Consider the following 51,343-nt stretch of genomic DNA (forward strand, 5'->3'; position numbering starts at 1 on the left):
GCCGAGCCGGCCCGCGCCGCCCGGGCCGGCGAGGTGGCCGCCACCCTGGCCGCCCGGCTCACCGCGGTCGGCCTGCGCGCCAGCACCCCGCAGGCGGCGGTGGTCTCGGTGCTCGCACCGGGCCCCGAGGAGGCCGTGACCTGGGCCGCCGACTGCCGCACCGCCGGGCTCGCGGTGGGCTGCTTCCGCCCGCCGTCCGTGCCCGACGGCCAGTCCCGGCTGCGCCTGACCGCCCGGGCCGACCTGACGGACGAGCAGATCGACCAGGCGGTGGCAACCCTGGCCCGTACTGCCCCGCGGGGCTAGCCGCTAGGGTCGGGGTTCACGGCCGTTCACCAGTGGCCATCAGGTAGGGAGGACCCCCGTATGACCCGGTTCGTCACCCTTGAGGTCGCCGACGGCGTCGGCACCATCCGGCTCGACCGCCCGAAGCTCAACCCGCTGAACATCGCCATGCAGGACCAGCTGCACGAGGTCGCCGACGAGGCCGCCGCGCGCGCCGACGTCCGGGCCGTGGTGATCTACGGCGGCGAGCGGGCCTTCGCGGCCGGCGCCGACATCAAGGAGATGCAGGACATGTCGTACACCGACATGGTGGCCCGCGGCGGCGCCCTGCAGGACGCGTTCACCGCGGTCGCGCGGATCCCCAAGCCGGTGGTCGCCGCGATCACCGGCTACGCCCTGGGCGGCGGCTGCGAGCTGGCGCTCTGCGCCGACGTCCGGATCGCCGCCGACAACGCCAAGCTCGGCCAGCCGGAGATCATGCTCGGCGTGATCCCCGGCGCCGGCGGCACCCAGCGGCTGCCCCGGCTGATCGGCCCGAGCAAGGCCAAGGACCTGATCTTCACCGGCCGGATGGTCGACGCCGAGGAGGCGCTGCGGATCGGGCTGGTCGACCGGGTCCTCCCGGCCGAGGAGGTCTACCCGGCCGCGCTGGCCTGGGCCGGCAAGCTCGCCGCCGGCCCGTCCTGGGCGCTGCGGGCCGCCAAGGAGGCGATCGACCGCGGGCTGGAGACCGACCTGGACACCGGCCTGACGATCGAGCGCGCCCACTTCGCCGGCCTCTTCGCCACCGAGGACCGCACGATCGGCATGCGCAGCTTCGTCGAGGAGGGGCCGGGCAAGGCCAAGTTCAACTAGCAGCGTCCGCGGCGGGTGCGGGCGAACCGGAGGTACGCCTGCGGGCCACCGGAGGTGCGCCGCACCCGCACTCGTCGACCCCTCGAGACCTACTCCACGCTGAGCAGCACCTCCGCGCCCACCGGCCGGTACCCCGCCGCCTGGAAGGCCCGGACGCTGGTCGCGTTGCCCGGCGCCTGCTGCGCCCAGACCACCCCGCCCTCGGGCACCAGGTGCCGGGCGCTCACGCCCAGCGCCCGTCCCAGCCCGCGCCCCCGCGCGTCCGGGGCGACCTCGATCGCCGCCTCCCAGCGCCCGGCCACCCCGCGCCCGAGCACCAGCACCCCGCCCTCGGTGGTCCACACCCGTACCCCGTCCCGGAACCGCAGCGCCCGCACCACCCGCGGGTGTTCGCGGTCCTCGATCTCGACCAGCGGCAGCGGTGGCTCGCCCGGCAGCCGGTCGGCCACCGTGACCAGGTCGACGTTGCCGGGCACCCGCCCGGTGCGGCGGGCGAACTCCAGCTGGAAGGCGGCGCTGAGCGGGGCCGACAGCTGGTCGGCGGCGGCCCGGGCGACGGCGTCCCGCACCCACGCCGGGTCCTCGTCGGTGAAGACCACCGCGTGCGCGCTGAACGAGAGCACGCCGGCGGTGCGCGGGCCGGGTTGCGGAACCACCGTCACGCTGCCGTCGGAGGGCGGGAAGACGCCCCGGGCCGCGTCGGCCAGGAAACCCGCCAGCGTGGACTGCTGAAGTGTCGTCATGGCGCGCAGCCTAACGATCTTCACGCCGACGATCTCCACCGGCCGTCATCCCCCGAAGGAGTGAGGGCCGGGCATGGTGCCGGGCCGTCCGGCCGCAGCTCGGGCACGATCGTGAAGCCCAGCTGTCGCGCCCGTTAAGAATTCCTCGATGGACCGCACCCCCTCCCACCAGGCAGATTGCTGCTGCCCGGCACGGAATGGCGCCGTCGCCGGGCCCCATTCTCCGTAGGTGCCACACCGTCCCCCACGCGGCACCTCCCCCGCTACGCCCTCAGGAGCCGCAGCCGTGAAGGCACTGGTCAAGAAGCACGCCGAGCCCGGACTGTGGCTGACCGACGTCCCCGAGCCGGAGACCGGCCCCGGCGACGTGCTGATCAAGGTGCTGCGCACCGGCATCTGCGGCACCGACCTGCACATCCGCAAGTGGGACGGCTGGGCGCAGCAGACCATCCGCACCCCGATGACCATCGGCCACGAGTTCGTCGGCGAGGTCGTCGCGATCGGCCCCGCGGTGGTCGACGTCAACGTGGGCGACCTGGTCAGCGGCGAGGGCCACCTGGTCTGCGGCAAGTGCCGCAACTGCCTGGCCGGCCGGCGTCACCTCTGCCGCAACACCATCGGCCTGGGCGTCAACCGCGACGGCGCGTTCGCCGAGTACGTGGCGCTGCCGGCCTCCAACGTCTGGGTGCACCGGGTCCCGGTCGACCTGGACGTGGCCGCGATCTTCGACCCGTTCGGCAATGCCGTGCACACCGCGCTCTCCTTCCCGCTGGTCGGCGAGGACGTGCTGGTCACCGGCGCCGGCCCGATCGGCATCATGGCCGCGGCGGTCGCCAAGCACGCCGGCGCCCGGCACGTGATGATCACCGACGTCAGCCCCTACCGGCTGGACCTGGCCCGCAAGGTGGGCGTCTCGCTGGCGCTGGACGTCTCCGAGCACACCATCGAGGAGGGCCAGCAGAAGCTCGGCCTGCGCGAGGGCTTCGACGTCGGCCTGGAGATGTCCGGCCGCCCCGAGGCGCTGCGCTCGATGATCGACAACATGACGCACGGCGGCAAGATCGCGATGCTCGGCCTGCCCGCCGACGAGTTCCCGATCAACTGGGCCAAGGTGGTCACCTCGATGATCACCATCAAGGGCATCTACGGCCGCGAGATGTTCGAGACCTGGTACGCGATGTCGGTGCTGCTCGAGGGCGGCCTCGACCTGACCCCGGTGATCACCGGCCGGTACGCCGCGCAGGACTTCGAGGCCGCGTTCGACGAGGCGGCCGGCGGCCGCTGCGGCAAGATCATCCTCGACTGGTCCACCGTCTGACACCCGCCTTAGGAGAGCTGTGTTCAACTCCGTCCGTCAGGACATCCAGGACACCCTGGCCGAGATCACCGAGGCCGGCCTGTTCAAGCCCGAGCGGGTGATCGGCAGCCCGCAGAGCGCCGCCGTCACGGTCACCGCCGGTGGCCGCGAGGGCGAGGTGCTCAACTTCTGCGCCAACAACTACCTCGGCCTGGCCGACCACCCCGAGGTGATCGCCGCGGCCAAGGAGGCGCTGGACCGCTGGGGCTACGGCATGGCCTCGGTGCGCTTCATCTGCGGCACCCAGGACGTGCACAAGGAGCTGGAAGCCCGGCTGTCCACGTTCCTCGGGCAGGAGGACACGATCCTCTACTCCTCCTGCTTCGACGCCAACGGCGGCGTCTTCGAGACCCTGCTCGACGAGCGCGACGCAGTCATCTCGGACGCGCTCAACCACGCGAGCATCATCGACGGCATCCGGCTCAGCAAGGCCCGCCGGCTGCGCTACGCCAACCGCGACCTGGCCGAGCTGGAGGCGCGGCTCAAGGAGAGCCAAGACGCCCGCCGCCGCCTGATCGTCACCGACGGCGTCTTCTCGATGGACGGCTACGTCGCCCCGCTGGCCGAGATCTGCGACCTGGCCGACCGCTACGACGCGATGGTGATGGTCGACGACTCGCACGCGGTCGGCTTCGTCGGCCCCGGTGGCCGCGGCACCCCCGAGCTGCACGGCGTGATGGACCGGGTCGACATCATCACCGGCACCCTGGGCAAGGCGCTCGGCGGCGCCTCCGGCGGCTACGTCGCCGCCCGCCGCGAGATCGTCGCCCTGCTGCGCCAGCGCTCGCGCCCGTACCTGTTCTCCAACTCGCTCGCCCCGGTGATCGCGGCCGCCTCGCTGAAGGTGCTCGACCTGCTGGAGACCTCGCACGAGCTGCGCGAGCGGCTGCGGGCCAACACCGCGCTGTTCCGCTCGAAGATGACCGAGGCCGGCTTCGAGGTCCTGCCCGGCGACCACGCCATCGCCCCGGTGATGATCGGCGACGCCGCCAAGGCCGGCAAGCTCGCCGAACTGCTGCTGGCGCGCGGCGTCTACGTGATCGGGTTCTCCTACCCGGTGGTCCCGCACGGCCAGGCCCGGATCCGGGTGCAGCTCTCCGCGGCCCACTCGACCGAGGACGTCGAGCGCGCGGTGGCGGCCTTCATCGCCGCCCGGGACGAGCTGGAGAGCGGCCTGAGCTGAACCCCGCGAGGGTGCCGGGGTGACCGGTGAGCGCGCCGGTCACCCCGTCGGCGCTGGCAGAATGAGTGAGTGATCGACGCCAGACGCCTGCGGACCCTGCGAGCCGTGGCGGACCACCGAACGGTGACCGCCGCGGCCGCCGCGCTCTACCTCACCCCCTCGGCGGTCTCCCAGCAGCTGGCCGCCCTGGAGCAGGAGACCGGCCACGCACTGCTCAGCCGGGACGGGCGCGGGGTCCGGCTGACCCCGGCCGGCGAGATCCTGGTCTGCCACGCCGACGCCGTACTGGCCCAGCTGGAGCGCGCCGAGGCCGACCTGGCCGCCTACGCCACCGGCGCCCGGGGCACCGTCACCGTCGCCTCCTTCGCCACCGGCATCTCGCTGGTGCTGGCGCCCGCGATCGCCGCGCTGGCCACCACGGCGCCCGGGGTGCGGCTGAAGGTGCTGGATGCCGAGGGCGACGCCAGCCTGCCCATGGTGCTCGACGGCCAGGCCGACCTCGCGGTGGCCGTCGAGTACCGCGGCGCACCGCGCGGCGACGACGGCCGGCTGGCCCGTTTTCCGCTCTACGCCGAGCCGTTCGAGGCGGTCCTGCCGCTCGACCACCCGCTGGCCGCCGGGCCCGGCCCGATCGCCATGGCCGACCTGGCCGGCGAACCCTGGATCGGCCCCTACCCCGGCAACCCCTGCCACGACGTGGTGCTGCTGGCCTGCGAGCACGCCGGCTTCGCGCCTCGCCTGGTGCACTCCTCGGACGACTTCAGCGCGGTGATCGCGCTCGCCTCGGCCGGCGCCGGCGTCGCCCTGGTGCCGCGCTCGGCGCTGCGCGGCACCGACCTGTCGCGCATCGCGGTGCGGGCGGTGGACAGTTCGGCGGCCACCCGCAAGGTCTTCGCCGCCGTGCGCGGCGGTGCCGAGCGGCACCCGGTGATCCGCCCGGTGCTGCGGGCCCTGGAGAGCGCGGCGGCGGAGCTGGGCTGAGGGAGCTGGGCCGAGGGAGCTCGGCTGAGGGAGCTGGGCCGAGGGAGCTCGGCTGAGGGAGCTGGGCCGAGGGTTCGGGCTGCCCCGGCTGAACTTCGCCTAGGGTGGAGCCGGCAGATGATCGTCCGCGCCCCGGGAGTCCTCCATGACCGACACCACCACCGCCGACGCGCCCCTCGCGGTCGGGGTGATCGGCCTCGGTGACATCGCGCAGAAGGCCTACCTGCCGGTCCTGACCGCACTGCCCGGCCTCGACCTGCGCCTGATGACCCGGGACCGGGCCAAGCTCGACCGGATCGGCGAGGCCCACCGGATCCCGGCGCGGTTCACCGACCTGGACGCACTGATCGACAGCGGCATCCGGGCCGCCTTCGTGCACGCGGCCACCGACCAGCACGTCCCGATCGTCGAGCGGCTGCTCACGGCCGGCATCGACGTGTACGTGGACAAGCCGCTCGACTACCACCTGGACCCGGCCCGCCGGCTGGTCGAGCTCGCCGACCGCACCGGACGGTCCCTGCTGGTCGGCTTCAACCGCCGCCACGCCCCCGGGTACCTGCAGGCCAAGGAACGCCCGCGCGACCTGATCGTGCTGCAGAAGAACCGCGAGGGCCTCCCGGAGGCGGCCCGGACCCTGGTCTTCGACGACTTCATCCACGTGGTCGACACCCTGCGCTACCTGGTGCCCGGGGAGATCGAGCACGTCGACGTCCGCTCCCGGGCGCGCGACGGTCTGGTGGAGCACCTGGTGCTCACCCTGGCCGGTGACGGCTTCACAGCGCTGGGCATCATGAACCGCCTCTCCGGCTCCACCGAGGAGATCCTCCAGGTCTCCGGCGCGGACGCCAAGCGCGAGGTGCACAACCTCGCCGAGGTGATCGACCACCGCGGCCAGCCCACCACCCGCCGTCGCGGCGACTGGGTCCCGGTGGCGCGCCAGCGCGGGATCGAGCAGATCGTGCTCTCCTTCCTGGACGCCGTGCGCGCCGGCCGGAGCATCGACGCCCACGACGCCCTGCGCACCCACGAGTTGTGCGAGGAGATCGTGGCGCGGATCGGCGAGTAGCGGGCGGTTCGGCAGCGAGGTCCGTTCGGCGGTGAGGTCCGCGGGGCTCGGGGCTCAGTCCTCCCCGGTCGGCTCGGACAGCAGCGGGAAGAGGCGGGCCAGAACGGCCACCGGTGCCGCGTCAGGCCGGTCGGGGCTGCCGGTGCTGCCGCGGCTCTCGGGTTGGAAGTCGGCGAGCACGGCGCGCAGGCGTTCGCCCAGGGTGCGCAGTTCGGCCGGCGTCAGGTGCAGCACCGCGCTGAACGCGTCGTCCTGGCGCCACTGCTCCGGTGCCTCGGCGCGACGGGCCAGCCAGAGCTGGTAGCTGGTGTCCTCCAGTTCACGGTGGAACAGCGAGGACTCCGGCAGCGGAGCGGCCGGCCGCGGGCGGGTGAGCCGCCACGGGCGGGCCCGGCCGCCGGCCCTGGGGGCGTCCTCGATCAGGCCGGCCTCGGCGAGCTTGCGCAGGTGGAAGGAGCAGAGGCCGGAGCTGTGGCCGAGCCGCCCGGCGGCCTCGGTGGAGGTGATGGTCCCGACCTCGGCGAGCAGCTCGAGCAGGGCGGTCCGGACCGGGTGGTCGGTCGGGGCGGAGGTCGGGAATCGTGCGGTCACGGGCCCGAGCGTGCTGCTTGAGGTGAGGTGGCGTCAAGCGACGCCGGGCCGGGCGAAGCGCTAGGGTGTGGCGCGTCGGTACGCTTTGCAAAGCTTGCAAAGCGGCATCTGCTGGCGGGAAACCTTGGGAAACCCTGGGAAGCCGCAGGGACCGACGGGACACCGCAGCGGTTCGGGAGGGGATGGACATGAGGGAGGGGATGGACATGAGCCTGCGCACCTTCGTGCAGGGAGTACCGGTCGCCGAGTACCCGGCGGTGCCGCCGGAGGCGCTGCGCGGCCGGCCCCGGCGGGTCACCGAGGTGGGGGAGGAGGTGCTGCACCGGCCCTGCCGGGAGGCCACCGAGGCCGAGTTCGGCACCCCCGGGCTGGCCGCGCTGATCGACGACCTCTTCGCCACCCAACTGATCGCGGAGGGCGCCGGCCTGGCGGCCAACCAGGTCGGCGTCGACCTGCGGCTGTTCGTCTGGGACTGCCTGGACGACGACGGCGTGCGGCACGTCGGCCACATCCTCAACCCGGTGCTGGAGGAAGTGCCCCTCGGTGAGCGGCGGTTGGTCGAGGCGGCGGAGGGCTGTCTGTCCGTCCCCGGGCCGCACCGCGAGCTCGCGCGCCCCGACCGGGCCGTGGTCCACGGCCGGGACCAGGACGGGCGTCCACTGGTGATCGAGGGCACCGGCTACTTCGCGCGCTGCCTGGAGCACGAGACGGACCACCTGCTCGGCCGGCTCTACCTGGACCGGCTCCCGGCCCGCACCCGCAGGTCCGCGCTGCGCGAGATGGCGCGTCGCCGGGACGAGGTGCTCGCCCGCCGCGCCGGCCTGACGGCGGCGCTGACGGGCGAGCGGGGGTGACGCGCGGCGCTCCGGCGGGCCGCCGGAGCACCGGGGCGGGCTACCGCGGAGGCCGGCTCAGGAGGCCGACGGCGAGGGCGCGGCCGAGGCGTCCGCGCCCGGAGCCCCGGAGGGGCGCGCGGGCAGCAGCGGGGAGCAGGTCTTGTAGGCGGCGGCGGTGTTGGGGTCCGCGGTGTTGAGGCCCTTCAGGCCGCCGGTCGTCGGCAGGGTCACGCCGTGGTCCTTCAGGCAGCCCGTGAAGGCCTGCATCGCGCTGCTGTTGAAGCCGCCGCGGCCGCCCTGCCCGTTGCCCTGCGGGCGCAGCGAGGCGCACGCCTGCATCGCGGCCTGGCGGGTCGGGTCGGCCGAGGCGCCGCCGCCGAAGTACCCGCCGCCACCGCCGTAGCCGCCACCGCCGCCCGGGGCACCGCTCGGCCGGTCGCTCGGGCGGCCGGAGGGCCGGCCGGTCGGCAGCGTGACGCCGTGCTGCTGCAGGCAGGAGGCGTAGGCGGCCATCGCCGCCGAACGGTTGCCGGAGGCACTGGCGGACGGCGACGCGGAGCTGGTCGGTGCGGCCGAGGCGCTCGTCGACGAGGAGGAGCAGCCGGTGAGCAGCAGGCCGGCGGCCATGAGCGCGGCGGCGCCGACGGTGCGGATGGTGGTCCGGGACAAGGGCCGGTGCCTCCTGATTCGGTGCGGGACTCGGGACTTGGAAACTCGGAACTCGGGACGAGCGGAGAGCTGGGCGCGCCACACCGGGAGGCGTCGCGCTGCCGCCGCTGCCGCCGCTGGCGCAGCGGGGGGCGTGCGCCAACGGCACTCTCGACTGAACCGCACCGTCGTTTAGGAAACCTGGGCCTTCCTGGGAGCTTCCCGTCACCCGTTGAAGCCACTCCGTCGCGAATCGGCCGCCGGCGGCGAGTTCTGTCCTGGTTTGCCCAGGTCCGGCGCAGCCCGGCATGACCGTCGCCTTCATCGAGCTCCCAGCCTCTTCGAAGGCGAACCGAGGCACACCTCATCCCGCGACCGGTGGCACATGGGGTTATAGACGCATACCCCCAGCCGGGTTATACCTGAAGGCAGCCACTCCGCACCGAGCCGCTGGAGGCGTCACCCGTGCCCAAAATCAACGTTTACCTGCCCGACGACCTGGCCGAGGCGGTCAAGGAGGCCGGGCTGACGGTCTCCCCGATCTGCCAGCGGGCGCTGGAACAGGCGGTCCGCCGGGTCACCGCGATCCGTGCCGCCGCCGCCCACGACCCGCGCGAGCTGGACGAGGCCGGCCGGCTCGCCCGCTTCACCGCCCGGGCCCGCACCGTGCTCCGGCTGGCCGCCGACCGGGCCGAGGCCGAACAGGCGCCGACCATCGGAACCGGGCACCTGCTCGGCGGTCTGCTGGCGGAGGGCGGGAACCTGGCCCTCCAGGTGCTCGGCGCCCTGGAGATCACCGATGCCCAGGTCGCCGCCGGGCTCGGCCGGGCCGACCTCACCGAGCCGGTCGGCCCGGCCGGCGCGGGCGCCGGGCTGCGACTGAGCGGCCCCGCCGCCGAGGTGCTGGAGCAGACGGTCAACGAGGCGGAGGCGCTCGGCCACAACTACGTCGGCTGCGAGCACCTGTTGCTCGGTCTGATCGCGGAGCGGGAGGGCCTCGGTGGCGGCCTGCTGCGCGAACTCGGCGCCGACCAGCGGACCACCCGCCGCGCCGTGGCCGCGGCGCTGGCCGGCTACGTGCACCTGCGGGCCAACCACCCGACGCCGCAGTCGGGGGCCGCCTCGCAGCCGTCGGCGGGGCAGGTGTCCGCGGGGCAGCTGGAGCAGTTGGGCGCGCTGATCCAGCAGCAGCTGAAGCCGGTGATCGAGCGGATCGAGCGCCTCGAAGCCCGCGCCGAGGGCTGACGGCCGGTCGCTGAGGGAGCGTCACCGGGGGCCGGTCGAACCGGCCCCCGGGCGCGGGTTCCGGGTACCTACCCCGCCGCCCGCACCACCACTCCCACCCACCCGGAACTCGCCGCCGAGCTGCTGGCCGAGCACGGCTGGCCCACCGCCGCCATAGTCGGGGCCGAGGGGCCCCGGACCGCCTGGCCGTCAACGAGGGCCGCCCGCAACGCTTCGGCACCCAGATCGCGGGCATCGACGAGCAGGGCGACCCGATCCCGTGGCCCTGCGAGGACCCGGCCGACCTCGACGCCCGCCGCGCCGCGGTCGGCATCCCGCCCTTCGCCGCCTACACCGCCCAGCACGCCCCGGAGCACGACTCCTGACGGGTGATCGGCCGCCGGGCGCTGCCCGCCCGGCGCTACCCGACCGCTGCCGCCAGCAGGGCCGCGGCGCCGGCCACCAGGGGCTCGTCGGCCGGGGCGTGCGGGTCCTGCTCCTTGGTGCTGAGGACGGCAAGGAGCACCGGCGCGCCGGTCGGGGTCCAGGCGATGCCGACGTCGTTGGTGGTGCCGTAGTCGCCGGTGCCGGTCTTGTCGGCCAGGCGCCAATCCCTCGGCAGGCCGGCCCGGAAGCGGGCCCCGCTGGTGGTGTCGGCCAGCATCCAGGTGGTGAGCTGCTGCCGCTTCGACGCCGGGAGCGCGTGGCCGAGCAGCAGCTCGGCGTAGCTCCGGGCGATGGCGTGCGGGCTGGTGGTGTCCGTCACCCGGCCGGGCTCGGCGGAGTTGAGGGCCGGCTCCCAGCGGTCCAGCCGGGTGGTCCGGTCGCCGATCGAGCGGCAGAAACGGGTACTGGCCGCCGGACCGCCGAGTTGCCGCAGCAGCAGGTTGGCGGCGCCGTTGTCGCTCTGGTCGAGGGCGGCCGCGCACAGCTCCGCCACGGTCATGCCGTTCGAGAGGTGCTCGGCGGTCCCGGTGACGGGTGCGTAACCGGAGTCGGTCACGTCCTGTTGGGTGTACCGGATGCGCTCGGCCAGGAACGCGCCGCCGCGGTCGAGGTCCCGCAGCACGGCGGCCACCGTGATCACCTTGATCACCGAGCAGACCGGGAAGAGCTCGTCCGCCCGGTAGTGGACGCGAGCACCGGTGACGGTGTTCAGCGCGTACGCGCCGAGGCGCGCGGTGTGCTGCCGCTCCAGCTCCGCCAGCGCCCGGCTGATGCGGCTGGCCTGCGGGCTCGCCCTAAGCGCTGTTCGCGCGGGGCCGGCCGTTCGCGCCGGGCTCGCCGCAGCCGCCGGGCTCGCCGCGGCGACGGTGGCGGCCAGTGCCGTTCCCGCGCCCAGGGCGATCAGCCTGCGACGGTCGAGTCCCGCAGGGGTGTGATCCTCGATGCTCGCCATGGCTCGGTTCTATCCCACCGGTCGGCCTCGCGCGGGTGAACGCAGCTAACCGGCCCGGCAGGCCGCGCCCTCCGGCGTGCCGCCGGTGGCGGGGAAGACCCGGTCGAGCAGCTCCAGCAGGGCGGCCCGTTCGGTGGCGTCGAGCTGGGCGAGGCCGGGCAGCCCGGCGGCCTCCGCGGCGCGGATCTGCCGGTCGGCGGCGGCTCCCGCGTCGGTGAGCAGCACGTTCTTCACCCGGCGGTCGGCGGGGTCGGGTTCGCGGCGGACCAGGCCGCGAGACTCCAGCCGGTCGACCAGGCCGGTGACGTTGGAGGCGTCGCAGCCGAGCAGCCCGGCGAGGGTGCGCATCGGGAGCGGCTGGTGGAGCAGGCTGAGGATCTTGCCCTGCATGAAGGTGAGGTCCTGGCGAGCGGCGGCGGCGGCGAGGTTGCGGTAGGAGCAGTCGGCCGCGCGGGCGAGCCGGTCCATCAGCCGGGCCGTGTCGGCCGCGGTCGTGGGCTCGGTGGCCGTGACGGCCGTGGTGGCCTCGATGGCGTCGGTGGGTGGGGTGGTGCGGGTCATGGGCCCAGTCTAGAGCGGATTGCTTGACATCATCAATTGTCCAGGTCTACCGTCTTCAGTGTTGCTTGATGAGGTCAACCATCAAGCAGGTCAAAACTTCTCGCTTGGAGCACTCTCATGAAGGCCATCACCTACCGCAGCTACGGCGGACCCGACGTGCTCGAGTACGGCGACGTACCCGAGCCCAAGCTCGGTGCGGACGCCGTGCTGGTGCGGGTCGCGGCCGCCTCGGTGAACCCGGTCGACTGGAAGATCCAGGCCGGTTACCTCGACAGCATGCTGGACGCCGTCTTCCCGGTCATCCCCGGTTGGGACGTGGCGGGCGTCGTCGAGAAGGTCGGGGTGGGCGTCACCGAGTTCGCGCCGGGTGACGAGGTGATGGGCTACGTCCGCGAGGACATGGTCGGCCGCGGCACCTTCGCCGAGTACGTCGCCGCGCCCGTGCGCACCCTGGCCCGCAAGCCCGCCAACCTGGACTTCGCCCAGGCCGCCGGGCTGCCGCTGGCCGGACTCACCGCCTACCAGGCGCTGACCGGCGCCCTCGTGGTCAAGCCGGGCGAGACGGTGCTGGTCCACGCGGCCGCCGGCGGCGTCGGTGCGCTCGCCGTGCAGATCGCGGTGGCGCTCGGTGCCCGGGTGATCGGCACCGCCAGCGAGCGCAACCACGAGTTCCTGCGTGGCCTCGGTGCGGAGCCGGTCAGCTACGGCGAGGGCCTGGCCGACCGGGTGCGCGCGCTCGCCCCCGCGGGCGTGGACGCCGTCCTCGACCTGATCGGCGGCGAGGCGCTGCAGCTGTCGCCCGCGCTGCTCGCCGAGGGTGGCCGGCTGGCCTCGATCGCGGACGGCTCCGTGCTCGCGCTCGGCGGGCGATACGTGTTCGTCCGTCCCGACACGGCCGACCTCACGGCGCTGACCGAGCTCGCCGAGAGCGGCAAGCTCACCGTCGAGGTGGCCGCCAGCTTCCCGCTGGAGCAGGCCGCCGACGCGCAGCGCCTCAGCGCCGAGGGCCACACCCGCGGGAAGATCGTCGTCACGGTGGCGTGACGCTCTGACGGTCTGATAGGCCAGGGGGCGAGGTCCCGCCCGCTCGAGGTGAGCGGGCGGGCCGCCGTCGCGCCCGACCCGGCCCGCAGCGGCGGGGTTGCCGTCAGACGCAGGCCCACCAGTAGAGCTGCTCGTCCGCTTCGCGGGCCCGCCGGGCAAGTGCGACGAGCTCCGTGGCCACCGGCAGCAGCTCCGCGGCGCCGGCGCCGCGCAGCTCGGCCGCCTGCGCCCAGCGGGCGACGACGGCCGGCAGGTCGACGTCGCGCACGGCCGCCAGCGTGTCCCGGACCAGCGGATGGAGTTCCGCGGCCCAGGGCCCGGTCGCCCACGGGTCGTCCTCGTCTTCGAGGCCATCGGGGCCAGGCTTCGGAGAAGTCGGCCAGACCGACGTCTCCTGCACCAGGTCCACCCGCCAGTGGATCTGACGGATCGCCGCGATCAGCTGACCCAGGATGACCACCGGCTCCAGGTTCTTCGCCTCGACGCCGTCGAAGGCCCGTGGCGTCTCGGTCAGCGGGGACCCACCCGCCGACGCCTCGAGCGCCCGTACCACCGCTGCCGCATCCGCCGCGCGGAAGTAGTCGACCAGCACACCCACGGCTTTCCTCCACCCTCGGTCCGTCGGGCGGCAGTAGATCAGACGTCACCCACAAGCGGCCCCTGACCGGCGGCTCCGGCGGCGCCGAACCACCGCTCGGCTGCTGCGCGCAGCGCTGCCAGGTCGGCCGGGTCGAGGCGGGGAGCGGCCGAGGCCCATGCGACGTGGCAGTCGGGGCGGAGCAGCAGGGCGGTGACCTCGCCGCCGGGGGAGTGGGCCTGGGCGGTGACCACGTCCACCCGGTCCCGCCAGGGGGCGAGCGCACCGGCGGCCGCGCCGTCCTCGGTCAGGTCGAGGAGCAGCGGCCGGGCGGTTCCGGTCAGCTCCGCGAGTCGGACCACCCCGTCCGGGGTGCGCAGCTCCAGGTCCGGCGTGAACCGGCCGACCAGGGGGTGGTCGGTGGGGTCGGTCGGCCCGTAGCGGAGGTCGGCGCCGGCGGTGAGGGCGGCGAGGTGCCCGACCGTGCTCGGGTGCTCGAGGAGTTCCCCGAACAGCTCGCGCAGCGCGGTGACGTCGCTGCCCGGAGCGGTGAGGGCCGCCTGTGCCTGGGCGTTGACGACCATGCGGTGCGCGGCCTGCCGCCGCTCCCGCTGGTAGCTGTCGAGCAGTCCGGCCGGGGCGCCGCCGCGGAGTTCGGCGGCGAGCTTCCAGCCGAGGTTGGCCGCGTCCTGCAGGCCGAGGTTGAGTCCCGGGCCGCCGCCGGTGGCGTAGATGTGCGCGGCGTCGCCGATCAGGAAGACCCGGCGGTCCCGGAACCACTCGGCGATCCGGGTGTTGCCGCCGCTCAACCGGCGCAGCACGTGCGGCCCTTCGCCGCCGGGCGGGCCCAGCGGCAGGTCGGCGCCGAGCACCCGGCGCACGCTCGCCCGCAGTTCGTCGAGGCTCATCGGCTCCTCGGTCGAGGGCTGGTCCCACTCGACGGTGCTGATCAGCGGTGGGTGGCCGGGGAAGGGCGCGTAGGAGAAGCCGCCGTGGTCGGTGCGGTGCGGCAGGAACGGCAGGACGGCGCCGTAACCGGGGATGTCCAGGGCACCGCTGGTGGGGTCCACCCAGTCGGCTGGGACGGTGGCGTGCGCGGTCCGGTTGGTGGTGCGGTCGTAGGTGATGCCGGGGAAGCCGATGCCGGACAGCTTGCGGGTGATGCTGTGGGCGCCGTCCGCTCCGACCAGGTAACGGGCCGTCAGGCGGTACTTGCCGTCCGGCGCGGCGACGTCGACGGTGACGCTCTGCGCGTCCTCGGCCTCGTCCCCGTCCTTGCTCTGCGACAGGGCGACGACCTCGTGCCCGCGCCGCAGCTCCACTCCGAGCTCCGCGGCCCGCTCGGCCAGCACCTCGACGATGCGCTGTTGCGGGACCGCCAGCGCATGGATCGGGCTGTCCGGCAGCAGGCCCAGGTTCATCGGCAGCGCCGCGAACATGAAGTACGCCGAGTTCGGCCGCGGCGGGCCCGGTACGCCGCCGAGGCGCTCGTACAGGCCCCGGTGGTCGAGCAACTTCACGACCTGGCCGAGGAGTCCGTTCGCCTTCGGCTCCTCGCTCGGTAACGGCCGGCTCTCCAGCACCACCGGCCGCACGCCGGCCAGGGCCAGTTCGCAGGCGAGCATCAGCCCGTTCGGGCCGCCGCCGACGATGACGACGTCCGTGTCCGTGACCATGTCCGTGTCCATCGCAATCTCCCCCTCGTTCGGTAGGAATCCATTCGGTGGGAATCCAGTCGGGATGGGTCCGCGCCCGCGCCCGCGCGGCGACGCGCTCCGGGTCGCCCGCTATCCGGCGGGCAACCCCGCCGCGACCCGGTCGAACACCTCGCGCAGCATCGGTGCCAGCGGGGCGGGCGGCTCCTGGCGCAGGCAGTGCTCCACGGCGACGGCGCTGCCGGCCCCGATCACCGCGGCGACCAGCCTCGGGTACACGTCGACGGCCGGATCGGTTCCGGTGCGCTCGGCGATCGCCTTGGCCAGCTCCTGCTCCGCGACCGCGTTCGCCTTCGCGAGCTCCCCTTGCAGCGCGGGTTCGGCGAGCATCAGTCGCACCCCGTCGGTCCAGCGCCGCTCCTGGTCGACGGTGGCCGCACCGGTGCCGCCCTGCGGCGCGAACCGGGCCTGCACGGCGTGGGCGACCGAGTCCCACAGCGGCTCGTCGACCGGCCGGCCCCGCAGCTCGTCGGCCACCTGCAGCATCCGTTCCAGGTGTCCGGCGGCGATCGCCTCGGCCTTCCCGGAGAAGTAGTTGCGGAACGTCCGCACCGAAACGTCGGCCGCGGCGGCGATGTCCTCCACCGTCACCGCATCCCACCCGCGCAGCACGCACAACCGGATGGTGGCCTGACTCAGCGCAACACGCGTCTCCCGCTTCTTGCGCTCCCGCAACCCGACGGGGGCCTCGCTCTGCTCGCTCATGCGGGCCAGCCTAGACAGAACGTGCCGGATCGGCAAGATTGCCCGATGGGTAAGATTACCTGAGTGGCAAAGATGCCCGAGAGGCAAGATTTCGGAACCGGCAAAGCTGCTGGATGGGCAAGGTTGCACCATCGGCAAAGCTGCCGCCCAGACCATGTCCGATCACCATCTGGCATGATCACCGCGTGATCAGTGCATCCGCGCAGCCTGGCCGGCGCACCAAGTACGTCCTGTTCGATGTCGACGGCACGTTGATCGACGCGGTCGGCAACCAGCGTCGGGTCTGGGCGACCTGGGCGGAGCGGTACGGGCTGGAGCCGGACGAGGTCTACCGGGTGGCGCTGCGGACGCGGCCGATGGAGACGTTCGCCCAGGTCGCTGCGGACCGGGATCCGCATGAGTGCCTGGCGGTGCTGCACGCGTTGGAGGACGAGGACGTCCGTTCCGGCAGCTACGCGGCCTTCGACGGTGCGGCGCAGCTGCTCCACGGCCTGCCGGCGGACTCCTGGGCGCTGGTGACCTCCAACTACGAGCACCGGGTGCGCGGCCGCTTCGTGCGCACGGGCCTGCCGGTGCCGGGCCTGATCGTGGACGCGGCCGCCGTCGCGGAGGGCAAGCCCTCGCCCGTCCCGTACCTGCAGGCCGCCGCTCAGCTGGGCGCGGACCCCTCGGACTGCCTGGTCATCGAGGACGCCCCGTCCGGGGTGCAGTCCGGGCTGCGGGCGGGGATGACGGTGTGGAACGTGAACACCGCGGCCGCCGTGGACGGCGTGCACCGCCACTTCGCCAGCCTGCGCGAAGCGGTCCCGCACATCCTGGACTTCGCGTCCGGGTCTGCCGGGACCGCTGCAGCCTGACCCCCGCTCAGGCGGTGCTGACGTGAGCGGCGATCACGCGCCACCCGTGCCCGCTCGTGTGGACCCAGGTGCGCGTGTAGCGCACGCGCGCGGTGAAGTCCTGACCTTCGAGCGATCCGGCGAGCGTGCCGAGGGACCAGGTGACGCCGGTCGCGCCCGTGACCAGGACGGCGAGGTCCTCCTCGTCGACCCGGGTGAGGCGTTGCCGGCCGCTCCGTTGGACCTCCAGGTCGTCGTCCTTCCCGTACAGGCGCCCGTCGGGCCCGGTGAAGAGCAGCCGGTCGTCGAGCAGGACGTCCAGTACATCGGCATCGGCGGCGAGCTGCGCGGCCTGGAGGCGGCGTTCGGCGGAACGCAGTTCCGCCGTCAACTGCCCCTCCTGCCCTGCCTGGAAGCTCTCGGTCTGATCGTCATCCATGCGCAGCACGTTACCGGGCCTGATGACGAGTCGGGCCGATTCCGTTGACCCTGGTGGGAGTTCCGTCCGGGGCGAACGCGTGGTGGAAGGTGAAGGCGTCCGGCACGGCTCCGTGGTCGTGCAGGTGCTCCAGCCTGGAAACCCCGTCCTGCCAGGTGGGTATCACGCCGTCGGAGACCCACCAGAACGCGTAAGCCGGGTGCCCGGTCCGCTCGAACCAGTCGTAACGCCTGTTCAGCGCCTCACGGTGCAGACCGGTGTAGATGGCGTCGAAGGCGGGGTGCAGCTCGGTCCAGAGCGAGAGGGTCGCGGCAAAAGCGGTGGTCTCCACCGTGCGGCCCTTGCCGTACCAGGCCGGTACGGCGAACTCCCCCCACGCGCCCCAGTCCAGGTCGAAGTGTGTGCCCCGGCTGCCGGGCGCCACTTCGGCATGAGCGAGGTATCCGGGGTGCCGGCTGATCGTCCGGTAGATGGGCTCGGCGCTGTCGTGGAACTCGCGCGTGAGAGGGGCGGGATCGGCGAGAGGTGACTTCAGGACGCCGAATGTGTACAGAGCGAGCTGGGGCATGCGCCTCTTCCGGTTGGCGGGCCTGGTGCGGACCCGGTTCGGTGGAAAGGTAGCCGCCCGAGCGGGCCATGTCGACGTTGTGTTTTTCCTGGTCATGTGGCCTCCTGCACAGCTCCTTGCGGGAGTTGGGGCGGCGGACGACCACGGGGGCCCGACTGCGGCACCAGGCCTGGTGGTCAGGTTCCACCCGCCGGGTCCGGTTCAAGATCATCGTGAAAAACAAGCACGCACGATTGCTTTTTTCTCCCCCCTGACCCACCATCGGTACCGACCTCGCCCGGTGCGATCGAAAAGGCTCCTGCATGCCGCGCTCTGGATCGGCCCACGTCGGCACGTCGACCATGCCTCCGCCGTTGCGGATCGGGAACGCCTCGGGGTTCTACGGGGACCGGTTCTCGGCGATGCGGGAGATGCTCACCGGGGGGCCGCTCGACGTGCTCACCGGGGACTACCTGGCCGAGCTGACCATGTTGATCCTGGCCCGGGACCGGGTGAAGGACCCGAGGCTCGGGTACGCCAAGGGGTTCCTGCGGCAGTTGGAGGAGTGCCTCGGGCTGGCCCGGGAGCGCGGGGTGAAGCTCGTGGTCAACGCCGGTGGGCTGAACCCGGGCGAACTCGCCGAGCGGATCGACGAGTTGGCCGCCCGCCAGGGGATCGCGGTGCGGGTGGCCCAGGTCGCCGGGGACGATCTGCTGCACCGGGCCGCGGAGTTCACCGAGCCCGCCGGTCTGCTCGCCGCCAACGCCTACCTCGGGGCCTTCGGGATCGCCGAGTGCCTGCGGGAGGGCGCCGACCTGGTGGTGACCGGTCGGGTGACCGATGCCGCACTGGTGGTCGGGCCGGCCGCGGCGCACTTCGGGTGGGGGCCGGGCGACCTGGACGAACTCGCCGGCGCGGTGGTGGCCGGGCACGTGCTGGAGTGCGGGGCGCAGGCCACCGGCGGCAACTACGCCTTCTTCACCGAGCACGACGTCACCCGCCCCGGTTTCCCGCTCGCCGAGGTGCATGCGGACGGCAGCAGCGTGATCACCAAGCACCCGGGCACCGGCGGCGCGGTGACCCTCGGTACGGTCACCGCCCAGCTGCTCTACGAGACCACCGGGCCGCGCTACCTGGGTCCCGACGTCACCGCCCGGCTGGACAGCGTCCGGCTGACCGAGGACGGCCCGGACCGGGTGCGGATCAGCGGGGTGCGCGGCGAGGCCCCGCCGCCGACCCTCAAGGTGGGCCTCAACCGGCTCGGCGGCTGGCGCAACGAGGTGGTCTTCGTGCTCACCGGTCTGGACGTCGAGGCCAAGGCCGCCCTGGTCCGGACCCAGCTGGAGCAGGCGCTCACCCCCGAGCAGCGCCCCGCCGAGCTGCGCTGGACCCTGGCCCGCACCGACCGGCCGGACGCGCCGACCGAGCAGGAGGCGAGCGCGCTGCTCCAGCTGACCGTGTGGGACCGGGACCAGGCCAAGGTCGGCCGGGCGGTCAGCTCGGCGGCCGTGGAGCTCGCGCTGGCCGGCTACCCGGGCTTCCACCTCACCGCGCCGCCCGGCCCCGGCGCCCCGTACGGGGTGTTCGAGGCGGTGCACCTGGACGCCAAGCTGGTCGAGCACTGGGCGCAGCTGCCCGACGGCACCCGCCGCGCCGTCCCGCCCGCCCCGACCACCGCGACTCAGGCGGACCCGGCAGACCCCGCAGCCCCCGCAACCCCGGACCTCCCCGCCCCCCTCCCGCCCGGCCCCACCCGCCGCGAGCCGCTCGGCCGCCTCGCGGGCGCCCGCAGCGGCGACAAGGGCGGCGACGCCAACCTCGGCGTCTGGGTCCGCACCGAGGACGCCTGGCGCTGGCTCGCCCACACCCTCACCGTCGACCTCCTGCGCGAACTGCTGCCGGAGACCGCCGAGTTGCCGATCACCCGCCATCTGCTGCCCAACCTGCGGGCGGTCAACTTCGTCATCGAGGGCCTGCTGGGCGAGGGCGTCGGCGCGCAGCGGCGGTTCGACCCGCAGGCGAAAGCGCTGGGGGAGTGGCTGCGCTCCCGCACCCTGGACATTCCGGAGGCCCTGCTGTGACCGTCCTGCCCACCCGGGTCGACCCGGGCTCGGCCGAGTACCGCGAGCACCGCGCGGCGATGCTCGGCAAGCTCGACGAACTGGCCGCCGAACACGCCAAGGCGCTGGCCGGCGGCGGCCCCAAGTACGTGGAACGGCACCGGGCCCGCGGCAAGCTGATGGCCCGCGAGCGGATCGAGCTGCTGCTGGACCAGGACGCGCCGTTCCTGGAGCTGTCCCCGCTGGCCGCCTGGGGCAGCGACTACCCGGTCGGCGCCGGGATGGTGACCGGGATCGGCACGGTGGCGGGCACCGAGTGCGTGATCACCGCCAACGACCCGACCGTGCGCGGCGGGGCGAGCAACCCGTGGACCCTGCGCAAGGCGCTGCGGGCCAACGAGATCGCGCTGCGCAACCGGCTGCCGTTGGTCAACCTGGTCGAGTCGGGCGGCGCCGACCTGCCGAGCCAGAAGGAGATCTTCATCCCGGGCGGCGCGCTCTTCCGCGACCTGACCCGGCTGTCGGCGGCCGGCATCCCGACCGTGGCCGTGGTGTTCGGCAACTCCACCGCCGGCGGCGCCTACGTGCCCGGCATGTCGGACCACACCGTGCTGGTGAAGGAGCGGGCCAAGGTCTTCCTCGGCGGTCCGCCGCTGGTCAAGATGGCCACCGGTGAGGAGGCCGACGACGAGTCGCTCGGCGGCGCCGAGATGCACGCCCGCACCTCGGGACTGGCCGACCACTTCGCCACCGACGAGGTGGACGCGCTGCGGATCGCCCGCCGGATCGTGCACCGGCTGCACTGGCGCAAGGCCGGCCCGGGCCCGGACCCGGCCGCCGCGCCGCCGAAGTACGACGAGCAGGAGCTGCTCGGCATCGTGCCGGGCGACCTGAAGGTCCCGTTCGACCCGCGCGAGGTGATCGCCCGGGTGGTGGACGGCTCCGACTTCGACGAGTTCAAGCCGCTCTACGGCAGCAGCCTGGCCACCGGCTGGGCCACGCTCTTCGGCTACCCGGTCGGCATCCTGGCCAACGCGCAGGGCGTGCTGTTCAGCGCCGAGTCGCAGAAGGCCACCCAGTTCATCCAGTTGGCCAACCAGCGGGACGTCCCGCTGCTCTTCCTGCACAACACCACCGGCTACATGGTCGGCAAGGAGTACGAGCAGGGCGGCATCATCAAGCACGGCGCGATGATGATCAACGCGGTGGCGAACAGCACCGTCCCGCACATCTCGGTGCTGATGGGCGCCTCGTACGGGGCCGGGCACTACGGCATGTGCGGCCGGGCCTACGATCCGCGCTTCCTGTTCGCCTGGCCGAGCGCCAAGTCCGCGGTCATGGGTCCGGCCCAACTCGCCGGCGTGCTCTCGATCGTGGCCCGGCAGTCGGCCGCGGCCAAGGGACAGCCGTACGACGAGGACGCGGACGCGGCGATCCGCGCGATGGTCGAGCAGCAGATCGAGGCGGAGTCGCTGCCCGCCTTCCTCTCCGGGCGGCTCTACGACGACGGGGTGATCGACCCGCGCGACACCCGCACCGTGCTCGGCCTCTGCCTCTCCGCGATCCACAGCGCCCCCGTCGAGGGCGCGCGCGGCTACGGCGTCTTCCGGATGTGACGGCACGCGAGATGACGGAACCCCAGGCACCCCAGGAACCTCAGGAACTCCAGGAACCCCACATGATCACCACCCTGCTGGTCGCCAACCGGGGCGAGATCGCCCGCCGGATCTTCCGCAGCTGCCGCGAGCTGGGCATCGCCACCGTGGCGGTGTACGCGGACCCGGACGCGGACGCGCCGCACGTCCGCGAGGCCGACACCGCCGTCCGGCTGCCGGGCGCCCAGCCCGCCGACACCTACCTGCGCGCCGACCTCCTGGTGGCCGCCGCCCGGGCGGCCGGGGCGGACGCGGTCCACCCGGGCTACGGCTTCCTCTCCGAGGACCCGGCCTTCGCCGAGGCGGTGCTGGCCGCCGGGCTGACCTGGGTCGGCCCGCCGCCCTCGGCGATGGCCGCGATGGGCTCCAAGAGCGCCGCCAAGCGCCTGATGGCGGCGGCGGGCGTGCCGGTGCTGGCGCCGGTCGACCCGGCCCGCGCCACCGAGGCCGACCTGCCGCTGCTGGTCAAGGCGGCCGCCGGCGGCGGCGGTCGCGGCATGCGGGTGATCCGCGAACTGGCCGCCGTCGAGGGCGAACTGGCCGCGGCCGCGGCGGAGGCGGCGGCCGCCTTCGGGGACGGCGAGGTCTTCCTGGAGCCCTACCTGCCGAGCGGACGGCACATCGAGGTGCAGCTGCTGGCCGACGCGCACGGCACCGTCTGGGCGCTGGGCGAGCGCGACTGCTCGGTGCAGCGCCGCCACCAGAAGGTGATCGAGGAGACCCCGGCCCCCGGCCTGGTGCCGGAGCTGCGCGAGCAGCTGGCCGCCGCCGCGACCGCCGCCGCCCGGGCGATCGGCTACACCGGCGCCGGCACCGTGGAGTTCCTGCTGGCACCGGACGGCCGGTTCGCCTTCCTGGAGATGAACACCCGGCTGCAGGTCGAGCACCCGGTCACCGAGTGCGTCACCGGCCTGGACCTGGTCGCGCTGCAACTGGCCGTGGCCGAGGGCGCGGTGCTGCCCGCCGAGCCGCCGGCGCCCACCGGCCACGCGATCGAGGCCCGGCTGTACGCCGAGGACCCGGCGGCCGACTGGCAGCCGCAGACCGGCACGCTGCACCGGATCGAGTTCCCGGCCCCGGACGGCGGCCCGAGCGGCGCCGCCGGCCCGGGCTCTGCTCCCACGAGCGCCGCGGGCCTGCGGATCGACTCCGGGGTGGTCGACGGCAGCACCGTCGGCGTGCACTACGACGCGATGCTCGCCAAGGTGATCGCCTGGGCGCCCACCCGCGCGGCCGCCGCCCGCCGACTGGCCGACGCCCTGACCCGGGCCCGGATCCACGGCCTGACCACCAACCGCGCGCTGCTGGTCCGGGTACTGCGCCACCCGGCCTTCCTGGCCGGCGAGTTGAGCACGGCGTTCCTGACCGAGCACGCCGCCGAGCTGCTCCCGGGCGACCCGGACAAGACCGAGCCGCCACTGGCCGCGCTCGCCGCCGCCCTCGCCGCCGCCGCGACCCGCCCGGGCCCGCTCCCCTCCGGCTGGCGCAACCTGCCCGCCCAGCCCCAGCTGCGCCGCTACCGCACCGCGGACGGCACGGAGCTGACGGTCCGTTACCGACACATTAGGGACGGCCTGCTGGCCGAGGACCACCCGGAGGTCCGGCTGCTCGAAGCCCGTCCCGACCGGGTCACCCTGGAGCTGGCCGGCGGGCTGCGTCGCAGCTGGCAGCTGGCCCGCTACGGCACGACCGTCGAACTCGACGGACCGGCGGGCGCGGTGACCCTCACCGAGCTGCCGCGCTTCCCCGAGCCGGTCGAGCAGCGCACCCCGGGGGCACTGCTCGCCCCGATGCCCGGCACCGTGGTCCGGGTGGGCGCCGCGGTGGGCGACCGGGTGCGGGCCGGGCAGCCGCTGCTCTGGCTGGAGGCGATGAAGATGGAGCACCAGGTGGCCGCCCCGGTGGACGGCACGGTCGCCGAACTGCGCGCCGCCGCCGGCCAGCAGGTCGACCTCGGCACCCTGCTCGCGGTCCTCACCCCGGCCGAGCCGGTCGCCGAGGACTGAACACTCCCGACTGCCCGTCAACCCAGCACCCAAGGAGCCCGCATGGCCGCATCCAGCACTCCCGAGAGCCCGTTGATCGAGTCGCCCGAGCGGATCGCGCTGCGCAAGGCGGTGGGCGACCTGGGCCGGCGGTTCGGCTCGTCCTACTTCCTGGCCAAGGCCCGGGCCGGCGAGCACACCGACGAACTCTGGTCCGAGGCCGGCAAGCTGGGCTTCCTCGGCGTCAACCTGCCGGAGGAGTACGGCGGTGGCGGCGCCGGCGTCTACGAGCTGGCGATCGTGCTGGAGGAGCTCGGCACGGTCGGCTGCCCGCTGCTGATGCTGGTGGTCTCGCCGGCGATCTGCGGCACCATCCTGGCCCGGTTCGGCACCCCCGAGCAGAAGCGGGCCTGGCTGCCCGCGCTGGCCGACGGCACCCGCCGGATGGCCTTCGCGATCACCGAGCCGGACGCCGGATCCAACTCGCACCGGCTCTCCACCGTGGCCCACCGGGACGGTACCGACTGGGTGCTGAACGGCCGCAAGGTCTTCATCTCCGGTATCGACGGGTCCGACGCGGTGCTGGTGGTCGGCCGCACGGCCGACGCGCGCACCGGCAAGCTCAAGCCGGCCCTGTTCATCGTGCCGCGCGAGACCCCCGGCTTTGAATACCGGCCGATCCCGATGGAACTGGTCTCCCCGGAGCGGCAGTTCCAGGTCTTCCTGGACGACGTCCGGCTGCCGGCCGAGGCCCTGGTGGGCGACGAGAACGCCGGGCTGCAGCAGCTGTTCGCCGGCCTCAATCCGGAGCGGATCATGACCGCGGCGTTCTCCCTCGGGGTCGCCCGCCAGGCGCTGGCCACCGCGGTGGCCTACGCGAAGACCCGCACCGTCTGGGACACCCCGATCGGCGCCCACCAGGGTCTGGCCCACCCGCTCGCCCAGTGCACCATCGAGGTCGAGCTGGCCCGGCTGATGATGCGCAAGGCCGCCCACCTCTACGACGCGGGCGACGACCTGGCCGCCGGCGAAGCCGCCAACATGGCCAAGTACGCCTCCGGCGAGGCGGCCTGCCGGGCGGTGGACCAGGCGGTGCAGACCCTGGGCGGCAACGGCCTGACCCAGGAGTACGGGCTGGCCGCGCTGCTCTCCGCCACCCGGGTCGGCCGGGTCGCCCCGGTCAGCCGGGAGATGATCCTCAACTACGTGGCCCAGCACACCCTTGGCCTGCCGCGCTCCTACTGACGGAGGGTCAACGACGGTGCAGGCAGCACCGGTGGCCGGAGCGCCGTGCGTGCGGCGCCCGGCCACCGGGTAGCACCTCGGGCACGGCCCACCGGCCACGAACCGCCAACCGTGAGGAGTCCCCATGGCGTTCCGCAGCGAGTACCCCGATGTCCCGGTCCTGGACCAGCCGTTGCACACCCTGGTGCTGTCCCGGGCGGCCGAGTACGGTGACCGGAGCGCCCTGCTGGACGGCCTGACCGGCGAGCGGGTGAGCTACCGGGAGCTGGCCGAGGCGGTCGACCGGGTGGCGGCCGGGCTGGCCGAGGCCGGGGTGGTCAAGGGCGACGTGGTCGCGCTGCACAGTCCCAACTCGCTGGTCTACCCGGTCGCGCTCTACGCCGCCAGCACCGCGGGCGCCACCGTCACCACGGTCTCCGCGCTGGCCACCCCCGAGGAACTGGCCGGCCAGCTGCGCGACAGCGGGGCGAACCTGCTGCTGGTCGCGAGCGCGCTGCTGCCGGTCGCGCTGGCCGCCACCGACGGCGGCAAGACGGTGCGCGAGATCATCCTGCTGGACGGCGACGACCGCGGTAAGGGCGGCCACGGCACCGCCGCCCACCGCACCCTGGCGGACCTGCGGGCCTGCACCGGCCCGGTGCCCGAGGTGGCCATCGACCCGGCCACCGACCTGGCGGTGCTGCCCTACTCCAGCGGCACCACCGGCCTGCCCAAGGGGGTGATGCTGACCCACCGCTCGATCGGCACCAACCTGGCCCAGGTCGACGCCGTCACCCGGATCGAGCCGGGCGAGGTGGTGATCGGCGTGCTGCCCTTCTTCCACATATACGGGCTCACCGTGATCCTGAACCGGACCCTGCGCGCCGGCGCCACCGCCGTGGTGCTGCCGCGCTTCGACCTGGAGCAGTTCCTGCGCACCATCGAGGAGTACCGGGTCCAGGCGCTCTTCGTGGCCCCGCCGATCGTGCTGGCGCTGGCCAAGCACCCGATGGTCGACGCCTTCGACCTCACCTCCGTCCGCTACGTGCTGAGCGCCGCCGCCCCGCTGGACGCCGAGCTCGCCGCCGCCTGCGCCGCCCGGCTCGGGCTGCCCACCGTCCACCAGGGCTACGGCATGACCGAGCTGTCGCCGGCCACCCACGTGGTCCCGCTGGACGACCCGGCACCGGCGCCCGGCACGGTCGGCAAGCTGGTGGCCGGTACCGAGCTGCGGATCCGCTCGGTGGACGGCGGCGCGCCGGACCTCGGCACCGGGGAGCGGGGCGAGATCCTGATCCGCGGCCCGCAGGTGATGAAGGGCTACTTCGGCCGGCCCACCGAGACCGACACCATGATCGACCCGGACGGCTGGCTGCACACCGGCGACGTCGGCTACGTCGACGAGCGGGGTTACCTCTTCGTCGTCGACCGGGTCAAGGAGCTGATCAAGTACAAGGGCTACCAGGTCGCCCCGGCCGAGCTGGAGGCGCTGCTGCTGACCCACCCGCAGATCGCCGACGCCGCCGTGGTCGGGGTCCCGGAGGAGGACGGCAGCGAACGGCCCAAGGCCTTCGTGGTCCGCGTCCCCGACAGCGAGCTGACCGAGGCCGAGGTGATCACCTTCGTCGCCGACCGGGTCGCGCCGTACAAGAAGGTGCGCGCCGTGGCCTTCCTGACCGCCGTGCCGAAGTCGGCCAGCGGCAAGATCCTGCGGCGGGAGCTGCGCGGCCGCTGACCGGCGCGCCGGCCCGGGCCCCGGTCTGCGAGGATGCCGGACCGGGGCCACCGGCTTCGGACCCGTTCAGCCCGGGACCGGCCGTCCGGGCCCCACCCCCTGACACCCGTCCCCCCGGAGCACCGCCAGATGACCACCGCCGCCCGCACCCCCCAGCAGGACCGCAGCCGGGCCACCAGACGCCGCCTGCTGGAGGCCGCCGTCGACTGCCTGGCCGAGCTGGGCTGGAACGGCAGCACCGTCACCGTGGTGGCCGAACGCGCCGGGGTGACCCGCGGCGCCGCCCAGCACCACTTCCCGACCCGGGAGGACCTGTTCACCGCCGCCGTCGAGCACGTCACCGTGGAGCGGCTGGCCGCGGTGCGGGCCGACGCTGACGAGCTGCCGCCGCCCGGCCCGGCCCGCACCGAGGCCGTGGTCGACCTGATCGTCCGCCTCTACACCGGCCCGCTGTTCCGGGCCGCCCTGCACCTGTGGGTGGCCGCCGCCACCGAGCAGCCGTTGCGCGAGCGGATCGTCGCCCTGGAGAACCGGGTCGGCCGCGAGTCGCACCGCGCGGCCCTGGAGTTCCTCGGGGTGGACGAGAGCGCCGCCGGGGTCCGCGCCTCGGTGCAGGCCACCCTCGACCTGGCCCGCGGCCTGGGCCTGGCCAACCTGCTCACCGACGACGCCGCGCGCCGGGCCGGCGTGGTCCGCCAGTGGTCCCGGATGCTGCAGACCGCCCTCGACGCGGCGTCAGCCGAGACCCCCGGGCAGCCGTAGGCCGCTCCGGCGGGATCGCCGGAGCGGGTCCGACCGCCGGGTGACGATCCCTCGCCCGGCGGCCTGCCATCCGGGGTGACCTGCCGTCACCCGGCCCGGCGCGCGGTCGCCGCCCCGCCGATCAGCGGGCAGTCTGGATGGGTGCACGCACCTCAGCCCGATCCCGACCCCGCCGGCGGCACCCCCGCCGCCGCCGGCGTGCCCGGCGGGCCCGGCGCGCGGCCGGACGCTTCCCGGCTGGCCCCCTCCCGGCTGGCCGGCCACCGGCTGGTCCCGCTCGCCACCGCCCTGCTGGACGCCGAGGGCCGGGTCCTGCACTGGAGCGAGGACGCCGAGCGGCTGCTCGGCTGGCCGGCCGAGGAGATCGTCGGTCAGCTGGCCGCCCCGCTGCTGACCAGCGCGGGACACCGGGGCGAGGTGCTGGAGCTGTACGGGCAGATCCTGGCCGGCCACCGCTGGTCCGGCGTTTTCCCGGTCCGGCACAAGGACGGCCACCTGGTCGAACTGGACTTCCGCACCTACGGCATCAGCGGCCCAGGGGACCGCCCGCTGGTCCTCGCCACCGGCTCCGACGTGCGCGCCCTGCAGGAGGTGGAGGCCAACCTCGCGGTGCTGGACGGCTTCTTCACCCAGTCGCCGATCGGGCTCGCGGTCTACGACACCGAGCTGCGCTACGTCCGGCTCAACCAGGCGCTGGCCCGGATGAACGGCCTGCCGGTGGAGCGGCACCTGGGCCGGCGGCTGGACTCGGTGCTGCCCGGCATCAACACCACCGAGATCGAGAGCGTGATGCGCCAGGTGCTGGCCACCGGCGAACCGGTGGTGGACGCCCGCTCGCACGGCCGGGTGCCCGGCGACCCGGACCGGGAGCGGGCCTGGTCCGCCTCCTACTTCCGGCTCGCCGACCCGGAGGGCCGGGTGCTCGGGGTCAGCTCCTCGCTGATCGACGTCACCGAGCGGTTCCAGGCCGAGGCCCGCGCCGCCCGGGCCCAGGAGCGGCTCACCCTGCTCGCCGAGGCCACCGCCCGGATCGGCACCACCCTCGACATGCAGCGCACCGCCGAGGAACTGATCGCCGCGGTGGTCCCCAAGTTCGCCGACTTCGCCACCGTCGACCTGCTCGACCCGGTGCTGCAGGGCGAGGAGCCCAGCCTGCTGGCACCCGACCAGGGGGTGCTGCTGCGCGCGGTCGCCTCCGGCGAGGCGCACGGCGCCGGACTGACCGACGTGGCCGACGCGGTCGGCGAGACCACCGCCTACGACTCGCACCGGATCTACACCAAGAGCCTGCGCAGCGGGAAACCGATGGTGATCGCCCACGTGGACGAACCGGCGCTGCGCCGGCTGGCCCCGCGCGAGGAGCGGGTGGCGCCCGGACTGGCCGCCGGCATCCACTCCTACCTGCTGGTCCCGCTGCTGGCCCGCGGCATGGTGCTGGGCGGCGCCGAGTTCGTCCGCACCCGCAACCCGGAGTCGTTCAGCGAGGCGGACGTGGCGCTGGCCGAGGAACTGGTCGCCCGCACCGCGGTCTGCATCGACAACGCCCGGCTCTACCGCCGCGAGCGGGAGACCGCGCTCACCCTGCAGCGCAGCCTGCTGCCGCAGGAGATCCACCGCACCCTGGGCCTGGAGATCGCCTACCGCTACCTGCCCAGCAGCGTGGTGAGCGAGGTCGGCGGCGACTGGTTCGACGTGGTGCCGCTCTCCTGCGGGCGGGTGGCGCTGGTGGTCGGGGACGTGATGGGGCACGGCATCCGGGCGGCCGCGACGATGGGTCAGCTGCGCACCGTCGCCCGCACCCTGGCCACCCTGGACATGCCGCCGGCCCAGGTGCTGGCCCGGCTCGACGAGACCGCCACCGGGATCGGCGAGGGCCAGTTCGCCACCTGCGTCTGCGCCGTCTACGACCCGGTGGACCGCAGCTGCGCGGTGGCCTGCGCCGGCCACCTGCCGCCGGTGGTGATGGGCGCCGACGGGGCGGCCCGGGCGCTGGACGTGCCACCGGGGGTGCCGCTCGGGGTGGGCGGGGTGGCCTTTGAGAACGTCGAGTTCACCCTGCCCGAGGGCAGCGTGCTCGCGCTCTACACCGACGGCCTGGTGGAGCGGCGCGGCGCCGACATCGACGAGGGGATCGCCGAGCTCTGCGCCACCCTGGCGGCGCGCGGCCGGACCCTGGAGGCGCACTGCGACGCGGTGATCTCGGCCCTGGTGCGCGGCGCCACCGAGGACGACGTGGCGATGATCATGGCCCGGGCGCTGCCGCTGCCCAGCGACCGGATCGCCACCCTGCCGCTCACCGGCGAGGGCCCGATGCCCTCGCTGGCCCGCCGCTTCACCCGGACCACGCTGGCGGGCTGGGGCCTGACCCCGCTGGCCGACTTCGCCGAGCTGCTGGTCAGCGAGCTGGTCACCAACGCCCTGGTGCACGCCCAGCACCCGCAGCGGCTGCGGCTCTACCGGGACCGGATGCTCACCCTGGAGGTGGCCGACGCCGGGCGGTCGGCTCCCCGGCTGCGCCCGGCCGGCTCGGAGGACGAGGGCGGGCGCGGGATGCACCTGATCAACGAGCTGGCGCACCGCTGGGGGAGCCGGCCGACCAAGGAGGGCAAGGTGGTCTGGGCCGAGCTGGAGGTGCGGCTGGGCAGCTGACCCGGTGCCACCGGGGCCGGCGGGGGCCGCCAGGGCCGACCACGGCCCGGGGCGGGCGCGCCGCCGCCCGGCCGGTTCGTCAGCGCACCCGCAGCAGCCGCCAGGCCAGCCCGGCGCCCAGCAGCACCAGCACCGCCGCGCAGAGCGCCGCCAGTCCCATGCCGTGCACGAAGGCCCCGCGGGCCGCCGCGGCCAGCGCCTGCCCGGCCGGCCCCGGCAGCGCGTGCGCCGTCTCCACCGCGGCCCCGAGCGACTGGCGGGCCGCGTCGACCGCGTCCGCCCCCACCCCGGCCGGGTGGCCGAGCGTGCGCGGGTAGACCGCGGTGAGCACCGAGCCGAAGAGCGCGATGCCGAGCGCGGTGCCCAGCTCGTAGGCGGTCTCGGAGACCGCGGAGGCGGCGCCGGCCTTCTGCGGTGGCGCGGCGGTCAGCACCAGGTCGGCGGAGAGCGTGTAGACCAGCCCCTCGGCGGCGCCGACCGCCAGGAAGACCGCGGCCAGCAGCAGGTAGGGGGTGTCCTGGCGGAGCCAGCCGAGCACCCCGAGAGCCAGGCCGAGTGCCGCCATCCCGCCCACCAGGGCGCCGCGGGTGCCGGCCCGGCGGGCGATCCGGGCGGTCAGCACCGAGGTGACCGCCGCCCCGGCGAAGGCCGGCAGCTCGGCCAGGCCGGCCCGCAGCGGGGAGTACTCCCGGACCAGCTGGAGGTACTGCGAGGTGAAGAAGACCACGCCGCCCAGGCCGAACACGGCGATCAGCGCACCCAGCACGGCCGCGGTGAACCGGCGGTCGGCGAACAGCCGCACGTCCAGCAGCGGGGCGTCCAGCCGCAGCTGGCGCCGGACGAACCGCCACAGGCAGAACGCGCCGACGGCGGCCGTCACCGGGACCTCCCAGTGGGCGGGGCCGTGCGCGGCGGCCTCCTTGACCGCGTAGACCACGGCGATCACGCCGGTCATCGAGTAGCCGACGCTCGGCAGGTCGAACCGGCCCGGCTCGGGGTTGCGCGACTCCGGCAGCAGCCAGCCGCCGAGCACCAGCAGCAGCGCCACCAGCGGCAGGTTGAGCAGGAAGACCGAGCCCCACCAGAAGTGCTCCAGCAGCACCCCGCCGACCAGCGGCCCGGCGGCGGCGCCCGCGGTGGCGGCCGCACCCCAGATGCCGATCGCCCGGGCCCGCTCGCGCGAGTCCGGGAAGAGCGCCCGGATCAGCGACAGGGTGGACGGCATGATGGTGGCGCCGGCCACGCCCAGCAGCGCGCGGGCGGCGATCAGCCAGCCCGGGCTCGGCGCGTAGGCGGCCAGCAGCGAGGCGGCGCCGAAGGCGGACGCGCCGATCAGCAGCAGCCGCTTGCGCCCCACCCGGTCGCTCAGCGCACCCATGCTGACCAGCAGCCCGGCCAGCACGAAGGAGTAGATGTCGCCGATCCAGAGCAGCCCGGTGGCGCTGGGCGCCAGGGTCTCGGTGATCGACGGGATGGCGAGCACCAGCACGGTGGCGTCGACCACCACCAGCGTGACGGCGAGCACCAGCACGGCCAGTGCGGACCAGCGGCGCGGGTCGGGGGTGGGTGTGGCGGTCGGGGCGGTCGGGGCGGTCGGGATGTTCGACGTCTTCGAGGTGTTCAGGGTGCTCGAGGTCTCGCGGGTGGTGCTCATGGGGTGTTCCTCCGCAGGGCCCCGCCGAGGAAGAGTTCGGTCAGGGCGAAGGCACTGTCGCGCGGGGCCAGCCGGCCGTCCTGCACCGCCCAGCCGACGCCGGCCAGCAGGTCGAAGAAGGCCTCGCTGAGCCAGCCGGCCGGCAGCTCGATCCGGAACACCCCCTCCTGCTGCCCGCGCAGGAAGAAGGCCCGGACCCGGGCGTCCTGCTCCTCCCAGAGCTCGCACAGCTCGGGGTCGTCGAAGAGCTGGTTCTCACCGGCCAGGAAGGCGCAGAGCGCGGCGTCGGGGACCAGCAGCTCGACCAGTCGGCGCAGGGCGGCGGCGGTGTCGCCGGTCTCGATCGCGGCCTCGTCGAGCGCGCTGTTGTAGCGGCGCAGCCCGAGCAGGCCGACCTCGCGGATCAGCGCCTCGCGGCCCGGGAAGATCCGGTGCAGCGAGGCCCGGCTGATGCCGGCGGCGCGGGCGATCTCGTCCAGGTGGGCGGTGGGCTGCCGGGAGAGGACGGTCACGGCTGCCTTGAGTACCGCGTCGCGATCGATGGCCATGAGAACAGGGTAGCTCACCTGAGACATGGATGTCTCAGGTGAGAACCGGAAGCACTGTCTGCGGTGGATCCGCGCAGCACGAAGGCCGGTGGCGACCCCTGATCGGGGTCACCACCGGCCTTCGTGGGTGGTTCCAGTGCGGCTCAGCTCTGGTTGTAGAAGCCGCTGTCGTCCAGCGGTCGGTCGATCACCATCACCTCGACCTCGGGCGGGGTGAGCAGGAAGACCCGGCGGGCGATCCGCTCGATCCCGCCGCGGGTGCCGAAGACCAGGCCGGAGGCGAAGTCCACCATCCGCTTGGCCTCGGCGTCGTCCATCTCGGTCACGTCCATCACCACGGGAGTACCGGAGCGGATGTGCTCGCCGACCACGCGCGCGGACTCGAAGCCGGTCGGCTTCACCGAGACGATCTTGGTCGGGTTCGGCAGCATCGGTACCGTGTCGGCGGTCGCCCACGGCTCCTCCTCGTACACCGCGGCCGGGTAGCTCCCGGACGGCATCAGCCACCCGTGGTGCTCGTCGCGAAGTGCTCCCATGCCGCGCCTCCCTTGTCCTGATCCCCGGCTGGCCCCGGGCGTCGCGCTGCCTGCTGACGCGTCGTCCATTCACCGGAGCTGTCCGAGTATCGCACTGATCACCGCTTCGGCGCCCGCCCTGGCGCGCCGTTGGAGTGGTGGCGTGTGCCGGTGGCACTCGCCGTCCTCATCGAGAGCGGACGCCGCAGGTCGGCCCCCGGTTGCGCGGTTGGCGCCGGATCACTCCGACCTCGCGTTCGACTTCCCGTTCGAGGGAGTGGAGTTGACGGAGACTCAGTCCGTGCCGCTCACTCCCCGGTGACGCCGTCCACCGCCTCGCGGAGCAGATCCGCGTGACCGTTGTGCCGGGCGTACTCCTCGATCATGTGAACCTGGATCCACCGCAGCGAGACCTCCTGCCCGTGGCGCAGCCGCTTGCCGACCGTCTCCAGCGGCAGCCCGGCGCTCGCCCGCTCGGCCAGCTCGACCTGCCGGCGCCAGGTGGCGAAGGCCTCGTCCGGGTCGGCCTGGTCCACGCCGTTGAAGTCGAGGTCCTGGTCCTCGTCGGTGGCGTAGAGCGGCGTCGCGTCCCCGCCGAGCAGGACCACCTGGTACCAGTAGTTCTCGACCTCGGCGAGGTGGCGGACCAGGCCGAGCAGGCTGAGCGTGGACGGGCTCACCGCGCGCTGCCGCAGCTGTTCCGCCGTCAGACCGGCCGTCTTCACCGCCAGGGTCTTGCGGTGGAAGTCCAGCCAGGCCGCGAGCATCGCGGCCTCGGCGGCCAGGGTGGGCGGCTCGACGCGGCCGAAGTGTTCGTCCAGGTCGACGGGGGTGGGGTTGTCGGTCATGCCCACCATCCTGAAGCAGGCCGGGTCGCCGCCGCGAACCGGTTTCGGTGGCGCTAGGCTCCTGGTCGATCACGGTCCGGGGGACCGGACGGAGCTGCGGAGGAACGGATGTCACGACCCGTCACCCTGGTCACCGGCGGCAGCCGGGGGATCGGCGCCGCCGTCTGCCGGCGCCTGGCCGCCGACGGCCACGATCTGGCGATCGGTTACCGCCGGGACGCGGCAGCCGCCGAACAGGTCGCCGAGCAGGCACGGGCGGCCGGCGCCACGGCGGTCGCCCTGCAACTCGACACCGCCGTCGAGGCCGAGGTGGAGCAGTTCTTCGACCGGGCCGCCGAGCACCTCGGCCCCGCCACCGGGCTGGTGAACAACGCCGGCGTGACCAGCGTGCGCGGCCCGCTCGCCGAGCTGCGCACCGAGGACCTGCGCCGGGTCCTGGACGTCAACGTGCTCGGCTACTTCCTCTGCGCCCGCCGCGCGGCCCGCGACTTCGGCAGCGGTGCGGCGATCGTCAACGTCTCCTCGGCGGCGGCCACCCTGGGCAGCCCCGGCGAGTACGTCCACTACGCGGCCAGCAAGGCGGCCACCGACACCCTCACCATCGGCCTGGCCAAGGAGCTCGGGCCGGCCGGGATCCGGGTCAACTGCGTCTCGCCGGGCACCGTCGAGACCGAGATCCACCAGCTCTCCGGCGAGCCGGGGCGGCCCGAGCGGGTCGGCCCCACCGTGCCGCTGCGCCGCGCCGGCCGCCCGGAGGAGATCGCCGCCGCCGTCGCCTGGCTGCTCTCCCCGGACGCCTCCTACACCAACGGCGCGATCCTGCGGGTGGCGGGCGGGCAGTAGGGGGCGGCTCGGGGCCGGGTCCAGGCGGCTGAGGGTCAGCGAGTCAGCCGGTCAGGTGGTCGGTGGGCCAGCCGGTCAGGCGGCGGCCTCGGCTCGGGCGGTTCCGCGGCGCCTGGCCCGCCAGGCGGCGAGCAGGCTGAGGGCGGTGAGCAGCAGGATCACCGCGCCGGCGGCGAGGAAGGCGGGCGACGTCGGCGAGCCGGCCGAGGCGCCGGCGATCACATAGGCCGCGGTGCCGGGGAGCACGCCGAGGGCGGTGCCCGTCAGGTACGGCAGCGTCCCGGTGCCCGAGAAGGCCGCGCTCAGGTTCACCGCCTGGAACGGGATGCCCGGCACCAGCCGGAGCAGCAGCACGGTGCGGAAGCCGTGCTCGGTCAGCCCGCGGTCCAGGGCCAGCAGCGCCCGGCCGCGCAGCAGCGGCCGCAGGCCGTCCCGCCCGAGCCCCCGGCCCAACCCGAACGCCAGCGCGGCGCCGGCCGTGGTGCCGAGCACCGCGACCGGCACTCCCCAGCGGGCGCCGAACAGCACCCCGGCCGCCACGCTGAGCGCCGGCTTGGGCAGGAAGGCCAGCGTGCCCAGCGCGAAGAGCAGCACGAACGCCGGGGCCCGCCACGCCTCCGGCACCGCGTCGGCCACCCGGCGCGGGTCCCAGAAGAGCACGGACGCCGCGGCGGCCGCCAGGATCAGCACCAGCAGCGCCGGCCGGGTCCAGGGTGCGCGCAGCAGGCCGCTCAGCTTCATGCGGGGGAGTGTAGGGCGTCGCCGTGGATCTCGTCGGATCGGCTGCCGGCGGGCGGTGCCCCGTGCGGGCCCGCGGTCACACCCCGGCCTGGTGGTCGGCGGCCCTGGCCGGGGCGGTGGCCGGGGCGGTGGCCGTGGGGTGCGCCGCGCGGCCGGCCCGGTTGAGTGCACCGGCGGTGCCGATCAGGGCTGCCGCCAGTGCGGTGACCAGGGTGAACGAGACCCGCAGGGAGCTGCCCGCGGCGATCGCGCCGACCACGGCGGGGGCGATCAGTCCGGAGGTGTAGGTGACCGTGGCCACCCCCGCGATCGCCTGGCTCGGGCTCGGCCCGGCATGTCCGGCGGCGGCGAAGGCCAGCGGCACCACCACGGCCACGCCGATGCCGATCAGTGCGAAGCCCGGGATCGCCACCGCGGGCGTGCCGGCCAGCACGACCAGCGCCCCGCCCGCCGTGGCCAGCACGCCGCCGGCCCGCACCGTGCGCACCGCGCCGAACCGGCGCACCACCAGGTCGCCGGACAGCCGGGCCACCGTCATGGTGCAGGCGAAGGCGGTGTAGGCCATCGCGGCGGTGCCGGCCGCGGCGCCGGTCAGGTCGCGCAGGTAGACGCCCGCCCAGTCGCCGCCCGCGCCCTCGGCGAAGACCGCACAGAAGCCGACCAGCCCGATCGCCAGCGCCGAGCGCGGCGGCCGCGCGAACCGCGGCGGCGCCGCGGTCTCCGGCGCGGGCCGCACGTCCAGTAGCCCGCCGCAGACCAGTTGGCCCAGCACCAGCAGGATCCCGGCGGCCAGCGCCAGGTGCAGCCGGGCGTCCAGCTGCTGGCGGGCGGCCAGCGCGCCGAAGGCGGAGGCGACCAGGCCGCCCAGGCTCCACATGCCGTGCAGCCCGGACATGATCGAGCGGCCGAGGCGCTGCTCGACCTCGACGCCCTCGGCGTTCATCGCCACGTCGGACATGCCGGCGACCGCGCCGTACAGCAGCAGGGCGAGGCAGAGCAGCGGGAGGTCGGGCGCGAGCGCGGGCAGCGCCAGCGCGGCGCACCAGAGGCCGAGGAGCAGTCGTAGGGCGGCCCGGGCGCCCAGCCGGTGGGTCACCCGGCCGGACAGCGGCATCGCCAGCGAGGCGCCGATGGCGGGCATCACCAGCGCCAGTCCGAGCTGACCGGCGCCCAGGTGCAGCCGGTCCTGGAGGGCCGGGATCCGGGTGGCGAAGCTGCCGGTCACGGAGCCGTGCACGGCGAAGACCAGGGCGATGCTGCGCCGTGCCGGGCGCAGTGGATGGGCGGCAGGTGACGGCATGACGGGATCCTTCCCAGGGCGGCGGCGTCGGGCTGGGCGTAAATTATCAGGAAGGGAACCTGATAGATAGCGCGATTCCGGTCGGAGGCTGGGTGGTGAGGGGAGGAGTGGGCGTGGCGGGAGGGGCGATGTTCGATGACCGCTGGCGGATGACAGCTGACAGATAGTGAAATCTGTCAGCTGTCAGTGCGCGATCGGCCACCCCCGGCGCGTCTGAAAGGATGCTGGACCATGACCACCGCGCGCCCGGCCACCCCCAGCACCGCCCGTGCGATCAACGACCGGCTGGCGCTCGACCTGCTGCTCAACCACGGACCGCTGACCGCCACCGAGCTGCGCACCCTCACCGGGCTCTCCCGCCCCACCGTCGCGGACCTGCTGGAACGCCTGCAGCGCGGCGACCTGGTGAGCATCGTCGGCGAGCGCGGCGAGCAGCGCCGCGGACCCAACGCCCGGCTATACGCGCTGCGGGCCGACCGCGCGCACATCGCCGGGATCGACGTCCGCACCGTGGGCGTCACCCTCACCGTCGCCGACCTCACCGGCCGCAGCCTGGCCGGTGCCGCGTTGCCGGTCGACCCCGAGGACCCGAGCGGCCCGCCGCCGGACTTCGCCGAGCGGGTGCTGGCCACCCTGCTGGCCACCGCCGAGCAGGCCGGCGCACGCGAGCTGCACACCGTCGCGGTCGGCGCGCCGGGCCTGGTCGACCCGGCCAGTGGTGCGCTGAGCGCCACCTCGCGGCTGCACGGCTGGCACGCCGAGCTGGTCGCCACCCTGCGCAGCGGTCTGACCGGCCAGGTGCTGCTGGAGAACGAGGCCAACCTGGCCGGTCTGGCCGAGCACCGGCTGGGCGCGGCGACCGACCGTGACACCTTCGTGCTGCTCTGGCTCGGTCACGGCACCGGCGCCGCCGTGGTGCTCGACGGGCGGCTGCGCCGCGGTTCCTCCGGCGGCACCGGGGAGATCGGCTTCCTGCCGGTGCCTGGCACCGTCGGCCTGCCGGCGGACAGCAGCTGTGACGGCGGCTTCCACAGCCTGGCCGGCGGCCCCGCGGTCTGTGCGCTGGCACGGCGGCACGGCCTGCCGGTGGGTGACGGCGGCGACGGTGCGCCGCCCGCCGAGGCCGCGGTGCTCGCCGCGGTCGCGGCCGGTCCGGCGGGGGCGGCGTTCCTGGACGAGCTGGCCGACCGGGTGGCGATCGGTGCCTCGGCGGTGAGCGTGATCCTCGACCCCGGGTGCGTGGTGCTCGGCGGCGAGGTGGGCCGGGCCGGCGGGGCTGCGCTGGCCGAGCGGGTGGCCGAGCGCCTGGCGCGGCTGTCGCCGTTGCACACCGAGGTGCGGGCCGGCGCGGCCGGTGGTGGCGCGGTGCTGAGCGGCGCGGTGCTGACTGCTTCGGACGCGGCCCGCCGCGACCTGTTCGGCGGTCCGGAGCTCGGCTGACCCCGAGCCTCCGCCAGGCCGTCGCCCCGAACCGTTCGCACCCGACGCGATGATCGTTTTCTGAGTACGCCCCGTATAACACCCCTCCTCCGGCTGAACGCCTCAGGCGGATGATGTGACGTTCATTGCCCCTTTTATGAGGGTTCGATGAACAAGGGGCTTCGTGGTCGTGGTCGCTCACGGTGACCGATTACCCTCCGTTCTGGGATCAGTGGGCCGGATGGGTCGTGTTGTGCCGATCGCCCAACCGTTCGTCGAGATCGCCGCGTCTCCCACATGCACGCGGCCGACTCCGTGCCGTCCGCTGCTGACCCCACAAGCCGTCCGGCGAGAGCAAGGTTCATGGAAGCAGTAGAAGATCGAGGCGCCCATCCGCGCGCACCCTGGGGGGACCAGCCGGGCCAGGCGGCCGGGGCACTGTGGCCGACCGCCGCGCCCCCGCCCGTCCGCACCCTGGTGGACATCCTGGACGCCGCCGCGCACGCCTGCCCGCACGCGCCCGCGCTGGACGCCGCCGGCCAGGTGTTCGACTACCGCACGTTGCTGGCCGCCGTCGACCAGCTGGCCGGCCGGCTGGCCGCGGCCGGCATCGGGCGCGGCGACCGGGTCGGGGTCCGGGTCCCGTCCGGCACCGCCGACCTCTACCTGGCGATCCTCGCGGTGCTCCGGGTCGGCGCCGCCTACGTCCCGGTCGACTTCGACGACCCGGACGAGCGCGCCGAGCTGATCTGGACCGACGCGGCCGTCTGCGCGGTGATCGGTGCCGGCTGCGCCGTCACCCCCAGCCGCACGGTGGCCCCCGGTCGCTTTCCCGGCCGTCCCACCCCCGAGGACGACGCCTGGATCATCTTCACCTCCGGCACCACGGGCCGCCCCAAGGGCGTGGCCGTCACCCACCGTTCGGCGGCCGCCTTCGTGGACGCCGAGGCCGGGATCTTCCTGCGGAACCGGCCGCTGGCCCCGGGCGACCGGGTGCTGGCCGGCCTCTCGGTCGCCTTCGACGCCTCCTGCGAGGAGATGTGGCTCGCCTGGCGGCACGCCGCTTGCCTGGTGCCGGCGCCGCGCTCGCTGGTCAAGGCCGGCACCGACCTCGGGCCCTGGCTGGTGGAGCGCGGCATCACGGTGATCTCCACCGTGCCGACGCTGCTCGCGCTCTGGCCCGCCGAGTGCCTGGCGCGGGTGCGCCTGGTGATCGTCGGCGGCGAGGCCTGCCCGGCCGACCTGGTCGAGCGGATCGCCGTGCCGGGCCGGGAGTTCTGGAACACCTACGGCCCCACCGAGACCACCGTGGTGGCCACCGCCGCGCAGCTGGTCCCCGGTCAGCCGGTGCGGATCGGCGCGCCGCTGGCCGGCTGGGAGGTCGCGGTGGTGGACGGCGAGGGCAAGCCGGTCGCCTGGTACGAGACCGGCGAGCTGCTGATCGGCGGCGTCGGCACCGCCCGCTACCTCGACCCCGCCAAGGACGCCGAGAAGTTCCGCCCGCACCCCTGGCTGCGCAGCCCCCGGGTCTACCGCAGCGGCGACCTGGTCCGGGCCGAACCGGAGGGCCTGGTCTTCGTCGGCCGCGCCGACGAGCAGATCAAGCTCGGCGGCCGGCGGATCGAGCTGGGCGAGATCGACGCCGCCCTGCAGGCGCTGCCCGGGGTCCGGGCCGCCGCCGCGGCCGTCCGCAGGACCGCCGCCGGCGGCGAGGTGCTGGTCGGCTACCTGGTCCCCGAGCACCCCGAGCCGGGCCTGGACACCGATGCCGCCCGCGCCCTGCTGCTGGCCCGGCTGCCGCAGTCGCTGGTCCCGGTGCTCGCCCTGGTCGGCGACCTGCCCACCCGCACCTCCGGCAAGGTGGACCGCAACGCGCTGCCCTGGCCGCTGGCCGGCGCCGGCGACGCCGGTGCGGCCGCCGACCTGGACGGCACCGCCGGCTGGCTGGCCGCCCGCTGGCGCGAACTGCTCGGCCTGCCGGTCACCGCCGACAGCGACTTCTTCGCACTCGGCGGCACCAGCCTGGCCGCCGCCCGGCTGGTCAGCGTGCTGCGCGAGCGCCACCCCGGCGTCTCGGTCACCGACATCTACGGCCACCCCACGCTGCGCGCGCTGGCGGCCCGGCTGGACGAGCTGACCGGTCCCCGGTCGAGCGCGGACGGGCCGGCGCCGGACCCGACCGGCGGGCACGTCGCGGCCCCGCAGGCGGTGCCCGGCCGGAGCCGGCCGGTGCGGCCCACCCCGCGGCGGGCCGGCCTGGTGCAGCTGCTGGTGCTGACCGTCGCCTACACCGTCAGCGGGCTGCGCTGGGTGCTGGCGCTGGCCGCGCTGGACAACCTGACCCACAAGGTGCCGTGGGCCCCGCACGCCCCCTGGTGGCTGATCATCACCGGCTGGCTGGTGCTGGCCAGCGCCCCGGGCCGGCTGGTGCTCGGCTCGACCGCGGCGCGGCTGCTCACCGTCGGCCTCAAGCCCGGCAGCTACCCGCGCGGCGGTGCGGTGCACCTGCGGCTGTGGACCGCGGAGCGCGCGGTGGCCGCCTTCAACCTGGCCTCGCTGCTCGGCACCCCCTGGGCCCGGCACTACGCCCGGGCGCTCGGCTGCCGGGTCGGGCGCGGCGCCGACCTGCACACCATGCCGCCGGTCAGCGGCCTGGGCCGGTTCGGCCCCGGCTGCTCGGTCGAGCCCGAGGCCGACGTGGCCGGCTGGTGGCTGGACGGCGACGTGCTGCACCTGGGCCGGGTCGAGGTCGGCTCCGGCGCCCGGGTCGGCACCCGCGCGATGCTGATGCCCGGCGCCCGGCTGGCCGACGGCGCCGACCTGGCCCCCGGCTCCTGCCTGTTCGGCGACCTGCCGGCCGGCGAGCGCTGGCACGGCTCCCCGGCCCGCCCGCTGGACGGCGCCGGCGTGGCCCGCGCCGGCGAGGGCTGGCCGGCCCCGGCGCACGGCCGCTCCCGCGGCTGGAACCTCGCCTACGCACTTGCTCTGCCGCTGCTCGGCCTGCTGCCGGTGCTGGCCGCGCTGCCGGCGCTCCTGGTGGTCTACCAACTGGTCGACCGGGACCGCTCGCTGGGCGCGGTGCTGGCCCAGCTGGTGGTCGCCTCGCCGCTGGCCGCGCTGGCCTCGATGGTCTGCTACGCGGGTGCGCTGGTGGTGCTGGTGCGCCTGCTCGGCCGCTCGATCACGCCGGGCTTCCACCCCGCGCACGGACGGGTCGCCTGGTGCACCTGGGTGGTCATGCGCCTGATGGGCACCGCGCGCGCCGCGCTCTTCCCGCTCTACGCCAGCCTGTTCACCCCGGTCTGGCTGCGGCTGCTCGGCGCCCGGGTGGGCCGCCGGGTGGAGGCCTCCACGGTGCTCACGCTGCCGGGCCTGATGCGGGTGGAGGACGGCGCCTTCCTCGCCGACGACACCCTGATCGCGCCGTTCGAGATGCGCGGCGGCTGGCTGCGCCTGGGTGCCTCGCAGGTCGGGCGCCGGGCCTTCGTCGGCAACTCCGGCATCGTCGGGCCCAGCCGGGAGTTGCCCGACGACGCCCTGGTCGGCGTGCTCTCCGACGCCCCGCCGGTGGCCGAGCCGGGCTCCTCCTGGCTGGGCCGCCCCGGCCTGGCGCTGCCCCGGGTCGCCGAGACCGGTGACCTCAGCCGCACCTACGACCCGCCGCGCCGGCTGATGCTGGCCCGCGCGGCGGTCGAGCTCTGCCGGGTGGTGCCGGTGCTCTGCGCGGTACTGCTGGGCGACCTCGCGGTGGTGGCGATGCAGGAGCTGGTGGACAGCGACGGCCTGATCCTGGGCGCCGCGCTGGTCGGCCCGGTGCTGATCGGCGCGGGCGTCGCCGCCTGCCTGGTCACCACCGCGGCCAAGTGGCTGCTGGTCGGCCGGTTCAAGAGCGGCGAGCACCCGCTCTGGTCGTCCTTCGTCTGGCGCAACGAGCTCTACGACACCTTCGTCGAGGAGCTGGCCATGCCCTGGCTCGGCCAGACCCTGGTCGGGACCCCGTTCCTCAACGTCTGGCTGCGCTCGCTGGGCGCCCGGATCGGGCGCGGCGTCTGGTGCGAGACGCACTGGCTGCCGGAGACCGACCTGGTCGAGGTGGAGGACGGGGCCAGCGTCAACCGCGGCTGCGTGCTGCAGACCCACCTGTTCCACGACCGGGTGATGCGGCTGGACCAGGTGCGCCTCGGCGCCGGGGCCACGCTGGGCCCGCACTCCATCGTGCTGCCGGGCTCCGCGGTGGGCGACGGCGCGGCGGTGGGGGCCTCCTCGCTGGTGATGCGCGGCGAGGAGATGCCCGACGGGACCCGGTGGGCCGGCAACCCGGTGGCCGCCTGGCCCACCGGCCACCGCACCACCACCCGCCCGGCGCGCCGGCACTCGGCGCCCGCCCGGCACCGCTCCGGCGGCACCCGCGGGCCGGCCTCCCCGGGCCGCCAGCGCTGAGCCGGGGCCGTCGGCGCTGAGCCAGGGCTGACAACGCTGAACCAGGGCTCTCAGCCCTGAACCAGGTGCGAACCGGCGCCCCCGCACTCCCGGTGCGGGGGCGCCGCCCGTTCCCGGGGCCCGGCGCCGGCTCAGTCGGTGGGTACGCCCGCGGCGCCCACGCAGGCCTCGTTGCCCTCCGGGTCGGCGAGCACCCAGTGGTTGGGGGCGTACTCGTCGGTGACCAGGCGGCCGCCGGCGGCCAGCGCGGCCGCGATCCGGGCCGCGGCCCGGTCGTACGGGACCCAGACGTCGACGTGCACCCGGTTGCGCTGCGGGCGCGGGGCGTCCATCTGCTGGAAGTAGAACGCGGCGCCGCGGCGGCGCGGGTCGACCAGGTCCTCGGGGCTGCCGGCCCGGTGGTCATAACCGAGCAGGGCGCGCCAGAACGCCACCACCGCGGGGGCGGCCAGCGCGTCCACGGTGACCTGGACGCTCTGCACCCCGCCGGGGTCGGCCGCCAGACCCTGCTCCCGCGCGGCGGCCGAGATCCGGCGGGCCAGCTCGACGTCGCGGGAGGTCATCCCGTAGTACTCGGCGGTCAGCGTGATCAGGCGCACCGTCACCCCGGCCTCGCGCAGGTCGACGTCGGGTCGCCCGCCGTCGACGCCGGGCAGCTCGGCGATCGCCTGCACCAGCCGGGCGCCGGCGGCGAAGGACCCGGTGGGGAAGTACGCGCAGGCGCCCTCGCCGAGCACCCGCCAGTCGCCCAGGCCGTCGGCGGCGTGGAACTGGTGCGGCCGGATCCGCTCGAGCGGGGCTGGGGCGCTGGACTGCTGAGTGTCGGTCATGACCGGTCACGGTAGCGGACGGGTCGGACGGGTCGGGGCGGTCGGACGGGTCGCAGCGCTCGGACGGGTTGGTGCGCTCGGACGGTCGGCGGGGCCCGGTGCGGTGAGGATCGGGTCCCAGACGGTGCGCCGGGCGGCGAAGGCGGTGGGGGTGCAGCCGGCCAGGTCGCGGAAGTCGCGGTCGAGGTGGGACTGGTCGCAGTAGCCGCAGGCGGCGGCGACGGTGGCGCCGAGCGGTGGGTCGGGGCGGCGCAGCAGGGCGGCGGCGCGGTGCAGCCGGGCGTTGCGGGCCGCGGCCTTGGGGGAGAGGCCGAGCTCGTGGCGGAAGCGGGAGTTGAGGTGCTGGCGGGACCAGCCGACCTCGGTGGCGACCGTGCCGATCGGGGCGCGACCGGCGGAGGCGGCGATCAGCCGCCAGGCGCGGTGGACCGGGACGGGCAGCGGTGGGCCGGCGGCGATCCAGCGGGCCAGCCGGTCGTCGAGCAGGGTGAACCGGGTGGGCCAGTCGGGGGCGGCGGCCAGGCAGGCGGCGAGCTCCCGGGTCCGGGCGCCGGACGGCCCGCCCGGGTCGCCGGGCCGCTCGCCCAGCGGGCGGCCGAGCAGGGCACGGGCGCCCGGCGCGGTGAGCAGCACCAGCACGGCGGCGCCGGGTGCGCCGCGGGCCGGTGCGACCTCGATGGAGAGCAGCGCGGCGGTCGGCCCGGTGACCTGGCGCAGCCGCGGGCCGGACAGCGGGAGCGGGCGGACGGCGTAGCAGAGCAGGTGGTCGGCGAGCGCGGGGTGCGGGGGGCGGACGGCGAGGTCGCCGGTCTCGAGGGCCTGCACGGCGGGCGCCGCCGGAACGGCCGGGTGGTGCACGGTGGCTCCCGGAAGAGGCGGTGGTTCGCTGTGACCTTACATTTTTCCAAGCCCGCCGCCCAGGCCCTGATTAGTGTGGGAACCACGTCGGAAGTCGGGACGAGCCGGGATTTCTGTGCGTTCGTCAGATCGTATTCCGACTGATCTCTCCAGTTGATCGACCAGCTGATTTCGGGGCTCGGTCGAATTCCGCCGCCATCCTTTCGAACGTGATCGAAGGAGATTTCCCGTGTCCCTCTCCCCGAAGCGCACCGGCGCCGCGCTCGCCGCCGCCGCGGCAGCCCTCGGCCTGATCGCGCTGAGCCCTGCCGCCCACGCCGCGCCCGCGGCCCCCGCAGCCGCCGTCGCGCCCGTCGCCCCGGGCGCCGTCTCCGCCCCGGCCGCCCAGTCCGACTGCCCCTCCGGCGACGTCTGCATCTACCCGGACGCCAGCTTCAACTCGGCCCCGCAGCTCACCTACTACGCCTACGGCACCTACAACCTGAGCAACATGTACGGGGTCCACCGGATCTACAACAACCAGACCGGCGGGGCGACCATGCGCACCTGCACCGGCTACAACGGCGACGGCTGCCAGGGCTACCTGCCGGCCGGCTGGTACATCGACAAGGACCTGACGCCGATCAACTCCATCACCCTGGAGCCCTGACGCGGCAACGCGCACGGACCAGGACGGACCAGGACGGACCAGGCGGGCCCCCGGGCGGGGGCCCGCCCGCGTGTGCGCGCCGTGGCCGATGCGGCAGGATGGAGGTGATTCGGAGTCGAGCCAGCCATCCCCGGGGAGTGCCATGGGACAGTCCGCCCAGCCGGTCCACCACTACCGCATCGGCGAAGCCGCGGCGATGCTCGGCGTCAGCGCGGACACCATGCGCCGCTGGGTCGACGGCGGGCGGTTGGCCGCCGAGCGGGACGAGCACGGCCACCGGATCATCGCCGGGCAGCAGTTGGCCGCCTTCGCCCGGGAGCTGGCCAAGCCCGGGGTGGCGGAGGCGGAGGGGCGTCCGTCCTCGGCGCGCAACCGGTTCCCCGGGATCGTCACCCACGTGGTGCTGGGGGACGTGGCCGCCCAGGTGGAGATCCAGGCCGGGCCGTTCCGGGTGGTCTCGCTGATCAGCCGCGAGTCGGCCGAGGAGCTGGGGCTGGTGCCGGGAGCCCGGGCGACTGCGGTCATCAAATCGACGAATGTGATGATCGAGACCAGCTGATCGCTCGAGCCAGGCCAGCCGTCCGACCGGACCCACCCGAGGAGAGCCGTGCCCACCGCCGTCCTGCCGACCACCGTCCGGCCCAGCGCCGTCCGGCCCGCCGCCCGGAGCGCCCGATGACCGCCCACGCGGCCGGGCCGCGCCCGCTGGCCGTCGCCCACCGCGGCGACCCCTACCGGCACCGCGAGAACACCCTGCCCTCGGTGGCCGCCGCGCTGGCCGCCGGCGCCGACGCGGTCGAGGTGGACGTCCGACTGACCCGGGACGGGGTGCCGGTGCTGCTGCACGACCCGACCCTGGACCGCCTCTGGGGCCTGGGCCGGTCGGTGCGCGCGCTGACCGCCGAGCAACTGGCCGGGCAGCGCTTCGAGGGCGGGCACCGGGTGCCGCGGCTGACCGAGGCGCTCGCGTTGCTGGCCGACCACCCGCAGGCCCGACTGATGATCGACCTGGACGACCCCGAGCCGGCCGCGGCCAGCTGGCGGGCCGTCACCGAGCAGGGCGCCGAGCAGCGGGTGCTGTTCTGCGGCCCGGTCTCGGCGATGCTGGCGGTGCGGGCGGTGGCCGCCGAGGTGCCGATCGCGCTCACCTGGGAGCAGCCCCGGGTGCCCGCCGCCGCACTGCTGGCCGACCTGCGCCCGCAGTACCTCAACCCGCCCTTCGGCCTGGTCGACCGGGCCCTGGTGGACCGCGCCGGGCAGGCCGGCCTGGCGGTCAGCACCTGGACCGTCGACCTGCGCCGCACCATGCGCCGGATGCGGGTGGCCGGGGTCGCCTCGATCACCTCCAACCGGATCGGCCTGCTGCGCAGCGTGCTGGACCGGCAGCACGCGGTCCCCGCACTCGGCCGGCAGCACCCGGCCCCCGGACTCGGCCGGCACCGCCCGGTACCCGGGCCCGACCAGCACCGCCCGGCTGCCGGGCTCGACGAGCGCCCGCCGGCCGCCCGGTGACCGCCGCAGCCGCTCGGCTGCTGGACCGGCGGGCGCTCAACCGCGCCCTGTTGGCCCGTCAGCACCTGCTCGCCCCGGCCGAGCTGACGCCCGAGCGGCTGGTCGAGGAACTGGTCGGCCTGCAGGCCCAGGCCCCCGACGCGCCGTACTACGGGCTCTGGTCGAGGCTGCCCGGCTTCACCCCGGACCGGCTCGCCACCCTGCTGACCGACCGCGCGGTGGTCCGGCTCGGCCTGCAGCGCGGCACCATCCACCTGGTCACCGCCGCGGACTGCCTGACGCTGCGCCCGCTGCTGCAGCCGGTCCTCGACCAGGGGCTGCGCAGCACCTTCGGCAGGCTGCTGGCCGGGCTCGACCCGGCGCAGCCGATCGAACAGGGCCGCCGGCTGCTGGAGGCCGAGCCGCGCACCTTCCAGCAGCTCGGCGCGCTGCTCGGCGCCGACCACCCGGACCGCGACCCGAACGCGCTCGCCCAACTGCTGCGGGCCCGGCTCGCCCTGGTCCAGGTCCCGCCGCGGGGCCTGTGGCGCACCGGCGGCGCGGCCGCGCACACCACCGCCGAACACTGGCTGGGCCGCCCGCTCGACCGCCCGGCCGACCCCGCCGAGGAGGAGCGGCGGCGGGCGCAGCTGGTGCTGCGCTACCTGGCCGCCTTCGGGCCGGCCACCGTGGCGGATGCGCAGAAGTGGTCCGGGCTGACCCGGCTGGGCGCGGCCTTCACCCGGCTGCGGCCGCAGCTGGTCGAGTTCCGCGACGAGGCCGGGCGCACCCTGTACGACCTGCCGGACGCGCCGCGGCCCGACCCCGGCACGCCCGCTCCGGTGCGCCTGGTGGCGCCGTTCGACAACCTGCTGCTCTCGCACGCCGACCGTACCCGGGTGCTGCCGGAGGCCTACCGGCCGCTGGTGATGACGCAGAACGGGATCGTGCTCGGCTCGATCCTGGTGGACGGGTTCGTGGCCGGCCGCTGGGAGGTGACGCGGCCGCCGGGCGGGCCGGCGGTGGCCGAGCTGCGGCCGTTCGAGCCGCTGTCCGCCGCGGTGCGGCGGGCCGCCGAGGCGGAGGCGGAACGGCTGCTGGCCTTCGCGGCGCCCGAGGCGCCGGGGCACGAGGTGCGGGTCGAGAGCAGCGCATGAGTCGGGATCGGCACGTGACGGGTCGAGACCGGCACATGACGGGTCGGGATCGGCACGTGACGGGGTTGAGAGCAGCATATGACGGGTCGAAACCGGTGAATAAGTGTCAGATATGGTGATATGTGGCTGACCCGGTGACAGTCGAACCGGTCAGGTGCACCCCGCTGGGGCAGCGGGCTCGGTAGCGGGCGGAGGCGCGATGCGGGCCGGAGAACCGGAGCAGCTGCTTCCCCCGGCGGTGCGCACCGCCGCCGCCTGGTCCGTCGCCGTGATCCTCTTCATCGCCGTCGGCGGCCTGGTGGTCTACGCCCTGGTCGCCCTGCGCGCCGCCACCGTGCCGCTGCTGCTCGCGCTGCTCGGCAGCGCCCTGCTGCACCCCGTGATGCCCTGGCTGGTCGGGCGCGGCCTGCGCCGCGGCCTGGCCGCCGGGCTGACCTGCGCCGTGCTGCTGGCCGCGGTCTTCACGGTGCTCGCGGTGCTGACCAACTCGTTGGTGCACAGCGCCCCGCAGATCGCGCACGCGCTCCAGCAGGCCGGCCGGCAGATCGCCGGCCGGCTCGGACCGCTCGGCGACCGGATCGAGTACGCGCTCTCCCAGTCGGCTGGCTCCGGCAGCTCGCTGGTCTCCTCGCTCGCCGACGGGGTGCTCTCCGGGCTCGGCCTGGCCACCCAGGTGGTCACCGGCAGCGTGCTGGCGCTCGCCCTGGTCTTCTTCTTCCTGCGCGACGGCCACCGCAGCGCGGACCTGGTCCGCTCGGTGCTGCCGCCCGACCGGGCCGAGACGGTGATCGCCTGCGGGCAGCGGGCCTTCGCCGCGATGGCCGGCTTCATGCGCGGCACCACCCTGATCGCCCTGCTGGACGCCACCTTCATCGGCGTCGGCCTGCTGGTGCTCGGCGTGCCCGGGGCCGCCGGGCTGGCCGCCCTGGTCTTCCTCGGCGCCTTCGTCCCGTTCATCGGGGCCTTCCTCTCCGGCAGCGTCGCGGTGCTGGTGGCGCTGGCCGACGGCGGGCTCTCCAAGGCGGTCTGGACCCTCGGGGTGGTGCTGGCCGTCCAGATGGTGGAGGGCAACGTGCTGCAGCCGATGATCCAGAGCCGGACCGTCGAGCTGCACCCCGCCACCATCATGATCGCGGTGGTGGCCGGCTCCGGGGTGGCCGGGATCCTCGGCGCCCTGCTCGCCGTGCCGCTCAGCGCCGCCGGGCTCGGGGTGATCACCGTGCTGCGCGGCCGCCCGTTCGGCGAGCCGGCCCCGGCGCCGGTACCGGCCCCGGACGAGTAGCGCCGGCCCCCGAGGGCAGTCCCGGTCTGACACCCGGCACCGGTCGCAGTGCCGCAGGTCAGCCACCCAGTACAGTCGTCCCGTGGACGCTGTGGACTTCGTGACCGACACCCTGGGCGAGCCCTACGAGGCCGCCGAACTGACGCTGACCCCCGACGAGGAGGGCGCCGTCAGCGCGACCCTGGTCCGGCGGCTGGTCCCCGGTGCCGAGCAGGCGGTGCTCTACCTGCACGGCTACAACGACTACTTCTTCCAGACCCACCTCGCCGACTTCTTCGTCGAGCGGGGGTGCTCCTTCTACGCGCTCGACCTGCGCAAGTACGGCCGCTCGCTGCGCCCGCACCAGTCGCCGAACTACGTGCGCGACCTGGTCGCCTACGACGAGGAGATCGACCGGGCGGTCCGGATCATCCGCGAGCAGGACGGTCACAGCCGGCTACTGGTCAACGGCCACTCCACCGGCGGCCTGGTGGCCGCGCTCTGGGCCGCCCGCCGGGCCGGGCGCGGCGTGGTGGACGGGCTCTTCCTGAACAGCCCCTTCCTCGCCATGCCGACCGCTCCGGTGGTGCGCACCCTGGGCGCCCCGGCGCTCGATGCGCTCGCCCGGCTCGACGGGCTGCGCAAGCTGCCGCAGGCGATCAACCCGCACTACGTGCACAGCCTGCACCGCGACCACCGCGGCGAGTGGGACTTCGACCTCACCCTCAAGCCCGCCGAGGGCTTCCCGCTCTACGCCGGCTGGCTCGCCGCCGTCCAGCGCGGCCACCGCCAGGTCCGCCGTGGCCTGCCGATCGACTGCCCGGTGCTGCTGATGGCCTCCACCGCCTCGATCGCCACCAAGACCTGGGACCCCGAGCTGCACCGCCGCGACGCCGTGCTGCGCGCCGACGACATCGCCGACCTCGCCCCGCGGCTGGGCCGGCACGTCACCTGCGTGCGGATCGAGGGCGGCATGCACGACCTGGTGCTCTCCGCCCCCGCGGTCCGTGCCGAGGTCTTCGCCGAGCTGGACCGCTGGCTGAAGGCCTGTCAGTGACGCCTGACGGACCAGTGACGCCTGACGGATCAGTGACGGCCGGCGAACCGGTCGAGCGGCTGCCGGTGCAGCGGCCGACCGCGTTCGGCACCGCCAAGCTGATGCCCGACCTCGACGACGAGGGCGGCTGGCTGCTCACCCTGGACGGCACCCCGCAGTCCTACGTCGACCTGGCCGACCCGACCCACCTGGAGTTCGAGTACACCCGGCGGCTCGGCCACCTGGCCGACACCCTGGCCCCCGCGGGCTGGCCGCTGGACGTGCTGCACCTGGGCGGCGGGGCGCTCACCCTGCCCCGCTACCTGGCCGCCACCCGCCCCGGCTCCCGGCAGCGGGTGGCCGAGGCGGACGGCCCGCTGGTCGAGCTGGTCCGCGAGGTGCTGCCGTGGGCCGAGCAGGACGGGATCGACGTCACCGTCGCCGACGCCCGCGAGCTGCTGGCCGGCACCCGACCGGGCAGCCTCGACCTGGTGATCGCCGACGTCTTCCAGGGCTCGCGCACCCCGGCCCACCTGACCAGCCTCGACTTCGTGGAGCTCGCCGCCGCCGCGCTGCGGCCGACCGGCTGCTACGCCGCGAACCTGGCCGACAGCGCGCCCTTCGACTTCGCCCGCGGCCAGGCCGCCGCGGTCCGCGAGGTCTTCCCGCACTGCTGCCTGATCGCCGAACCCTCGGTGCTGCGCGGGCGCCGGTACGGCAACCTGCTGCTGATCGGCGCGGGCCACGCGCTCCCGGTGCAGGACCTGGCCCGCCGGCTGGCCGGCGACGTCTTCCCGGCCCGGCTGGTCGAGGGAGCCGAGCTGCGCGGGCTGATCGGCTCGGCCACGCCGGTCCCGGACGCCGCGGCGCAGCCCTCGCCGCCGCCACCGGACGGCGCCTTCAGCATCGGCTGAGCCGGGCCGCTCGGGGCTCTTCCTCCGCGGGCTCCTCGACCGTGCGGCATCCCCGGCGGGGGCGGCCCTGGTGTCGCGGCCCGGCGCGGGCGGACCCGGTGTCAGAATGACCCCAGGTCCGCCGGCCGGGCGTGCTGCCCGGCCCGGAGCGCGGGCCGGTCCGCCGAGCCGAGGAGCCGATCGCGTTGTCCGCCGCCGAGGGCCGTACCGATCTGCCGGGCGACCTCGCCCCCAGCGCGCTGCCGGAGACGGCGCTGTGGATCCTCTACCAGCGGGCGCTTGAGGCCAGGCGCCCCGACGCGCTGCTGCACGATCCGGAGGCGGTCGCGCTGGTCGACCGGCTCGACTTCCCGTTCGAGCAGCGGTTCGGCCCGAACTCCGCGGCGTTCGCCCGCATCCAGGCCCTGCGCGCGCTCGCCTTCGACGGGGAGGTGGTGGACTTCCTCACCCGCTGTCCGCGCGGCACCGTGGTCTGCCTGGGCGAGGGGCTGGAGACCCAGTACTGGCGGACCGACAACGGCCGGGCGCAGTGGCTGGGGGTCGACCTGCCGGAGGGCGTCGCGCTGCGCGAACGCCTGCTGCCACCGGCCCCGCGCCACCGCCAGGTGGCCTGCTCGGTCACCGACCCGGCCTGGCTGGACGAGGTCGAGCTGGGGCAGGAGACCCTGATCACGGCGCAGGGCCTGCTGATGTACCTGGAGCCGGGGGAGGTGTACGCGCTGGTGGCGGCCTGCGCGGCGCGGCTGCCGCGGGCCACCTTCGTCTTCGACGTGGTGCCGCACTGGATGACCCGGCTCCAGCGGGCCGGGGAGAAGCGCCCCAAGGGGTACCGGGCGCCGACGATGCGCTGGACCACCGGCCCCTACTCGCTGCTCGCCGACGCGCGCACGGTGCCGCTCGGCTCGCGGCGGGCCTGGATGCAGCGGGTGCTGGCGCTGGACCTGCCGGACCGCCGGGCCCGCCTGGTCCGCTCGCTCGGGCCGCTCGACCTGATCCGCCCGGCGGTGGCCCCGACCCTGCGCTCCCTGCTGCGGCGGCCGGCGGACTAGGGCCTGTCTTCAAACCCCCGTCTGCGCGGCGACGCCGGGGCACGCACCTCGACGGCTTCTCGTCAGTCGCCGATGCTCCGCATGGACTCCCTCCTCGGCGCCGCCGATGCACGCACCCCAACGCCGCC

The 51,343-nt window shown here is 74.8% G+C and carries 47 protein-coding genes; 29 read left to right on the top strand and 18 right to left on the bottom strand.

Features of this window, described 5'->3' with window-relative positions:
• The coding region (locus ACQRUO_RS15490) for an aminotransferase class I/II-fold pyridoxal phosphate-dependent enzyme (protein ID WP_428316477.1) at nt 1-306 on the top strand (306 nt) is incomplete at its 5' end.
• A gap of 60 nt (nt 307-366) precedes the next feature.
• A complete protein-coding gene (locus ACQRUO_RS15495) occupies nt 367-1,140 on the top strand; it encodes an enoyl-CoA hydratase/isomerase family protein (protein ID WP_428316478.1) in 774 nt (257 codons plus the stop codon).
• 89 nt (nt 1,141-1,229) lie between these two features.
• Here the strand turns inward: ACQRUO_RS15495 and ACQRUO_RS15500 are convergent, their stop codons facing one another.
• Entirely contained in the window at nt 1,230-1,883 is a 654-nt protein-coding gene (locus ACQRUO_RS15500) for an N-acetyltransferase family protein (RefSeq protein WP_428316479.1), read from the bottom strand.
• A gap of 286 nt (nt 1,884-2,169) precedes the next feature.
• On the opposite strand from ACQRUO_RS15500, the gene tdh reads away from it, so the two are divergent.
• The 4 genes from tdh (at nt 2,170) to ACQRUO_RS15520 (ending at nt 6,470) form a co-directional block, all read left to right on the top strand.
• Nucleotides 2,170-3,201: an L-threonine 3-dehydrogenase gene (gene tdh / locus ACQRUO_RS15505; RefSeq protein ID WP_428316480.1), complete on the top strand. Its 1,032-nt coding sequence runs from the start codon at nt 2,170-2,172 to the stop codon at nt 3,199-3,201.
• A gap of 19 nt (nt 3,202-3,220) precedes the next feature.
• Nucleotides 3,221-4,423 (top strand): glycine C-acetyltransferase, encoded by a 1,203-nt coding sequence (locus tag ACQRUO_RS15510; protein WP_428316481.1) that lies wholly within the window; start codon nt 3,221-3,223, stop codon nt 4,421-4,423.
• Between the two features lie 69 nt (nt 4,424-4,492).
• Nucleotides 4,493-5,404, top strand: coding sequence for a LysR family transcriptional regulator (locus ACQRUO_RS15515; RefSeq protein ID WP_428316482.1), 912 nt, complete (start codon nt 4,493-4,495; stop codon nt 5,402-5,404).
• A gap of 145 nt (nt 5,405-5,549) precedes the next feature.
• Entirely contained in the window at nt 5,550-6,470 is a 921-nt protein-coding gene (locus tag ACQRUO_RS15520; RefSeq protein WP_428316483.1) for a Gfo/Idh/MocA family protein, read from the top strand.
• A 54-nt stretch (nt 6,471-6,524) separates the two neighbouring features.
• On the opposite strand, the gene ACQRUO_RS15525 is transcribed toward ACQRUO_RS15520, so the two are convergent.
• Entirely contained in the window at nt 6,525-7,061 is a 537-nt protein-coding gene (locus ACQRUO_RS15525; RefSeq protein ID WP_428316484.1) for a helix-turn-helix domain-containing protein, read from the bottom strand.
• Between the two features lie 188 nt (nt 7,062-7,249).
• Between ACQRUO_RS15525 and ACQRUO_RS15530 the strand changes: the two genes are divergently transcribed.
• Complete coding sequence (locus ACQRUO_RS15530) at nt 7,250-7,915, top strand: peptide deformylase (RefSeq protein ID WP_428316485.1); 666 nt, start codon at nt 7,250-7,252, stop codon at nt 7,913-7,915.
• 57 nt (nt 7,916-7,972) lie between these two features.
• Here the strand turns inward: ACQRUO_RS15530 and ACQRUO_RS15535 are convergent, their stop codons facing one another.
• On the bottom strand, nt 7,973-8,566 hold the full coding sequence (locus ACQRUO_RS15535; protein ID WP_428316486.1) for a hypothetical protein: 594 nt from the start codon (nt 8,564-8,566) through the stop codon (nt 7,973-7,975).
• A gap of 444 nt (nt 8,567-9,010) precedes the next feature.
• On the opposite strand from ACQRUO_RS15535, the gene ACQRUO_RS15540 reads away from it, so the two are divergent.
• Nucleotides 9,011-9,790, top strand: a complete 780-nt coding sequence (locus tag ACQRUO_RS15540) for a Clp protease N-terminal domain-containing protein (protein ID WP_428316487.1) — start codon at nt 9,011-9,013, stop codon at nt 9,788-9,790.
• A gap of 233 nt (nt 9,791-10,023) precedes the next feature.
• The gene (locus ACQRUO_RS15545; RefSeq protein ID WP_428316522.1) at nt 10,024-10,155 is read left to right on the top strand and encodes a hypothetical protein; all 132 of its coding nucleotides are present in this window, start codon (nt 10,024-10,026) and stop codon (nt 10,153-10,155) included.
• Nucleotides 10,156-10,190: 35 nt separating this feature from the next.
• On the opposite strand, the gene bla is transcribed toward ACQRUO_RS15545, so the two are convergent.
• Both bla and ACQRUO_RS15555 read right to left on the bottom strand, forming a co-directional pair.
• Nucleotides 10,191-11,168 carry a class A beta-lactamase gene (bla, locus tag ACQRUO_RS15550; RefSeq protein WP_428316488.1) on the bottom strand — a complete coding sequence of 326 codons (978 nt, stop codon included), beginning with the start codon at nt 11,166-11,168 and terminating at the stop codon, nt 10,191-10,193.
• Between the two features lie 45 nt (nt 11,169-11,213).
• Nucleotides 11,214-11,729: a MarR family winged helix-turn-helix transcriptional regulator gene (locus ACQRUO_RS15555; RefSeq protein WP_428316489.1), complete on the bottom strand. Its 516-nt coding sequence runs from the start codon at nt 11,727-11,729 to the stop codon at nt 11,214-11,216.
• A 117-nt stretch (nt 11,730-11,846) separates the two neighbouring features.
• Between ACQRUO_RS15555 and ACQRUO_RS15560 the strand changes: the two genes are divergently transcribed.
• Nucleotides 11,847-12,773: an NADP-dependent oxidoreductase gene (locus ACQRUO_RS15560; RefSeq protein ID WP_428316490.1), complete on the top strand. Its 927-nt coding sequence runs from the start codon at nt 11,847-11,849 to the stop codon at nt 12,771-12,773.
• A gap of 103 nt (nt 12,774-12,876) precedes the next feature.
• On the opposite strand, the gene ACQRUO_RS15565 is transcribed toward ACQRUO_RS15560, so the two are convergent.
• The 3 genes from ACQRUO_RS15565 to ACQRUO_RS15575 all read right to left on the bottom strand — a co-directional run bounded on the left by ACQRUO_RS15565 (nt 12,877) and on the right by ACQRUO_RS15575 (nt 15,770).
• A complete protein-coding gene (locus ACQRUO_RS15565) occupies nt 12,877-13,371 on the bottom strand; it encodes a hypothetical protein (protein WP_428316491.1) in 495 nt (164 codons plus the stop codon).
• 38 nt (nt 13,372-13,409) lie between these two features.
• Complete coding sequence (locus ACQRUO_RS15570) at nt 13,410-15,038, bottom strand: FAD-dependent monooxygenase (RefSeq protein WP_428316492.1); 1,629 nt, start codon at nt 15,036-15,038, stop codon at nt 13,410-13,412.
• Between the two features lie 99 nt (nt 15,039-15,137).
• Nucleotides 15,138-15,770 carry a TetR family transcriptional regulator gene (locus ACQRUO_RS15575; RefSeq protein WP_428316493.1) on the bottom strand — a complete coding sequence of 211 codons (633 nt, stop codon included), beginning with the start codon at nt 15,768-15,770 and terminating at the stop codon, nt 15,138-15,140.
• A 185-nt stretch (nt 15,771-15,955) separates the two neighbouring features.
• Here ACQRUO_RS15575 and ACQRUO_RS15580 point away from each other — a divergent pair, with 185 nt between their 5' ends.
• The gene (locus tag ACQRUO_RS15580; protein ID WP_428316494.1) at nt 15,956-16,627 is read left to right on the top strand and encodes an HAD family hydrolase; all 672 of its coding nucleotides are present in this window, start codon (nt 15,956-15,958) and stop codon (nt 16,625-16,627) included.
• A gap of 7 nt (nt 16,628-16,634) precedes the next feature.
• Here the strand turns inward: ACQRUO_RS15580 and ACQRUO_RS15585 are convergent, their stop codons facing one another.
• Both ACQRUO_RS15585 and ACQRUO_RS15590 read right to left on the bottom strand, forming a co-directional pair.
• Nucleotides 16,635-17,045, bottom strand: coding sequence for a nuclear transport factor 2 family protein (locus ACQRUO_RS15585; RefSeq protein WP_428316495.1), 411 nt, complete (start codon nt 17,043-17,045; stop codon nt 16,635-16,637).
• A gap of 10 nt (nt 17,046-17,055) precedes the next feature.
• Nucleotides 17,056-17,613: a DUF3291 domain-containing protein gene (locus tag ACQRUO_RS15590; protein WP_428316496.1), complete on the bottom strand. Its 558-nt coding sequence runs from the start codon at nt 17,611-17,613 to the stop codon at nt 17,056-17,058.
• A 341-nt stretch (nt 17,614-17,954) separates the two neighbouring features.
• Between ACQRUO_RS15590 and ACQRUO_RS15595 the strand changes: the two genes are divergently transcribed.
• The 7 genes from ACQRUO_RS15595 to ACQRUO_RS15625 all read left to right on the top strand — a co-directional run bounded on the left by ACQRUO_RS15595 (nt 17,955) and on the right by ACQRUO_RS15625 (nt 29,662).
• The gene (locus ACQRUO_RS15595; RefSeq protein ID WP_428316523.1) at nt 17,955-19,673 is read left to right on the top strand and encodes an acyclic terpene utilization AtuA family protein; all 1,719 of its coding nucleotides are present in this window, start codon (nt 17,955-17,957) and stop codon (nt 19,671-19,673) included.
• Entirely contained in the window at nt 19,670-21,268 is a 1,599-nt protein-coding gene (locus ACQRUO_RS15600; protein WP_428316497.1) for an acyl-CoA carboxylase subunit beta, read from the top strand. The genes ACQRUO_RS15595 and ACQRUO_RS15600 overlap by 4 nt, the downstream gene beginning before the upstream one ends.
• 62 nt (nt 21,269-21,330) lie before the next feature.
• Nucleotides 21,331-23,313: a biotin carboxylase N-terminal domain-containing protein gene (locus tag ACQRUO_RS15605; RefSeq protein ID WP_428316498.1), complete on the top strand. Its 1,983-nt coding sequence runs from the start codon at nt 21,331-21,333 to the stop codon at nt 23,311-23,313.
• A 42-nt stretch (nt 23,314-23,355) separates the two neighbouring features.
• On the top strand, nt 23,356-24,537 hold the full coding sequence (locus ACQRUO_RS15610; protein ID WP_428316499.1) for an acyl-CoA dehydrogenase family protein: 1,182 nt from the start codon (nt 23,356-23,358) through the stop codon (nt 24,535-24,537).
• 124 nt (nt 24,538-24,661) lie between these two features.
• Complete coding sequence (locus ACQRUO_RS15615) at nt 24,662-26,251, top strand: AMP-binding protein (RefSeq protein WP_428316500.1); 1,590 nt, start codon at nt 24,662-24,664, stop codon at nt 26,249-26,251.
• Nucleotides 26,252-26,380: 129 nt separating this feature from the next.
• On the top strand, nt 26,381-27,013 hold the full coding sequence (locus tag ACQRUO_RS15620; protein WP_428316501.1) for a TetR/AcrR family transcriptional regulator: 633 nt from the start codon (nt 26,381-26,383) through the stop codon (nt 27,011-27,013).
• Nucleotides 27,014-27,154: 141 nt separating this feature from the next.
• Nucleotides 27,155-29,662: a SpoIIE family protein phosphatase gene (locus ACQRUO_RS15625; RefSeq protein WP_428316502.1), complete on the top strand. Its 2,508-nt coding sequence runs from the start codon at nt 27,155-27,157 to the stop codon at nt 29,660-29,662.
• Between the two features lie 79 nt (nt 29,663-29,741).
• On the opposite strand, the gene ACQRUO_RS15630 is transcribed toward ACQRUO_RS15625, so the two are convergent.
• The 4 genes from ACQRUO_RS15630 to ACQRUO_RS15645 all read right to left on the bottom strand — a co-directional run bounded on the left by ACQRUO_RS15630 (nt 29,742) and on the right by ACQRUO_RS15645 (nt 33,227).
• The gene (locus tag ACQRUO_RS15630; protein WP_428316503.1) at nt 29,742-31,316 is read right to left on the bottom strand and encodes an MFS transporter; all 1,575 of its coding nucleotides are present in this window, start codon (nt 31,314-31,316) and stop codon (nt 29,742-29,744) included.
• Nucleotides 31,313-31,864: a TetR/AcrR family transcriptional regulator gene (locus ACQRUO_RS15635; protein ID WP_428316504.1), complete on the bottom strand. Its 552-nt coding sequence runs from the start codon at nt 31,862-31,864 to the stop codon at nt 31,313-31,315. Before ACQRUO_RS15635 ends, ACQRUO_RS15630 begins: the two co-directional genes overlap by 4 nt.
• A gap of 143 nt (nt 31,865-32,007) precedes the next feature.
• Complete coding sequence (locus ACQRUO_RS15640; protein ID WP_428316505.1) at nt 32,008-32,400, bottom strand: cell division protein SepF; 393 nt, start codon at nt 32,398-32,400, stop codon at nt 32,008-32,010.
• A gap of 287 nt (nt 32,401-32,687) precedes the next feature.
• Nucleotides 32,688-33,227, bottom strand: a complete 540-nt coding sequence (locus tag ACQRUO_RS15645) for a DinB family protein (protein WP_428316506.1) — start codon at nt 33,225-33,227, stop codon at nt 32,688-32,690.
• Nucleotides 33,228-33,335: 108 nt separating this feature from the next.
• On the opposite strand from ACQRUO_RS15645, the gene ACQRUO_RS15650 reads away from it, so the two are divergent.
• Nucleotides 33,336-34,070, top strand: a complete 735-nt coding sequence (locus ACQRUO_RS15650; protein WP_428316507.1) for an SDR family oxidoreductase — start codon at nt 33,336-33,338, stop codon at nt 34,068-34,070.
• Nucleotides 34,071-34,145: 75 nt separating this feature from the next.
• On the opposite strand, the gene ACQRUO_RS15655 is transcribed toward ACQRUO_RS15650, so the two are convergent.
• Nucleotides 34,146-34,811, bottom strand: a complete 666-nt coding sequence (locus ACQRUO_RS15655) for a TVP38/TMEM64 family protein (protein ID WP_428316508.1) — start codon at nt 34,809-34,811, stop codon at nt 34,146-34,148.
• Nucleotides 34,812-34,887: 76 nt separating this feature from the next.
• The gene (locus ACQRUO_RS15660; RefSeq protein WP_428316509.1) at nt 34,888-36,111 is read right to left on the bottom strand and encodes an MFS transporter; all 1,224 of its coding nucleotides are present in this window, start codon (nt 36,109-36,111) and stop codon (nt 34,888-34,890) included.
• A gap of 231 nt (nt 36,112-36,342) precedes the next feature.
• Here ACQRUO_RS15660 and ACQRUO_RS15665 point away from each other — a divergent pair, with 231 nt between their 5' ends.
• Nucleotides 36,343-37,551: an ROK family transcriptional regulator gene (locus tag ACQRUO_RS15665; protein WP_428316510.1), complete on the top strand. Its 1,209-nt coding sequence runs from the start codon at nt 36,343-36,345 to the stop codon at nt 37,549-37,551.
• A gap of 342 nt (nt 37,552-37,893) precedes the next feature.
• A complete protein-coding gene (locus ACQRUO_RS15670) occupies nt 37,894-41,970 on the top strand; it encodes a Pls/PosA family non-ribosomal peptide synthetase (RefSeq protein WP_428316511.1) in 4,077 nt (1,358 codons plus the stop codon).
• Between the two features lie 131 nt (nt 41,971-42,101).
• Here the strand turns inward: ACQRUO_RS15670 and ACQRUO_RS15675 are convergent, their stop codons facing one another.
• Nucleotides 42,102-42,800, bottom strand: coding sequence for a VOC family protein (locus ACQRUO_RS15675; RefSeq protein ID WP_428316512.1), 699 nt, complete (start codon nt 42,798-42,800; stop codon nt 42,102-42,104).
• A gap of 6 nt (nt 42,801-42,806) precedes the next feature.
• Complete coding sequence (locus tag ACQRUO_RS15680) at nt 42,807-43,658, bottom strand: helix-turn-helix domain-containing protein (protein ID WP_428316513.1); 852 nt, start codon at nt 43,656-43,658, stop codon at nt 42,807-42,809.
• A gap of 229 nt (nt 43,659-43,887) precedes the next feature.
• Between ACQRUO_RS15680 and ACQRUO_RS15685 the strand changes: the two genes are divergently transcribed.
• From ACQRUO_RS15685 to ACQRUO_RS15720, 8 genes are all read left to right on the top strand, one after another.
• Complete coding sequence (locus tag ACQRUO_RS15685) at nt 43,888-44,307, top strand: hypothetical protein (RefSeq protein WP_428316514.1); 420 nt, start codon at nt 43,888-43,890, stop codon at nt 44,305-44,307.
• A 142-nt stretch (nt 44,308-44,449) separates the two neighbouring features.
• The gene (locus ACQRUO_RS15690) at nt 44,450-44,866 is read left to right on the top strand and encodes a TOBE domain-containing protein (RefSeq protein ID WP_428316515.1); all 417 of its coding nucleotides are present in this window, start codon (nt 44,450-44,452) and stop codon (nt 44,864-44,866) included.
• Nucleotides 44,867-44,982: 116 nt separating this feature from the next.
• Nucleotides 44,983-45,819, top strand: coding sequence for a glycerophosphodiester phosphodiesterase (locus ACQRUO_RS15695; protein WP_428316516.1), 837 nt, complete (start codon nt 44,983-44,985; stop codon nt 45,817-45,819).
• Nucleotides 45,816-46,955, top strand: a complete 1,140-nt coding sequence (locus ACQRUO_RS15700) for a winged helix DNA-binding domain-containing protein (protein WP_428316517.1) — start codon at nt 45,816-45,818, stop codon at nt 46,953-46,955. Before ACQRUO_RS15695 ends, ACQRUO_RS15700 begins: the two co-directional genes overlap by 4 nt.
• A 199-nt stretch (nt 46,956-47,154) precedes the next feature.
• The gene (locus ACQRUO_RS15705) at nt 47,155-48,237 is read left to right on the top strand and encodes an AI-2E family transporter (protein ID WP_428316518.1); all 1,083 of its coding nucleotides are present in this window, start codon (nt 47,155-47,157) and stop codon (nt 48,235-48,237) included.
• Between the two features lie 82 nt (nt 48,238-48,319).
• Nucleotides 48,320-49,273 (top strand): alpha/beta hydrolase, encoded by a 954-nt coding sequence (locus ACQRUO_RS15710; RefSeq protein WP_428316519.1) that lies wholly within the window; start codon nt 48,320-48,322, stop codon nt 49,271-49,273.
• Between the two features lie 32 nt (nt 49,274-49,305).
• Nucleotides 49,306-50,166: a spermidine synthase gene (locus ACQRUO_RS15715; protein WP_428316520.1), complete on the top strand. Its 861-nt coding sequence runs from the start codon at nt 49,306-49,308 to the stop codon at nt 50,164-50,166.
• 185 nt (nt 50,167-50,351) lie between these two features.
• Nucleotides 50,352-51,215, top strand: coding sequence for a class I SAM-dependent methyltransferase (locus tag ACQRUO_RS15720; protein WP_428316521.1), 864 nt, complete (start codon nt 50,352-50,354; stop codon nt 51,213-51,215).
• Nucleotides 51,216-51,343: the final 128 nt, after the last annotated feature.

The sequence above is a fragment of the Kitasatospora sp. LaBMicrA B282 genome, from assembly GCF_050325825.1.
Taxonomy (GTDB): Bacteria; Actinomycetota; Actinomycetes; order Streptomycetales; family Streptomycetaceae; genus Kitasatospora.

Coding starts and splice junctions, on each gene's coding strand:
- ACQRUO_RS15615 (WP_428316500.1), top strand. CDS start 24,662: ATGGCGTTCCGCAGCGAGTACCCCGATGTCCCGGTCCTGGACCAGCCG.
- ACQRUO_RS15530 (WP_428316485.1), top strand. CDS start 7,250: ATGAGGGAGGGGATGGACATGAGCCTGCGCACCTTCGTGCAGGGAGTA.
- bla (WP_428316488.1), bottom strand. CDS start 11,168: ATGGCGAGCATCGAGGATCACACCCCTGCGGGACTCGACCGTCGCAGG.
- ACQRUO_RS15520 (WP_428316483.1), top strand. CDS start 5,550: ATGACCGACACCACCACCGCCGACGCGCCCCTCGCGGTCGGGGTGATC.
- ACQRUO_RS15570 (WP_428316492.1), bottom strand. CDS start 15,038: ATGGACACGGACATGGTCACGGACACGGACGTCGTCATCGTCGGCGGC.
- ACQRUO_RS15630 (WP_428316503.1), bottom strand. CDS start 31,316: ATGAGCACCACCCGCGAGACCTCGAGCACCCTGAACACCTCGAAGACG.
- ACQRUO_RS15500 (WP_428316479.1), bottom strand. CDS start 1,883: ATGACGACACTTCAGCAGTCCACGCTGGCGGGTTTCCTGGCCGACGCG.
- ACQRUO_RS15620 (WP_428316501.1), top strand. CDS start 26,381: ATGACCACCGCCGCCCGCACCCCCCAGCAGGACCGCAGCCGGGCCACC.
- ACQRUO_RS15675 (WP_428316512.1), bottom strand. CDS start 42,800: ATGACCGACACTCAGCAGTCCAGCGCCCCAGCCCCGCTCGAGCGGATC.
- ACQRUO_RS15695 (WP_428316516.1), top strand. CDS start 44,983: ATGACCGCCCACGCGGCCGGGCCGCGCCCGCTGGCCGTCGCCCACCGC.
- ACQRUO_RS15605 (WP_428316498.1), top strand. CDS start 21,331: ATGATCACCACCCTGCTGGTCGCCAACCGGGGCGAGATCGCCCGCCGG.
- ACQRUO_RS15585 (WP_428316495.1), bottom strand. CDS start 17,045: ATGGATGACGATCAGACCGAGAGCTTCCAGGCAGGGCAGGAGGGGCAG.
- ACQRUO_RS15555 (WP_428316489.1), bottom strand. CDS start 11,729: ATGACCCGCACCACCCCACCCACCGACGCCATCGAGGCCACCACGGCC.
- ACQRUO_RS15590 (WP_428316496.1), bottom strand. CDS start 17,613: ATGCCCCAGCTCGCTCTGTACACATTCGGCGTCCTGAAGTCACCTCTC.
- ACQRUO_RS15595 (WP_428316523.1), top strand. CDS start 17,955: ATGCCTCCGCCGTTGCGGATCGGGAACGCCTCGGGGTTCTACGGGGAC.
- ACQRUO_RS15705 (WP_428316518.1), top strand. CDS start 47,155: ATGCGGGCCGGAGAACCGGAGCAGCTGCTTCCCCCGGCGGTGCGCACC.
- ACQRUO_RS15575 (WP_428316493.1), bottom strand. CDS start 15,770: ATGAGCGAGCAGAGCGAGGCCCCCGTCGGGTTGCGGGAGCGCAAGAAG.
- ACQRUO_RS15640 (WP_428316505.1), bottom strand. CDS start 32,400: ATGGGAGCACTTCGCGACGAGCACCACGGGTGGCTGATGCCGTCCGGG.
- ACQRUO_RS15665 (WP_428316510.1), top strand. CDS start 36,343: ATGACCACCGCGCGCCCGGCCACCCCCAGCACCGCCCGTGCGATCAAC.
- ACQRUO_RS15650 (WP_428316507.1), top strand. CDS start 33,336: ATGTCACGACCCGTCACCCTGGTCACCGGCGGCAGCCGGGGGATCGGC.
- ACQRUO_RS15645 (WP_428316506.1), bottom strand. CDS start 33,227: ATGACCGACAACCCCACCCCCGTCGACCTGGACGAACACTTCGGCCGC.
- ACQRUO_RS15495 (WP_428316478.1), top strand. CDS start 367: ATGACCCGGTTCGTCACCCTTGAGGTCGCCGACGGCGTCGGCACCATC.
- ACQRUO_RS15670 (WP_428316511.1), top strand. CDS start 37,894: ATGGAAGCAGTAGAAGATCGAGGCGCCCATCCGCGCGCACCCTGGGGG.
- ACQRUO_RS15655 (WP_428316508.1), bottom strand. CDS start 34,811: ATGAAGCTGAGCGGCCTGCTGCGCGCACCCTGGACCCGGCCGGCGCTG.
- ACQRUO_RS15690 (WP_428316515.1), top strand. CDS start 44,450: ATGGGACAGTCCGCCCAGCCGGTCCACCACTACCGCATCGGCGAAGCC.
- ACQRUO_RS15660 (WP_428316509.1), bottom strand. CDS start 36,111: ATGCCGTCACCTGCCGCCCATCCACTGCGCCCGGCACGGCGCAGCATC.
- ACQRUO_RS15635 (WP_428316504.1), bottom strand. CDS start 31,864: ATGGCCATCGATCGCGACGCGGTACTCAAGGCAGCCGTGACCGTCCTC.
- ACQRUO_RS15560 (WP_428316490.1), top strand. CDS start 11,847: ATGAAGGCCATCACCTACCGCAGCTACGGCGGACCCGACGTGCTCGAG.
- ACQRUO_RS15610 (WP_428316499.1), top strand. CDS start 23,356: ATGGCCGCATCCAGCACTCCCGAGAGCCCGTTGATCGAGTCGCCCGAG.